The following is a 56,881-nucleotide window of genomic DNA, read 5'->3' as shown; positions in this document are numbered from 1 at the left end:
TGAATACTCCTCGTCGAGGGCACGCGGTGCCCAGCGGTCCACGGCACGCCGAATGTCCTCCGTGTGGACGAAGTATTCGATCAGGTTGGAGCTTTCGTCCAGCGCCTTGATCTTCATCGGCGACAAAGCAGGCGGTCCGGCGCGGAACGAGTTCACCAGTTTGCTGTAATCGTCGGCCGTCTTGAGCTTCGAAGCCAGCTTGGCCGTGGCTTTGTCGGAAGCCCTGGACAGGCCCTTGATGATCAGGCCGAGGCCCACAGCGGCCTTCCGCTCGCGCAGATACAGGTGTGCTGCCAGGTCCCTGGTCTTCCAGCCACGGCAAAGCGTGGGGGACTCAGGGCCGGCCGCCAGCAGGGTTTCGGCCAGGACTTCTCGGGACGGGTCGACGAAATGCATCACTTGTGAAACTAGCACGTCGCCGGGGCAGTTGCGCAGCGAATCGATTCGCCAATTTGTGCTGTTCTTCACACTGATCGGGGCCATGTGGTGAGGCACTAGACTTGACCTGATGTCTGAGCAGCCCGCCCCCAGCCCCACACCCGGTTCAGCCCCTGCCGCCGCCGTCGGCACTGCTGCCGGCGACCGCCCGTCCGCAAGCCCGCTTCCCGCCGAAATCGCCGCTGCCCTGAAGCGGGACGGCGCCGGACTGGTGGCCGCGATCGTGCAGCAGCACGACACCGACGAGGTGCTCATGCTCGGCTGGATGGACGACGAAGCCCTGAGCCGCACGATGACCACCGGCCGGGTGACCTTCTACTCCCGGTCCCGCCAGGAGTACTGGCGCAAGGGAGACACCTCGGGCCACGTGCAGTGGGTCAAATCGGTGGCCCTCGACTGCGACGGCGATGCCCTCCTCGTGCGCGTCGATCAGGTCGGCGCAGCCTGCCACACCGGAACACGCACGTGCTTCGACGGCCGCGGCCTCGACGTCGTGACCGGAACGGCCGAATAGCCCGCGTTGCACTCACCAGGTCCATCGAATCAGGCACAACTCAAGAACAGACGGAGAACCAATAGCCATGCAGGACCTTGGAATCATCAGCCCGGGCCTGGAAGAATTCCGGGAACTTGCCGGCCACAGCCGTGTCATCCCTGTCCGGCTCAAGGTGCTGGCCGACGCCGAAACGCCCATCGGCCTCTACCGGAAACTGGCACAGGGCCAGCCGGGCACCTTCCTGATGGAATCGGCGGCCGTCGGCGGCGCCTGGTCCAGGTACTCCTTCATCGGCGCACGGTCCCGCGCCACACTGACCACCAAGGACGGGCAGGCACACTGGCTTGGCCAACCGCCCACCGGTGTTCCCGTTGACGGCAACCCGGTCGACGCCATCCGGGACACGATCGATGCCCTGCGCACCGACCGGTTCGACGGACTGCCTCCGTTCACCTCGGGGCTTGTGGGCTTCCTCGGCTGGGAGACCGTCCGGCACTGGGAAAGGCTGACCAGCCCTCCCGAAGACGATCTTCAGCTGCCCGAAATGGCGCTGAACCTCGTCACGGACATGGCCGTCCACGACAACATGGACGGCACGGTGCTGCTGATCGCGAACGCGATCAACTTCGACAACAGCCCCGACCGCGTAGACGAAGCCTGGCAGGATGCCGTCACTCGCGTGAAGGAACTGCTGGCCCGCGTCAGTACTCCCGTGACCCAGCCCGTGTCAGTGCTGGAGCCCGCGGCCCTCGACTTCGCGTCCAGTGTCCAGGAACGGTGGGACGAGCCTGCCTACCTCGCTGCCCTGGACCGCGGGAAGGAGGCGATCGTTGACGGGGAAGTCTTCCAGGTGGTCATCTCCCGCCGCTTCGAGATGGAGTGCGGCGCATCCCCGCTTGACGTCTACCGGGTGCTCCGCAACACGAACCCGAGCCCCTACATGTACATCTTCAGCCTCGAGGACGCGGACGGCCGGGAGTACTCGATCGTCGGTTCGTCGCCCGAGGCGTTGGTGACGGTCACCGGCGACGACGTCATAACGCACCCCATTGCCGGGTCCCGCCCGCGCGGCAAGACCGTGGAAACGGACAAGGCCCTCGCCGAAGAACTCCTGGCGGACGAAAAGGAACGGGCGGAACACCTGATGCTGGTGGACCTCTCCAGAAACGACCTCTCCAAGGTTTGCGTGGCGGGGTCCGTGGACGTGACGCAGTTCATGGAGGTGGAACGCTTCAGCCACATCATGCACCTCGTCTCCACGGTCGTGGGACGGCTCGCCCCCACCGCGAAGGCGTACGACGTCCTGAAGGCAACCTTCCCGGCCGGAACACTGTCCGGCGCCCCGAAACCCCGCGCCCTGCGCCTGCTCGATGAGCTTGAGCCGCACCGGCGCGGAATCTACGGCGGCGTGGTGGGATACCTCGACTTCGCCGGGGACATGGACATGGCCATTGCCATCCGCTCGGCGCTGCTGCGCGAAGGGCGGGCCTATGTCCAGGCCGGCGGCGGCATCGTGGCGGACTCAGTCAATCCCACCGAGGCGCTGGAAACTGTCAACAAGGCGGCCGCTCCGCTCCGTGCAGTCCACACGGCGGGCTCGCTGCACAACATCGCGCCGGACTCTGTCTCCGCGGCTGACGCCACCGGCCGGAAGGCCGGGAAGGAAACCGGCCGGAAGGCGGGGAAGGAAACCGGCCGGACGGCCGGGACGGAAACCGGCCCGAAAGCCGGCGCAGAAGCCGGAACAGAGTCCTGATGGCGGTTCCGGCAGAGTCCGCCGCCAAGACCAAAGCCCGCAGCAGCACTCCGGCATGGGCGCGGAAATCCACCGTGGTCCTGCTCATTGCCGTACTGGCGCTGGCGGTCTTCGGCACCACCACCCAGACCTGGCTGACTGTCCATCTTGACCCGCAGCAACTGGGACAGGGCGCCGCGGAACAGAACGGACTCCAGGTCCAGGGGAGCAAGGCAGCCACCACGGTGACCGCGCTTGCCCTCGTCGCGCTGGCCGGCGGCCTCGCCGCGTCCATCGCCGGCAGGATCGCCCGCTGGATCATTACGGCCATCATCGTGCTGGCGGCCGTCGGGATCGTCACCGCTGCGGCGACCGTACTCGCGGACCCGCTGGCGGCCGCACAGGGTTCCATCGCCGCTGCCACCGGCATCAGCGGGAGCAGCGCGGAGGTGGGCGTCACGGCGTTTCCCGTCCTCGCCGTCGTCGCCGGTTCCCTTCTCGCGCTTGGCGGGCTCCTGGTTGTCCCGGCGGGACGGCGCTGGAAGGTGCGGACCAAGTACGACACCGCCGCACCAGGCAGCCGTGGCGCCCAGACCGGCCCTGTCGACGAGATCGACAGCTGGGACCGGCTCTCGCGCGGCGACGATCCCACCTGAGCCGGATGGTCACGGAGCCACGCGGCGTGCCTGCCGATGACTAAGGCCGCGCCAAAAAATGGCAGAATGTAAGCAGTATTGATCCTGAGGAGATTCACATGAGCAAAGCCACTGTTTCCGGTACTAAGCCCGCGGCGCCCGGAAAGACGCACCACGGCATCGACCACAGCATTGACCTGGGCCACGGCAACAGCCCGGCCGCGTGGACCTGCGTGATCGTCATGCTGATCGGCGCCCTCATCGCCGCCATCGCGTTTGTCATCGCCAGCACCCCCATCTTCGTGGCAGGTGCCGCGGTCATGGTGCTCGGCCTGCTGGCCGGTTTCATCATGCGCAAGGCGGGCTACGGCGTGGGCGGCAGCAAGATCAAGGGCACCGGCCACTAACCGTGACGGTTCTCGACGACATCAATGCCGGTGTCAGGGAGGACATGGACGGCCGCAAGCGCCTCGTGTCCCTCGCGGAACTCAAGGACCGCGCCCTGGCAGCGGCTCCGGCGCGCGACGCATGGGCAGCCCTCGACGGGCCGTCGGCCACCCGCGATCAGCTCAAGGTCATTGCCGAGATCAAGCGCCGCAGCCCGTCAAAGGGCGACCTCGCGAACATCGTGGACCCGGCCTCGCTGGCGGCGCTTTATGCCGACGGCGGCGCCGCCGTGATCAGCGTGCTGACCGAACAGCGCCGCTTCAACGGCTCGCTGGCGGACCTGGATGCGGTCCGGGCCCGCGTGGACGTCCCGCTGCTCCGCAAGGATTTCACCCTGGACGAGTACCAGATCTGGGAGGCACGCGCCCACGGTGCGGACCTTGTCCTGCTGATCGTGGCCGCTTTGTCCGATCAGCAGCTGCGTGAATTTAGTGCGCTCAGCCGGGAACTTGGCATGAATGTCCTGGTGGAGACGCACACGCCGGAGGAGATCGAGCGGGCCGTGGATGCCGACGCCCGGATCATCGGTGTCAACGTGCGCAACCTCAAGACGCTCGACGTCGACCGGTCCCTTTTTGCCTCACTGGCCGGAAGCATTCCGGCCGGCGCGGTCGTGGTGGCGGAGTCCGGCGTGCGGGGAGCCGACGACGTCGCCCACTACGCGGCAAACGGCGCCAACGCCATCCTCGTGGGAGAGGCGCTCGTCAGTGACGCCACACCGCGCGAACGCATCGCGGAGTTCGCCGCAGCCGGGGCAGCAGCGATCGCTGCCCGCGTCTGAGCTTCGCCCTAACCGTGGCGCCATCCGGGAAACAGCCCGCAATAGGCTGCACACCGGATGCCGCCTGACATCAATTAGTCAAAAGTGAACAGGATGGTGAGACTGATGGCCGAAGCGCCGACAGCCGGCTCTGACGAAGGCTCGGTGGACGCATTCCTGCAGGGAGGCGCATCGCTGCGCCACGCCCCGGGACCCTACTTCGGTTCCTACGGGGGCCGATGGATGCCTGAATCACTGATTGCGGCCCTGGACGAACTGGAAGACACGTTCGAAAAAGCCAAGGCGGACCCCGAATTCACCGCGCAGATCGCCGATCTAAACAAGAACTATTCCGGGCGGCCCTCGCTTCTGACCGAGGCCAAGCGGTTCGCCGAGCACGCCGGGGGAGTGCGCATCTTCCTCAAGCGCGAAGACCTCAACCACACCGGCTCGCACAAGATCAACAACGTGCTGGGCCAGGCGCTGCTTGCCAAGCGCATGGGCAAGACGCGTGTCATCGCCGAGACCGGTGCCGGCCAGCACGGCGTGGCCAGCGCCACGGCCGCCGCGCTGCTGGGCTTGGAATGCGTCGTCTACATGGGCGCGGAAGACTGCCGCCGGCAGGCCTTGAACGTGGCCCGGATGGAGCTCCTGGGAGCCACCGTCATTCCTGTCACGAACGGGTCGCAGACCCTCAAGGACGCCATCAACGAGGCGCTCCGCGACTGGGTGGCCAACGTCGGAAACACCCACTACCTGCTCGGCACCGCAGCGGGCGCCCACCCGTTCCCCGCGATGGTCCGTTACTTCCACGAGGTCATCGGTGAGGAAGCCCGCGCGCAGATCCTCGACCAGACCGGCCGCCTGCCGGACGCGGTCTGCGCCTGCATCGGCGGCGGCTCCAACGCCATCGGCATCTTCCACGGCTTCCTCGACGACGCCTCCGTTAAGATCTACGGCTTCGAGGCCGGCGGCGACGGCGTGGAAACCGGCCGCCACGCGGCGACCATCACGCTCGGCCGGCCCGGCGTGCTGCACGGTGCGCGGTCGTACCTCATGCAGGACGACGACGGCCAGACTATCGAATCGCACTCCATCTCCGCCGGACTGGACTACCCGGGCGTCGGCCCGGAGCACTCGTACCTCGCCGACATCGGACGGGTCAGCTACGAGCCCATCACGGACAGCGAAGCCATGGAGGCCTTCCGGCTCCTGTGCCGCACCGAAGGCATCATTCCGGCCATCGAGTCCTCGCACGCCCTTGCCGGCGCCATCAAGGTGGGGCAGCGGCTGGCCGCTGAGGAGGCCGCAGCGGGCAACGCATCGGACAAGATCGTGATCGTCAACCTGTCCGGCCGGGGCGACAAGGACGTGGCAACAGCAGCCGAATGGTTCGACCTCCTGGAGAAGGATTCCGCAGAGGCCGCTATCGGCAAGGAAGGGGAACAGCTGTGAGCACCGCGCAGATGACCAGCAAATCGGCAATCGCCATTGACAAGGCCCGCGCGGAAGGACGGGCGGCCCTCATCGGCTACCTGCCCGCCGGCTACCCCAGCGTCGAGGAAACCATCGCCGCCGGCATAGCCCTGGCACGCAACGGCGCTGACCTCATCGAGATCGGCATTCCGTACTCGGATCCGGTAATGGACGGCCCGGTCATCCAGGCCGCCACCACGGAAGCCCTCGCCAACGGGTTCCACGTCCGCCAGGTCTTCGACGTCGTGGCAGGCATCACGGCCGAAACCGACGCTGCCGTCCTGGTTATGACCTACTGGAACCCCGTGATCCGGATGGGCGTGGACGAATTTTCCCGCCGCCTCGCCGAAGCCGGGGGAGCGGGCCTGATCACTCCGGACCTCATCCCGGACGAAGCCGCGGACTGGATGGAAGCCTCCGACAAGTACGGGCTGGACCGGGTGTTCCTTGTGGCCCCCTCGTCCTCGACCGAGCGCATGCGGCGCACCGTCGAGGCCAGCCGGGGTTTCGTCTACGCCGTCTCCATCATGGGTGTCACCGGTGCCCGGTCGTCCGTGAGCACGGCAGCCAAGGGCGTGGTGGCCGCGGCCAAAGAGGCCGGCGCGGAGCGTGTTTGCGTGGGCCTCGGCGTATCGAACGCGGACCAGGTGGCGGAAATTGCCGCCTATGCCGACGGTGTGATCGTGGGAACAGCCCTCGTGTCCGCCATCAGCGACGGCGGCGTGGACGCCGTGGCCAGCCTGACCAAAGACCTTAGCGCCGGACTGACCAGGAAGTAGCCCTCCATCATGCAGATGTTCCACTCCGCGGCCGCGCTGGCGAATATGGTGCCGGCGGGCTTCGTCCCGACGAGCATTCCGAGCCCCGACTGGTCCGGCTTCGACATTCCACTGCCGTGGGGCACGCTGCGCATCCATGCCTACGCCCTGTGCATCCTCGCGGGCATCATCGTCGGCCTGTGGCTGACGTCGGTGCGGTGGGCAAAGCGCGGAGCTCCCGAAGGCAGCGTGTGGGACATCGTCATTTGGGCCATCCCGTTCGGCATCATCGGCGGCCGGCTCTATCACGTGTTCTCCTCCCCGGACGCCTACTTCGGGCCGGGTTTTGACGGCACGGGGGACCTGTCCCTGATCCCGCAAATCCAGCGCGGCGGCCTGGGCATCTGGGGTGCCGTGGTGCTGGGCGCCTTCGGCGCCTGGATCGGCTGCCGCCGGGCGGGCGTCAAGCTCACGGCGTTCCTGGACGCCGCGGCGCCGGGACTGCTGCTCGCGCAGGCCGTTGGCCGCTGGGGCAACTACTTCAACCAGGAGCTCTTCGGCGGCCCCACCACGCTGCCCTGGGGTCTCCAGGTTGACTCCGACAACCCCAACTTCCCGTCCGGATTCCCTGCGGACACGCTGTTCCACCCCACCTTCCTGTACGAGTCGCTCTGGAACCTCGTGGGTGTGCTCATCCTTCTGGCGCTGGACCGGCGGTTCCACTTCCGCCGCGGCCGGCTCTTCTGGGTCTACGCCATGTACTACACACTGGGCCGGGTGTGGATTGAAGCCATGCGCATCGATGATGCCGAACAGATCAGCCTCTTCGGCATCACCACACGGCTCAATGTCTGGACCAGCATCTTCGTGTTCATCGCTGCTCTGGCCGTGTTCATCGTGCTGGGCCTGCGCAGGAAGGGCGACCAGCAGAGCGTCTACCTCCCCGGCCGTGAGCCCGTTGCCGGGCCCGGCACTGAGTCCGCCGTCGAAACGGCCGGCGACAAGGCCGCCGTTAAAACGGCCGGCGACAAGTCCGCCGACGAAACGGGCGGTGACAGACCCGTCGGCGAGACGGCGGACGGCGACGTGGGCCCCGCTAAAGAGACGGTCGGTGCGTCGGTAGCGCCGGCTGTCACCGGGAAAACGGACGACGGCGGGACCTCGCCGGAGAAGGCAAGCGGCCGTCGTGCAGCAGCCGATACCGTCCGTGATGCGGACGCCGTTGTCTCAGATAGTGAATCGCGTGATAATCTCCCAGATAACCAAAACGGTCCAGGCCACGCTTCTGCCCCAACGGAAGCAGTGCCGGCAGCCACTGGCGGCAACACGTCCGCCAAGGACTCGCCGGACACCGGAAAATCCGGTGCTGCTGCCACCGGACCTGCGCCGAAAGCTGACGGCACCCGCTAGTTCAGCGCCGGCACCGAGGGCAGCCAGAGCCACCGCTTGGAGCGCCCAACACCACAGCGTCGTGGCATCAGGGCCCATGCCGGGCAGCATAGAGCTGCTGACCGGTCAAGCCCGGGCGGAGAGCCTGCGTAACTGTTAGTTCAGCAGTCTTCCCTGCCCTACAATTTCCAGTAACTAACACTTTGTTGTGCCCATCACACCGGCGCTCTGAGTGGGGCCAACGTTGTCCCTTCCATACGCACGATCAGGAGGAAGGACGTCTCCCATGACCCAAACTCTTCACAGCCCCAGCTGGTCCGAACCGAACCAGCCGGACGCCGCCATGTCACCGTTTAAACGGTTTGCGGCGCTCCCCGAGGCAGCCGGGCTCTACAACCCGGAGCAGGAGAAGGACGCCTGCGGTCTTGCGATTATCGCCACCCTGCGCGGGGAGCCCGGCTACGACATCGTTGATGCCGCGCTCACGGCCCTGCGCAACCTCGAGCACCGCGGAGCCGTTGGCGCCGACGAGGGAACGGGCGACGGCGCCGGGCTGCTGATGCAGGTACCGGACGAGTTCTTCCGCGCCGTCACCGAATTCGAACTCCCGGCACCCGGGCAGTATGTCGTGGGCACCGCCTTCCTCCCCGCCGAGCAGCGTGAGGCCGATGCCGCCAAGGCAGGCATCGATGGCCTCGCCGCTGACGAGGGCCTCACCGTCCTCGGCTGGCGCGAAGTGCCGATCGTGGCCGACCTGGTCGGCGCCATGGCCCGCGCCTGCATGCCGTACTTCTCGCAGCCGTTCTTCGCCTCCTCCACCGGCGAGCAGCTGGACCGCAACGAACTCGATTCCCGCGCCTGGCGGATCCGCAAGCGCGCCCAAAACAAGTTTGGCGTCTACTTCCCGTCGCTGTCCTCACGGACCATCGTCTACAAGGGCATGCTGACCACGGCCCAGCTGGAGCCGTTCTACCCGGACCTCTCCGACAAGCGCTTCAAGACCAAGCTCGCGATCGTCCACTCCCGCTTCTCCACCAACACCTTCCCGTCCTGGCCACTCGCACAGCCGTTCCGCACCATCGCCCACAATGGTGAAATCAACACCGTCAAGGGCAACCGGAACTGGATGCGCGCCCGCCAGTCCCAGCTGGCCAACCCGCTGCTGGGGGATTCCCCGGAAGAACTGTTCCCGATCTGCACCCCCGGTGCCTCTGACTCGGCGTCCTTCGATGAGGTGGCGGAGCTGCTCTGGCTCTCCGGCCGCCCCATCACGCACTCGATCATGATGATGATCCCGGAGGCGTGGGAAAACCACGCCACCATGGATCCGGCACGCCGTGCGTTCTACGAGTACCACTCCCTGTTGATGGAGCCGTGGGACGGACCGGCCGCTGTGTCGTTCACCGACGGCAACCTCGTCGGGGCCACGCTGGACCGCAACGGACTGCGCCCCGGCCGCTACTGGATCACCGAGGACGGCCTGGTCGTCTTCGCCTCCGAGGTGGGCGTCATCGACGTCGAACCCTCCAAGGTGGTCAAGAAGGGCCGCGTTTCCCCCGGCAAGATGTTCCTGGTGGACACCGAAGCCGGCCGGATCATCGACGACGAAGAGGTCAAGGCCGAGGTCGCCGCGGCGAACCCCTGGGCCGAATGGGTCAAGGACAACCTGATCGACCTCAACGAGCTCCCCGAGCGCGAGCACGTGGTGCACACGGCCGCGTCCGTGAACATCCGCCAGCGGACCTTTGGCTACACCACCGAAGAGCTCAAGATCCTGCTCGGCCCGATGGCACGCACGGGGGCCGAGCCGCTGGGTGCCATGGGCTCCGATACGCCGGTTGCCGTCCTGTCCAAGCGCCCCCGGCTGCTGTTCGATTACTTTGTGCAGTCCTTCGCGCAGGTCACCAACCCGCCGCTGGACGCGATTCGTGAAGAGCTGGTCACGTCGCTGACGTGCGCCATCGGCCCCAACGGCAACCTGCTCGACACCAAGCAGGTCCGCCAGCCGCAGGTTTCGCTGCCGTTCCCGGTCATCAACAACGACCAGCTGGCGAAGATCGCCAACATCGAGAATGCTGACGGCGACAAGGTCGCCATGAAGGTTCGCGGCCTCTACCGGCCCGAGGGCGGCGAGAACGCCCTGCGTGCCCGGCTGACCGAGATCTGCGAGCAGGTTTCGGGCGCCATCAACCGCGGTGTGCAGTACGTGGTGCTGTCCGACCGTGACTCCAACGCCCAGTGGGCGCCCATTCCTTCGCTGCTGCTGGTCAGCGCCGTGCACCACCACCTGCTGCGCAGCGCCAACCGCACCAAGACGGCCCTCGTGGTCGAGGCCGGCGACGTCCGCGAGACGCACCATGTGGCAGTGCTCGTGGGCTACGGCGCCTCGGCCGTCAACCCGTACCTGGCCATGGAGTCCGTGGAGCAGCTCATCACAGCAGGCGACGTCGTTGGCGTCACCGCGCAGGATGGCGTCTACAACCTCATCAAGGGGCTCGGCAAGGGCGTCCTGAAGATCATGTCCAAGATGGGTATCTCCACCGTGGCCTCCTACACCGGTGCGCAGACCTTCGAAGCGCTCGGCCTGGGCCAGGAGCTCGTGGACGAATTCTTCTCAGGCACGCACTCCCAGCTGGGCGGCGTGGGCCTGGACGTCATCGCGGCCGAAGTGTCCGCACGGCACCAGATGGCCTACCCCGAGGGCGGCATTGAGCAGCCGCACCGCCCGCTGCTCGGCGGCGGCGAATACCAGTGGCGCCGCGACGGCGAGCCGCACCTCTTCAACCCGGAGACGGTCTTCCGGCTGCAGCACGCCACGCGTGAGCGCCGCTACGACATCTTCAAGTCCTACACCAAGGGCGTGGACGACCAGTCCGAGAACCTGATGACCCTGCGCGGTCTCCTTAAGTTCAAGGACGGCGCCCGTCCCGCAGTGCCGCTCGAGGAAGTGGAGCCGGTCTCCAGCATCGTCAAGCGGTTCTCCACGGGTGCCATGAGCTACGGCTCCATCTCCAAGGAAGCCCACGAAACGCTCGCGATCGCGATGAACCGCCTGGGCGGCAAGTCCAACACCGGTGAAGGCGGCGAGGACGTGGACCGCCTGCTCGATCCCGAGCGCCGCTCCGCCGTCAAGCAGATCGCATCCGGCCGGTTCGGTGTCACGAGCCTGTATCTGACCAACGCTGACGACATCCAGATCAAGATGGCTCAGGGCGCCAAGCCCGGCGAAGGCGGCCAGCTGATGGCCCAGAAGGTTTACCCCTGGGTTGCCCGGACCCGCCACTCGACCCCCGGCGTCGGACTGATTTCCCCGCCCCCGCACCACGACATTTACTCCATCGAGGACCTTGCGCAGCTCATCTACGATGCCAAGCGCGCCAATCCTTCGGCCCGCGTGCACGTCAAGCTCGTCTCCGAGGTGGGCATCGGCACAGTTGCCGCCGGTGTGACGAAGGCGAAGGCCGACGTCGTGCTCGTTTCCGGACACGACGGCGGAACCGGCGCCTCGCCGCTGAACTCGCTCAAGCACGCCGGTGTCCCGTGGGAGCTGGGGCTCGCAGAGACCCAGCAGACGCTCATGCTCAACGGCCTGCGCGACCGCGTGGTGGTGCAGGTGGACGGCCAGCTCAAGACCGGCCGCGACGTCGTGATTGCTGCCCTGCTCGGCGGCGAGGAATTCGGCTTCGCCACGGCCCCGCTGGTGGTCGAAGGCTGCATCATGATGCGCGTCTGCCACCTGGACACGTGCCCGGTGGGCGTTGCCACGCAGAACCCCGAGCTGCGGGCCCGCTTCAGCGGCAAGCCCGAGTTCGTGGTCAACTTCTTCGAGTTCCTGGCAGAGGAAGTCCGCGAAATCCTCGCGGAACTTGGCTTCCGGAGCATCGAGGAAGCGATTGGCCACGCAGAAATGCTGGACACCCGCGAGGCGATCAACCACTGGAAGGCCGAGGGCCTGGACCTTGATCCGATCCTGCACGGGCTGGAGTTCGACGACGACGCCCCGCTGCGGAACCTGACCGGCCAGAACCACGAGCTGGACAAGCACTTCGACCAGCGGCTCATCGCCATGGCAGCGGAAGCGCTGAGCGACCGCGCCCCGGTGAAGATTGCCGTGGATGTCATCAACACCGACCGTTCGGTGGGCACCATGCTCGGCCACGTGGTCACCAAGACGTTCAGCACGGACGTGCTGGCCACGGACACTATCGACATCACGCTCACGGGAACGGCCGGCCAGTCGCTGGGCGCCTTCCTGCCTGCCGGCATCACGCTGCGCATGTACGGCGATTCCAATGACTACGTCGGCAAGGGCCTCTCCGGCGGTCGGATCATCGTCCGCCCGGACCGCACCAACGTGTTCAATGCGGAGAGCAACGTGATCGCCGGAAACGTGATCGGCTACGGCGCCACGAGCGGCGAAATGTTCCTGCGCGGCCAGGTGGGCGAACGCTTCCTGGTCCGGAACTCCGGCGCCACGGCGGTAGTCGAGGGCATCGGCGACCACGGCTGCGAGTACATGACCGGCGGCCAGACGCTCATCATCGGACGGACCGGGCGCAACTTCGGCGCCGGCATGTCCGGCGGCACGGCCTACGTTCTGGACCTGCGGACCACCCGCGTGAACAAGCAGGCGCTGGAGTCCGGCGAGCTGCAGCTCCGCGACCTGGACGCCGAGGACCGCGACATCGTGCACGGCCTCCTCGTCAAGCACGTCGAGGAAACCGACTCGCAGCTCGCGGCGCGCCTGCTCGAGAACTTCGATGACACCGCTGCCCGCATTACCAAGGTGCTGCCGCGCGACTACGCGGCCGTGCTGCAAACCCGTCTTGACGCCATCGAAGAGGGCCTGGACCCCGACGGCGAAGAAGTTTGGTCTCGAATCCTGGAGGTGACCGGTGGCTGACCCACGCGGATTTCTGAAAGTACGCCAGCGTGAAACCCAGCCACGCCGCCCCGTTCCCGTCCGCATCATGGACTGGAAGGAAGTCTATGAGGCCCAGGAAAAGGGTGTCCTCAAGAGCCAGGCCGGCCGCTGCATGGATTGCGGCGTGCCGTTCTGCCACCAGGGCTGCCCGCTCGGGAACCTGATCCCCGAGTGGAACGACCTCATGTGGCGGGACAAGGGCGAGGAAGCGATTGAGCGGCTGCACGCCACCAACAATTTCCCCGAGTTCACCGGCCGCCTGTGCCCGGCTCCCTGCGAGGCGTCCTGCGTGCTGGGCATCAACCAGCCCGCCGTGACCATCAAGCAGGTGGAGGTTTCCATCATCGATGAGGCCTTCGACAACGGCTGGGTCAACCCGCTGCCTCCCACGCGCCTCACCGGCAAGACGGTCGCCGTCGTCGGCTCCGGCCCGGCAGGTCTGGCGGTCGCCCAGCAGCTGACGCGCGTGGGCCACACCGTGGCAGTCTACGAACGCGACGACAAGATCGGGGGACTGCTGCGCTACGGCATCCCCGATTTCAAGATGGAAAAAGAGCAGGTGGACCGCCGGCTTGAGCAGATGAAGGCTGAAGGCACCCGCTTCCGTACCGGCGTCGCCGTCGGCACGGACGTGACGTGGGAGCAGCTGCGCCGCCGTTACGACTCAGTGGTCATTGCCACCGGCGCCACCGTGCCGCGCGACCTGAACATCCCGGGCCGCGAGCTTGACGGTGTCCACTTCGCGATGGACTACCTCGTGCCGTCCAACCGCGTAGTGGCGGGGGAGTCGGTGGAAAACCAGATCCACGCCAAGGGCAAGCATGTGGTGATCCTTGGCGGCGGTGACACCGGCGCTGACTGCCTCGGCACCGCGCACCGCCACGGCGCCGCGTCGGTGACCACCCTGGCCATCGGCAAGCAGCCCCCGGCGGAACGGGCGGGCCACCAGCCCTGGCCGACTTTTCCCACGCTTTTCGAAGTTGCCAGCGCCCACGAAGAAGGCGGTGAGCGCACGTACCTCGCCTCCACCGTGGAATTTGTCGGTGAAAACGGCAAGCTGACCGGCGTCAAGGTCGCCGAAACCGAGTTCGTTGACGGCAAGCGGCTGCCCAAGGCCGGCACCGAGCGGATCATCCCCGCGGACCTGGTGTTCCTCTCCCTGGGCTTCACCGGTGCCGAGCCTGCCGGCATCACCGAGCAGGTCAGCGCTGAATTCGACGGCCGCGGCAACGTGTCCCGCGACGGCTATTACATGACCAACACCGAGGGCGTGTTCGTGGCCGGCGATGCCGGACGCGGCCAGTCGCTCATTGTGTGGGCCATCGCCGAAGGCCGTGCCTGCGCAGCCGCGGTGGACAAGTTCCTGATGGGGAGCACAATCCTTCCGGCTCCCGTGGCCCCGACGGACCGCGCCATCGCCGTCCTCTAGCGATGCCTCGGAGGTGAAAGTTCACCTCCACGACAACTTAACCAATGCAAGAGACCAATAGGGTAGGTATATGAGACGCGCAAAGATTGTGGCCACATTCGGACCGGCGATTGCCAGCTATGAAAACACCCTCGCGGTGCTGGAAGCCGGCGTTGACGTAGCCCGGATGAACATGAGCCACGGCGATTACTCCGTGCATGACAACACCTACGAGAACGTCCGTAAGGCTGCGGCGGATCTCGGCAAGGCCGTTGCCATCATGGCCGACCTCCAGGGACCGAAGATCCGTCTCGGCCGCTTTGTGGACGGCCCCCATGAGCTGGCTGTCGGTGATATCTTCACGATCACCACCGAGGACGTGCCCGGCACCAAGGACATCTGCTCCACCACGCTGAAGAGCCTCACCGAGGACGTCAACGTGGGCGACGCGCTGCTGATCGATGACGGCAAGGTCGCGCTGCGCGCCATCGAAGTGGACAACGTCAAGGTTGTCGCCCAGGTGACCGTGGGCGGCATGGTGTCCAACAACAAGGGCATCAACCTGCCGGGCGTTGCCGTCAACGTCCCCGCGCTGAGCGTGAAGGACGAGGACGACCTGCGCTGGGCGATGCGCCGCGGCGTGGACATGGTTGCCCTGTCCTTCGTGCGTGACGCCACGGACATCAAGCGCGTCCACGAGATCATGGACGAAGAAGGCCGCCGCGTTCCGGTGATCGCCAAGATCGAGAAGCCGCAGGCCGTGGAGCAGCTCCACGAAATCATCGACGCGTTCGACGCCATCATGGTGGCCCGTGGCGACCTTGGCGTGGAGCTTCCGCTGGAGGAAGTGCCGATCGTTCAGAAGCGCGCCATCGAACTGGCACGGCGCTGGGCCAAGCCGGTCATCGTGGCCACGCAGGTCCTCGAGTCCATGATCGACAACCCGCGCCCCACCCGCGCTGAGGCTTCCGACTGCGCCAACGCGGTGCTCGACGGCGCCGATGCGGTCATGCTCTCCGGTGAGACCAGCGTGGGCAAGTACCCGATCGAGACCGTCAAGGTCATGGCACGGATCATCGAGTCCACCGAGGAGCACGGCCTGGAGCGCGTCCCCCCGCTGGGCACCAAGCCCAAGACCCGCGGTGGCGCCATCACCCGTGCCGCCGTCGAAATCGCCGATCAGCTGGACGCCAAGTACATCTGTACTTTCACCCAGTCTGGTGACTCCGCACGCCGCCTGTCCCGCCTCCGCCCGATCAAGCCGGTCTTCGCGTTCACTCCGGTGGAGCACGTGTGGAACCAGCTGGCGCTGACCTGGGGCATCCAGCCGGTGCTGGTGGCCATGGTGGGCCACACGGATGAAATGACGGCACAGGTTGACCGCAGCCTGCTGGACATGGAGCTCGTGGAAGATGGTGACCTTGTGGTCATCGCTGCCGGTTCCCCTCCCGGAAAGGCCGGTTCCACCAACTCGCTGAAGGTCCACAAGGTGGGCGACCTCGCCGACACCTCACGCCTGGGCGAGGGGACGACCAACCGCGAGAAGCTCGGCCCCTGGCCGGAAAAGAAGAAGAAGAGCTAGTTCCAGGTCCTGCTGGGTAGCTGAGACCAAAAGGGAGGGTCCCCGCCGTTGGGCGCGGACCCTCCCTTTTTCGTTGAGAACGAAAAGGTTCTTCTGGGAACAAAAGGAGGGTCCCTGCCGATTGGCGGGGACCCTCCTTGGTTGCTTGGTCTCGGTGTTAGTTGACCTGGTTGATGATGGTCTCGGCCACTTCTCGCATGCTCAGGCGGCGGTCCATGGAGGTTTTCTGGATCCAGCGGAAGGCTTCCGGCTCCGTCAGGCCCATCTTGGTGGTGAGAAGGCTCTTGGCGCGCTCCACGAGCTTGCGGGTGGCAAACTGCTCCTGGAGGTCCGTGACCTCGTTTTCGAGGGCCTTGATCTCCTCGTGGCGGGAGAGGGCGATCTCCAGGGCGGGGATGAGGTCGGCCGGCGTGAAGGGCTTGACCACGTAAGCCATAGCGCCGGCGTCGCGGGCGCGCTCCACGAGTTCCTTCTGGCTGAAGGCGGTCAGCAGCACCACGGGGGCGATGCGAGCCTTGACGATCTTCTCGGCTGCGGTGATGCCGTCCATGACGGGCATCTTGACGTCCATGAGGACGAGGTCGGGCTTGAGCTCCTCGGCCAGCTGCACGGCCTTCTCGCCGTTGTCGGCCTCGCCAATGACGTCGTAGCCCTCGCCGCGCAGGATCTCGATGATGTCCAGGCGGATGAGGGTTTCGTCTTCGGCGACAATTACGCGGCGCGCCGGCTGGGACGTGGTGTTTGACTCCGTCGGTTCTGACACGGGATCTCCTTGAAAAGGTACGGCGGGAACATGACTATCTTAGTTGCGCCCGGGTTTGTACTTGGATCTGCATGGCTTGTTGCGGCGGCACTGGCGCGATTCTGGAATTCAGCCTATCTGCATGTAGAGTAAATCCGCGCACTGGAAGTGGCTGCGTTGCTCACAACACCCTGTGGGCCTACGATTGTTACTCCGTGTACTCCGCGCCCGAGTGGCGGAATTGGCAGACGCGCCGCACTCAAAATGCGGTATCGAAAGGTGTGTGGGTTCGAGTCCCACCTCGGGCACAGTGTTTCCGCAGGTCAGGGGGGTTTTAGCCTCAGGGTGTGCACAGAAACTCGTTTTCTGTGCACACGAAGCCTAGAATTTTGGGCATGGCCAGCATTTGGGAACGAAAAAAATCGGACGGATCAACGTCCTATACGGTCCGCTGGCGGAACCCCGAGACGCGAAAGCAAGAGGGGATCACCCTCGCTACGTCAGCTGAAGCCCAGACGCTGAAACGGCTCCTCGACGCGAACAATCAGTCCTTCGAAATCGCACAGCATGCGATGGTCAAGAACCAGACCAAATCACCCACTGTGGCGGCAGTGATCCAGGAACACATCGACCTTCTTGTGCGCCCGTCCGTCGGGACAGTGCACACGTATCAAACGATGCTGAAGCTGCACATCGCGGACGTCATCGGTCATATTCCTGTCGACAAGCTCGACTACCGGCACCTGACCTACTGGATCAAGACGATGCAGAAGAAGGGCAGGTCTCCGAAGACCATCAAGAACAACCATGGCCTCATCTACGCAGCCATGGAGACGGCCGTCATGCTGCGCTATCGGAAGGACAATCCTTGCCGAGGCGTTCAGCTTCCGTCAGGCGAGAAGGCAGAGGATGAGGCCCGGTTCCTGACGCACGCCGAATTTGGGATGATCCTTGAGGAGATGGGGGAGCGGTACAGGGCTTTCACCGAGTTCCTTGTTATGACCGGAACCCGCTTTGGCGAGGCTACTGCCGTGACTGTGGCGGATGTGGACCTGATGTCCAAGCCCGCAACAATGCGCATCAACAAGGCGTGGAAACGTGGCGCTGATTCCGAGTACTACATCGGTGCCACAAAGACGGGTGCCGGCAAGGGACGGTTTCCCTGAACCCGCACCTAGTGGAGGTTCTCATTCCCCTGGTGGCCAGCCGCCCTGGTTTGGATCTCTTGTTTACGACGCCCAAGGGTGAGCGGATCATTCACAAGCTGTATTGGCATCATTACTGGGTTCCTGCAGTTAAGGCGGCGCAAGCCCGTGGGCTGAACAAGTCGCCCAGGATTCACGATCTGCGCCATACCCACGCGTCCTGGCTGATCCAGGATGGTGTCTCCCTGTTCACTGTGTCCAGGCGCCTGGGGCATGCGTCCACCCGTACGACGGAGCAGGTGTACGGCCACTTGATGCCACAAGCGCTGCAAGATGCCGCGGACGCTGTTGAGCGGTCCGCCGTCGTCTGGCGTGGTTAGGTGCGCCACTCGCTCAAACTACGAGTATTTCTGTCGCGCCTGGGCCCGGGTCCCGATCAGTCGGACGGAGGTCGGGGACGTACTCGTTGATCGGACTTCGCGCAGCTGGGCAATCTCCTTCAAATGGACAGACGTAAAGACGATCTTTCCCTTGCCCCAGACGGAATGCGGGAACTCTCCCTTGGCGGCCCCTTCACGGAGCCATGCCTCTGAGCACTTGAGGACCGAGGCAGCCTCGGCCGGCTCGAAGAATTCGAGTTTCATGCCTTGTTCGATCCTTTCGTGATTTTGCTGCGGCAGGGGCTCGATGCTGAGTCCTGCCCTAGTTCATCGGAGCATGGCCATCCGGCTGCATGACCGGGCACTGGAAAGTCGCTGCAAAGTCATCGGTCTGGCGCTGCACTTGCTCCGGAGAAGCCGTGAACTGGCTGGAGGCTCGTTGGACTAGGCCGGCGTTTCCAAGGAAGTTGAGCTGCCGGCGGATGGTCGACGGCGACGCCTGCAGCTCGGCTCCGATTTCGCTGCACGTTGATGGGCCGTTCTTGAGTAGGAAGCGGACAATTTGGCTTCGCGTTCGGTTCATCAGGATGTTCGACATGGAGACCGGAACCTAAGGAATGAAGGGGTAACCTGCTGCTGTAGACGGGTCTACAGCAGCAGGTTACCCCTCCTGAGGTCATGATGGAAGGTCTAGTTTCTGCCTATGAATCTTCCGCGAAGCGGGCCCTGATTGCCGAGCCGTAAGACTCGCGGAATACTGGGCGGTAGGGTGGGCCGAAGGTAGCTTGCGGGCCACCCGGTGGTGACGTGGCTGATCAAGGGGCGGGTATGCGGATTGACGAGACAGGGCATGGTGAGGGGCTGTCGCCTCAGGCCCAGCTGGCCCGGCGTCTGAATCTGCTCCTCGACGTGGTAGTTGCCGAGCGCGGGAAACCGGTGACGTTCAGGGAAGTTCAAGCGGACCTTGCCGGCAGGGGCATCAAGTTGTCCCGTGCGCGCTGGTTTTACATGAAAGAGGGGACTGGCCGCCTGGTCAGCGATCCGGACTTGCTGGCTGGCCTCTGCGACATCTTCAAGGTTGACCCGTCCTATCTGGTTGGCGACGACGCTACTTTGCCGGAACGAATCGATTCGCAGCTTGAGTTCGTCAAGTCGCTCCGCGCGGCCCGTGTGAAGACCTTCGCCGCCCGAACCCTCGGGGATGTATCACCGGAGACTTTGCAGGCCATCTCTGAATACCTCAATAAGGATATTGGGCGCCACCCGGGAGGGGAGCAGGCGGCGATTACCCCTCCAGAAGATAGTCCAGATGGGCCGCCAGCAATTCCTTGATCCGTGCCGGGTTGGCTGAATAGCGTGGCGACCGGCCGTGGCGACGGCCTGGTTCGACGTCAACCACGATGGCGCCCGATTCCTCTAATGCCAGCAGGTGCTTTGCCACGCTTGGTTCGCCGGCGCTGACTGATGCCGCGATGTCCCCACGGGAGGCGGGGCCGTGCGCCGATAGGTAGCGGAGGATCTCATTCCGTGAACGGTTGCCAAAGGTCGCGACGGCGGCTTCGACGTCGGCCGACCATGCGTCGTCGTGAGGCCGGGTAATCCTTGGCATGGAACCATTCTTATCTACAGTTCGAAGAAAAGTAAGACTCGTCGTCTTGACGATACTTTATTTATCCTTGAGAATAGTTTGCATAGCCTTATTGCATTTCGTGGTCGGCCCTGGTTTAGCGGCCATTCTTGAGGTGTCGGGCGTGCCGCCACCGGACTTATTGGAAGCGTTTAGTCGAAGCCGTGAAGACCAATGCGAGACGAAGCCAGAGCGAATCAGGCCCGCCATGACGAAGCAAGTGCAGTTACCGTTGATGTTTCCTTGCGCAGGCCGCCAGCGCCGGCAGTGCTGGCAGTCCCCGTGGATCAGATCATGGTCGCCGTTGACGGTGTGCGCCGATATGTCGTCTCGCATCTGTCCCGGATCGGCCGCTCCTGCGACGTGGACGACGTTATGCAGGACATCCGGGTAGCGGTGTGGGATGGATTGAGTCGAGGACACTATCGCCAGCTACCGGGAGTCCCGTTCGGGGCCTGGGTCCAGGGAGTGTGCGCCAACGTGTGCGCCGCGCACATCCGCAGGGAGCTGAGCCATTCGACGCTGCCGCTGCTGATCGAAGCCGGAGATCCGGACGGATCGGCATCGCTCGATGGTCTCGCGATTCTGGTCATCGGCGGCGTGGATCGCAGTGCTGAGAAGATCATCGATCAGGAATGGGCGCGAAGAATTATCGGGCTGACCCGGGCAAGCGTGCCGAGCGGAGTTTGGGAACTTGCCGTTGACAGCTTGACCGGGCCACGCCAGTACCGCCCGCCCTCGCCGCAGGACCGCCGCCGATGGCATGCGGCGACGGTAGTGCGGCAGACGGCGAGGACTGTACAAAACGCACTGGAGGTTGAGCCCAAAGAGATCCGCCATATCGGGGACGTTTGCCAGCGTGCGGCAGAATGCCTGCCCACGCCGGTGCTCCGCCGAACTGCGGCGTCCATCGTTCGTCCCGATCTGCGAGGGCCAGACCGTGCCATGGCTTTGGCAGCGTTGGCCGCTGAGCTTGGAGTCACGCAGCGCTATGTGGCCGTGCAGATTGGATTCGCCCGGCGGCTGTATCAAACGTCATGGCGGATTCTCCAGGGTGCAAGGCGACCTGCACGCTAAGTCATGTCCTCAGCCGCCTATTTTGCAATGAACTGGCGAGGAGGCTGGAATGTCGTTGACCCGGAGAATTGCATTGCCTGGCTGGAGCAGCCGACGGCGATCGTTGTTCCTGGCGTTCGTAGCGTTCGTGGTTTTGAGTGTGGCCGCCGTAGTGTTCGCGCTCACCCGGCCGAACCCGGGGCCCGCACCAGGGCCGGGTCCGACGTCGTCGACGGCGCCTACTCCCCAGAGTTCAGCGGCATCATCCTCCACTGAGCCGCAGCCAGAAGCTCCGACGACCGCTCCCGCCGTCGTGGGCCGCGATGCGGACGGCGCGCTTCGCGCAACTGACTTCCGCAAGCTGGCCTCGGCGGCGGCGACAGCGATTTACACATGGGACACGCGTAGGGCCTCCTACTCCGAGGTGTACTCCGGGCTCCGCAACTGGTGGCATGTGCTCCCGGACGGGTCCAATCCCCTGGCCGTGTTTGTCCAGGAGTTCGAAGCGACTGGAATCAACGCCGGGACCTATCAGTTTCTGGCGAGGCAGCAGGCGTACCGTTCGGCAACGGTGGAATCCATGATGTGCGACGGTGAGTTGGCCAAGGTGCGAGAGCGACCGGCACCCTGGACGGGACTCCACGTGTGCACGGTCAGTCTTCGCGTCTTGGATCAGTCGGTTTCTGCCAGCAACACGTATGCGGCTCCGGTCAGCGTCATGGTCAACTGTCCGCCAGCTGCTAGTGCACCTGCGGATCATTGCGTCATGGTCGGCTTTTATGCCGCGCCGAACAGGGTGCTCTACTGATGCGGGCGCCGGCGATGCTTGCCGCATTGGCAAGGCGCCGCAGGATCGTGCGGGCTTTGGTTGCCGCGGCTACGACGGCGATCCTGGCGGGCTCCTTTGCGCTCTGTGCGGCCGTTGCAGTGCTCGGCGCCAACGCGATGAGCACCGGCTCGATCTGCTCTTCAGCAGGGTTGAGTGGTCAGCGAGGCGCCGAAGCGGGCGGTGCCTTGGACATCGGGAATAGTAGCCAGACGCCGGTCAACCTCACGGCCCGGCAATTGAGCCTCGCGGGGGACTATATTTCAGTCGGCAAGCAGTTGGGCGTTCCGCGAGATGGGCAGATCATCGCAATCATGATGGCTCTGCAGGAATCCACTCTCAGAGTGCTGGCCAACGTGAACGTCCCCGGATCACTCAACTACCCGCATGACGGTGTTGGAAGCGATCACGACTCCCTTGGCACGGCTCAGCAACGTCCGGCTGCCGGCTGGGGGAGTGTCGGAGAGCTAATGGATCCCATCTATAACGTGCGGGCTTTCTATGGGGGAGCGTCTGGTCCCAACCAGGGGAGCCCTCGCGGGCTTCTGGACATCCCTGGATGGCAATCCATGAGCAAAGGCCAGGCTACCCAGGCTGTTCAGGTGTCGGCCTTTCCCGAGCTGTATGCGCGATGGGAGCCGGAAGCATCGGCCATCGTTGATGCCCTCGACGGCGGGACAGCACCTTCTCTTTGCGTCGATACGCCGACCGCCTCAGCGCCGACAACAGCATCGGCGGATCTGAGCCAGATCCGCAAGGAAATCCTTCGCTTTACCCAAACCGGCGTCGGTGGGTCCTATGTGTGGGGCGGAACGGCCTTCAAAGCGTGGGACTGCTCCGGATTTGTGCAATGGATCTACCGGCAGGCCGGAATCAACCTCCCGAGGGTCGAGCAATGGAGGGTTGGTAAGCGGACGGACAATCCGCAGCCAGGGGACTTGGTCGTCCAGAACGCCCAAGGCCCTGACAACTGGGGACATGTTGGCATCTACGCCGGAGACGGGATGATGTACAGCGCGCTCAACCCCTCTGTGGGGACGCTTCTGCACCCAATCGCGTGGAATTCGGATACGGCCTATTTCGATCTCGTGACGTGACAACTGGTCCGAGCATCGCTTGCAGCGCCCGACCGGCCTGAGTGATTACTAGGACTGCTACAGTCCGCTCTCACCCTTCCACTCTTCCCTTGTCACCCGCTTGATGCTCGATGAGTGCGCCCAACCCAGGTGGTACTTACCTGAAGAGTCCAGCCATTCAATCAGGCCGTAGGTGTGCGTCCATCCCACAGCCTTGCCGTAGATCCCGCTCACGTAGACCAGAGGCCGTCCATACTTCGGGAACTCTCGGATTGGAGCTGGGTCATCAATCGGTCGGCTCTCTTCGGCTTGGATCCGGGCAAACATGCGCTCGGACTCGTCGGGAGAACCACGCTTGATCACCGAACAAGTATAGAACATATATTCGAATGACTCCCTCGCCCGGAGCCTGGCCGACAGCGGACAGGCCATGCCCAATTTCACAGCGTTGATGACCTCATCGGCAAGCTCGAGATACCTGCCGACCGTCGGGCTCCCGGTGCCGATCCCTCGGCACCGGGAGYCCGGACTGAGTGTTCTGAAGGAAAAAGGCTTCCGGCCACGACGTGCCTCGGTCGTTCCGCCACGCAGCTGGTCGAACATGTCCTGGGATTCGCAAGTCCTGCCACCGCGGAAAGTCGCGGATCCGCCCTGCCCCCAAGTAACGACACGGCTTCGCGACCGGGCCCAAGGGCTGCTTGAAAACCTGCACCCCGTGCCGGCGCCAGTGGTCGCGCAGGCCGTGGAAGCAGCCTTACGCTGGCGCAAGGGTGTCGACTATTGGGCCGCTGATGCGGGCGCGGCGGCGCTCTCCGCGGTCCCGCCAAGAGTTGCCGATAATGCGGCTCTTGGTGGTTGGTGGGGAATCGATTCCGTGTCGTAGCTAAAAAAGGGGCCCGTGGCCCTGCTGGGATGAGTGTGTCTAGCATTCAACCAGGAACAGGACCACGAGCCTTGAACGAGCCTACCGGGGTGGCGTCTGACGCTGCCACCAGCATCTTCAACCTGCCCGACTACCGCGTCATCTCCGCCGCAGTCATGGCCGATGGCCGGCGCCGGATTATTGTCGAAACCGACCAACCCCGGGCTGCCCGACCTGCGGTGTGGTGGCATCGCGGCGGAAAGAACGGCGTCTCCAGCGGATCCGGGACATTCCCGTCGCCGGGGCCGTGGAGGTCCTCTGGTCCAAGTACCGCTGGTACTGCGAGGAACGTGCCTGCCCGCGGCTCTCGTTCTTCGAATCCACCACCCAGGTCCCGCGCCGTGCGCGGTCCACCGGCCGGCTCCGGGACCATGTCGTTGACGCGGTGGTCCGCTCGGGCCGGGCCGTCTCGGAGACGGCGGCCGCGTTCGGGGTCTCGTGGTGGACGGTCCGGGCCGCGTTGAATGAGGCCTGCCTGCTCACCCTGCCCGACGTGGATGAACTCAGCCCGCGGATGCTGGGCATCGATGAACACCGGTTCCGGTCCGTTCGGTTCTTCCGCGACCCAGGCTCCAGCTCGTGGATCCGGCATGAGCCGTGGATGACAACCATCGTTGACCTGGACACCGGACAGGTCCTGGGCGTCGTCGATGGCCGGGACCACAAGGGCGTCGGAGACTGGCTCTTCGCCCGCCCCCTGGCCTGGCGCCTAAGCGTGCAGGTCGTCGCGATTGACCCCTCGGCCGCGTTCCGGAAGGCGTTGCGGATGTGGCTTCCACGCACCGCCGTTGCGGTTGATCATTTCCACTTGGTCTCCCTTGGCAACCAGGCCATGACCGAAGCCCGGCAGAACCTCTCCCAGCAGGTCAAGGGCCGACGCGGCCGCGGCGTGGACAAGGCCTGGGCCCATCGAATGCTGCTGCTGCGCGCCGGCGACACTCTCACCGGGAACGCGGCCCACCGCCTGGCCGAGGTCTTCGCCGCCGACGACCCGACCGGCAAGCTTGAAGCGGTGTGGAAGGTCAAGGAGCAGCTGCGGATACTGCTGCGCACGAGCTCCCTCGCCGACGCGGCCGCAGCGAAGGAGGACCTGAAAGTCCTTGTTGAGGCCGCCGCGCGGCCGGAAACGAACAAGCTCTACCGGACCGTCTGCCGGTGGTGGAAGGAGATTGAAGTGCTGATCGTTACCGGCGCCACCACGGGCAAGGTCGAGGCCAACAACACCGGGATCAAACACATCAAACGCACCGCGCGCGGCTATCGCAATCCCGGCAAATACAAATCGGTTATTCTCATGAGAAGTGCCGTCCGGACGGCGGCATGACACTCATCCGGGAATCCATTTCCCCACGAACCGTGAAGAGCCGATAATGCGGCCGCCTGGGCGAGCATGATGTCCCTGGTTTCCTCGGCGCGTGTTTGGTCTGGCCTACTGAGGGYTGCGATGACTCCGAGAGCGCCCATGCATTTTTGGTGCGCGCCGAAGACCGGGATGGCRATGGCCGCGGCCTGGGGGTTGCATTCCCCCCTGGAGATGTAGAAGGGCCCGGACGCCGGACATGCACACGCTGGACATCTCGGAGCTATACGTGCAGCTGGTTGAGCAAATAGGAAAATGCGGGCTGTTAAATGCCGACGGCGGTCCGCTCGATACGGATAATATACAGCGAACCCGCTCTGAAAATGGTCTTCTACCCGAGCCCTGGAGCCAGACCAACATGCTTTTCGCATATATCGAGCATGGCAGTGGCAGATATACGGGCGCAAATAAACAAATCAGGGGGGCAGAACTGGACATGAGTTCTGACCCTGATTGAGTACATCCGTTGCTTAGTGAGCGGCCTGGTACTTCTCCACAATGTCGGCCTGAATCCGGCCGCGGGTATTGACCTGCATACCCTGGTCAAGAGCCCACAACCGAATGGCCTTGGCGTCATTGCCGCTGCCGCTTGATTTACGAGCCGGTCGACCGCGGCCTCCGGAAGTCTTACGTGCCACGTTCGTGTACTTACTGAGAGCCTCGCGCAGTTCATTAGCGTGCGCATCAGTGAGATCAATCTCATATTCAGTGCCATCAAGTGCGAAATTTACGGTCTCGCTTGCTTCCGAGCCGTCGAGATCGTCGGAAAGAATCGTTACAATTTTGCGTGCCATACGGAAAGGCTGTCACTTCTTCGGCCTTACATCCTGGACCCGAATTACTTCTGCAGGGTTGACGTGGACCACCGCCTCAAGTACGTGCTGAAAAAGAACTCTTAGGGGATGCTTCCTGTCGAGCTCCATAATCTTCTCGATGGTTATCGCGCCTAACTGTTCGATCAGGAACTCGTACTTTCGCCGCAATTGGATCTTATCGCGCTCTTCCGGGATGCGATCTTGGTACAGAAGGCTCGCCATATGGGCATTCTTCACGAGAATCCACCCCAATAGCATCCCTGTAGTTGCGGTCGAGAGGCCAGCCACGATGAGGACGATGGTAAACGGGCTCGTCAGGGAAACCTGGGCGACGATAACTGCGGAAGACACGCGCATACGCTCACCGTCCAACCCTCGTCTTACGAGGCCGTCTCGCGGGTCGGCCAACTCATCGAAGCGCGACTCTCTATCTCCCAAACTGAAGAATATGAAGTCTTCAAAGTCGCAGATCGTATGAGTGTAATCTGGCAAGCTGTATGTGTCGGAGTAGTCGGCACGACTGGTTCCAAGGGTGGCAGCTATGCCTTGAGCAAAAGACCACACCGACATCCTCATAATTGCCATCGAAGGTGAGAAGCCCGGGATAGAAGACCACATCAGCCACTACCTGATTCCCGACCTCATCGATCTGAACCTCGCCCAGCCGGCCTATCCGGAGTGGCACTTCGAAGACATGACTTCTGACGCCAAGGAACGAAATCCAGGCCGTCTTTACGGAGCCTGTCACCAGCGGAACCATCGACGAGACCATCAAGCGGGGCATCGCGACATCCTCGGCTCAATCGGTGACGCGTTCAATTCGTTCTTCGATTCCAAAATCAGCATCACTGGGGCCCTCGCCCTTTGCCCAAGCCGTAAATAGAGACCGCCAGGACGTGTACGAAGCTTACCGGGACAAGATTGTGCTGCCAGTACAGCGCGATTCTGGGCGGCGCTGCGTGCCCATATGCGAAGACCTGGACGGCATTATCAGGGACTACGCGGGTTACCGGCGTCGAAGTGGGCGCCCCCGCTTCACGCCAACTGCCGCTATCTGTGGGTGGGCCTCGGCTCGGAGCAGACAGAGCAGCCTGCCTCTTACTGGCTTCCCGGACTCACCTGGGGGAGTGAGTGACCCTTCCCTCTAACCGCCAGCTGTCAATGCCACCAACACGAATGTGCCGCCGGGAATCATGATTCCTCCCACTGCCATTGCGATTGTCAGCAAACGATGTCGGGCACTTTCCGGTCGGAACTTATCAGCCGCCGCACTCATAGTTCCCGCTATCAAATAGACCAGTTGAATGCTAATGGCCAAGCCAACCCAGTATGCGTACCCGATATAGGGGACATCGAAAGCCAATACTGCTAGAGCGACCATCTCGGTGGTGGCGAACCAAATTAGTGCCGCGTATGCGAAGCCCACATCTTTGAGCCTCCTCGGCGTGAACAAATTGCCGGGTCCGTCTTCGGGGTGGAATATTTTCGCTGACACTGCCATGGCGATAAATAACGTCGGAATTGCGGTCGCGGCAGCCTGAAAGAAGCGAATATCCGCTTCCATTTTTCCCCCAAAAAGATTGACGTTTTACTCGTAGCTATTCATAGTGAAGCATGAGTGGATTCATCACCAATTCCAATTCGGCTGGCATCTCCGTTACACATACTACCGGCGACGTGAAAGAAGCGGTCGAACGGACACGCGAGGCTGCTTACCGGCTGGAGGCGTACACGCGCCGATTTAACGGTGAACAGGAATATGCGAAGCGCTACATGGCTTCGAAGATGAGACGAGCCGATGGCCGATATAGTCGTCTACCAACTACCCTCCCAGGATGAATTCAGCGTCGTGGAGCTGGACGATGGCCGTCGCTACCGCAAGCAGCTGGTGAAGTTCGCCACCTGGGTAAGTGCCTCCGATCCCCGCAAGAAGACGGTGCTGGTTAAGTCCTCGGTTGCGCAGGTGGTACAGAACTAGACAAGGTGCTCAACAATGTGCCGGTCCTAGTACCCGAAGTGCGTCGACCTGTCCGTTCCTGAGCGCTTCGATGCATTTGGCTTGTCCGGCGGGTTTGTAGCTAGTTCGCGAAACGAACCCGCGTACACGTTCCGCGAGGTCTTTATCAAGCCATGCAATAGGTCATGTAGCCCCGCCCCACCGCCTCCATGAAGTCGTGAGCCCAAACCACTCATTCCCTTGGAAGACGACAGATGGAGCGCGCGATGTTTCTGGCAGCGGTGGACCCTGGCATCACCCCAAACACGAACTTTCCCTTTCTCGAATCGCTCAAGCAGATCGGCGGAGGCATCCTGGTCGGGGCCTTCATTGTGATCGCGATTGTGGCGATCGTTGGAGCCGCGATGCTCCTGGCAGGCAAACTCAGCCAGTCATCGCGGCTCGCTTCGGGCGGTGGCATGATCCTGCTTTGGACTGGACCGGTGGCCGCGATTCTGGGCGGGATCAATGGCTACATCCTCTGGTCCCAGTCGGCGTTCAATCTCGGATTTTAGGTCCAGTCCGTCATGCCGGTTCAGTGTGACCTGGATGGATGGTGGCCGCCTGGTTGCGGTCTCGTCTCACAAGCGAACGATGGCGTCCAAGGCTCCATCACGTCATTCTTTGCGAACATTCTCCAGAGCACGGCGTCCTGGATATGGTCCTTCATCACAGGCGCGTTCACTGTCTCTGACGTCGATGATGCTCAATGGACGGCGGTGGAAGGACTGACGAGTTGGTGGGTTGTCATCATGATGACGCCACTTATCGTTGCCATGATCCTCCAGCTGCTGTCCGGTCTGATCAGCCAACAGCCCCGCCGCTTAGTGCGCGCTCTGGTTGGCGGCGGGGCGGCCATTCCCCTGGTGGCCGGTGCCGTTTACCTTGTCCGCCAGCTCACCAAGGTGGGCGATTCTGCAGCTACGGCATTGCTCGACTCCATGGGGACGGATCCCTATCTGGTGTTCATGCGGCTCTTTGGCTTCGAACGGGCCCCGGCGGACTCCGGCAGGGAATGGAACGTCGTGTCGTTGGCCCCGGGAACCAGCGGCGGTGCGGTCGGGGCCGTAGTCGTTACCGGAATGGCAGTTGTTGTCGTCTGGATCCTGGCCTTCATCCTGATGTGTTCAATGATCTTTCGGTCCTTTGCGCTCATCGTGCTCGCCGCCGTTGCGCCAGTCGCTCTCATGCTGATGCCGTGGGAGAAGACGAAAACTTGGGCCCGTCGGTGGTGCGAGATCGTCGTTGCCTTGCTGCTCGCCAAACCGCTTGCCGCGACGGTGCTGGCCGTGGCTATCAAGCTCTTTGCCGAGTCGAAGTCATTTGCCGGGCTGGCCGCTGGTGTGGTGGGCATGGCTCTCGCCTGCGGTGCGCCTCTGATGTCCCTGCGGCTCGTGAGCTTCGCCGGAGGTGAGCTGGCCGCTGCCGCGCAAACTGCCGGTGGCGGCCACGTCCTTTCTCGAACCTCGAGCTTTACCGCCCGGCAGATCAGCCGGCAGACCGGTGGCCGTTTCACCCTGGCCGGGATGGCTGACCGCTCGTCCATGACCCGCCCAATCCAGTCGAGCCGTCACCAATTTCCCACCCGCGCGCTGCCGGCCTGCGCCCCTCTTCCGGGACGGCCAACGGGTACGACGCCGTCGTCGGCGCCAGGTGGGAATGCCAGTGCGTTGATGCTCGACGCCGGCGCCTCGGCTGCCAGCCCAGCCTCACCTCAGGGAAGTGGCGCACAGCTGCGCCCGGCCCCGGGCGCACCGGCATCGGGAAGGAGAAGTTGGGGCAAGGCCGCCAGCGACCCACCAAGGCCGTCGTCGTCGAAGCTACCGACCGACGCGCCACCGATCACCCCAACTGCCAAGCCTCCCATCCACCAGCCACGAGTCGTCAAGCCCCCAACCGACGGTGATTTCCATGTCTGAAACTTCACGCACCCTTGAGGCAGTCAAATTCCCCCGCTACGAGCGACGCGGCTTGTTCATGGGACTGAAGTGGTATCAATTGCTGTTGCTCGCGGCCGGCGTCGTGGTGGCAAGCCTGGCATCGGCATCTCAAGGACCGATCGGCTTGTTTGCTTCGGGACCGTTGTGGCTGGTGCTGTTGCTCCTCGGCTTGCTGCAGTATTCAAGGATTCCGTATCCGGTCTGGGCCAGCCATGCCGTCCTGTTCTTCTACCGATCGATGGCCGGACAAACAAGGTTCCTAACCAAACCTGAGCGAGCAGTCCTGGCTGGACAGCTGGCGCTTCCGGGAGGGCTGGGGAACCTGGAATTGCGACGGACCTCGCGAGGGGAGTGTTTCATCGTGGACGCCCGCGGCAGGGAGGCGATAGCAGTACTTCGTTGCAGCACCCGGTCCTTCGCACTGTTAGACAGCGACGACAAAGCATGGGCCGTGCAGGCTTGGTCCCGCGTACAGGCAGGTATGGCCCAGCGAACAAGTCTCGCGAGAATTGCCGTCCAGGACTTTACGGTTCCGTATCCGTCCACCGCCCTGCGGGACTTCTACGAAATGGCGTCCCCGCGACCGGCGGGCGTCTCCAGCGAACTCACTTGGGGCCAGCGCGCGTACGAGGATCTGATTTCTGCAGCAGGCTCCACGATGAGCCACGATCTCCTCATCGCACTTGTGGTGGATATGGCCAAGGCCCGACGCCGGATCAGAGAGACAGGCGGGGGACTGGTCGGTGTCGAACGGGTGCTTCGTCTGGAGGTCGAGGCCATGACCACGGCGCTAGGGACACACAGCGTCAAGGTGGAGGAGTGGCTGCCGGAAGGCGGAATCCTCGACGTCGTTCGGGGCGCATTCGATCCTGCCGCCGTCGCAAGCGGGGCAAGGAATCCGGCCAAGAAGGAATTACAGTCCCGAGATTCCATGCCGCCTAAAATGACTGCGGGGCCCATGGCCGTGGAAGAGCACTGGACATACGTACGGACTGATTCCGGCTTTCATCAAACGTTCTGGATCGCTGAGTGGCCACGGCAGAAGGTATTTCCGGGCTTCCTCCATCCGCTGATTTATGTGGGCGACTTCCGGCACACGGTGACGGAGGTTATTCGCGCCGTGCCCACAACCGAGGCGCTGCGGGACATCCGTTCCGCCCAGGAAGCCCATGAGACCAGGCGCCGCATCAATACCCGCTTCGACAGGCCGCTGACCCGCGAGCAACGGGCTGAGGAAGAAGAGGTCGCCCAGCGCGAGGAGGAGATCGTCGCAGGACACGGAGACGTAAGGCCCGCTGCCTACGTGACCGCTACTGCAGGGACCTTGGAGGACCTGGCCCGCCACCGGCAGGAATTGGAGTCGGCGGCCGCGGGAGCCTTCGTCGAATTGCGCCTACTGGCCGGGCAGCAATGGGCTGCATTCGTCGCCGGTGCGCTCCCGTTCGGGCGGGGGCTGCGATGACGCGGACAAACCAGTCGGTTGAATACGTGCCGTCGGGAGTGAACCGCAAGGAGCGGAAGGAACGACGGCGGCGGGCGGCTGCCGCTGACAGCCGACCGTGGGCGGCCGCCCTGGACCGGGCTGGCGAGATGGTCGGCACTCGGTTGGTCACCGCCGAGCACGGCGGAGACTGGGGGGGCCGCGAACCTGTCTCGCTGCGTGGCCCCCACCGCCTGCGCCCGGCACCGCACCGCGCGTCCACCCTGACCTTCGCCGCGGCGTATCCATTCATCACAGAATCGGGGCTCGGCCATGAAGGCACCTATATCGGCACAGACGTCTTCGGGTCGGGAGCGTTCTCCTACGATCCGTGGATTCTCTATGACAAGGGCGTCATCAGCGGACCCTCGATCGTTGTCATCGGCACCGTGGGGACCGGGAAATCCATGTGCGGAAAGTCCCTGGTGGCCAGGTCGATAACGCTGGGGCGGAAGGCCGCCGTCGCCTCCGATCCTAAAGGCGAATGGGTTGCCGTCGCCAATGCGGTTGGCGGCAAGGTCATTTCCGTGGGTCCCGGTCGCGTTGCCCGCGTCAATCCACTCGACGCGGGGCCGCGGTCCAGGGCCCTGAGTGAGGCGCAGTGGCAGGCGGTGGTGCGCCAGCGCCGTCGCTACCTGTTGGTGGCACTGGTTTCCCTCATGCGGCAGGGCATGCCCCTCCGTCCGGTGGAGCACACTGCCCTGGACATGGCTCTCATGGAGACGGTAGCCGAGAACTCGAATCCAACGCTGCCGATGGTTCTGGACCATCTGTTGAACCCATCGAAGGAAACGATCGGGCTGGTGGGCAAGGACGGGGGACTGGCGGTCAGCCACTCCCTGAGGCGGACGGTCTCCGGTGACCTGGAAGGCATGTTTGACGCCCCGTCCACGGTCGCCTTCGACGCCGATGCGCCGATGATGGTGATGGACACCTCTGCGCTGATCGGCGCCTCGGAGCAAGCGTTGTCCCTGGCCGCCGCGTGTGGTGCCACTTGGCTGGAGGCAGCAGTTACCAATCCCGACGGCGGCAAGCGGCTGGTGGTTTACGACGAAGGCTGGCGCATGCTGGCCGACCCGTACATGCTCGCCAAAATGAGCGAACAGTGGCGGCTTGCCCGCACTTACGGCATTGCGAATCTGCTCATCATGCATAAAGTGGCCGACCTCAACGAGATCGGAGACAGCTCCAGTGGGCATCGGCAGAAGGCACTCGGCCTGCTGACCGAGGCGGACACCAGAATTATCTACCGGCAAAAGCACGATGCCATGCGACTAACGAAGGAAGCCTTGGGCCTGTCGGAAGCCGAATGCGAGCACGTAGAGAACCTCCCCAAGGGTGTTGGCCTCTGGAAGGTCGGGAACCGTTCCTTTATCGTGGCGAACCGGGTCACGACGGATGAGCTTGAAGTCTTCGGCACAGACGACCGGATGATCTGAATGCCACAGATGAGTTCGCGGCGAGGCACCGACAGCCCGTTGGTCACGGCCGGACTTATCGCCGTGGCCGGTTATGTCTGTCTGTGTTTCCTGGTCCAGGGGGCAGCTAACGTCGTGATGGTCTGGCGCTGCGGCGGCAATCTGCCGTCGCCGTTCAACCCGGCAGCCGCCGTCGGACTTTTCATCGGCCGGATCGAGTGGATCGTCCGCGTACCGCAGGGATGCGACCTCGGAACAGGCAGTATCTGGTGGATCGTTGGCCCGGTCATCCTTCTGGTGGCCGCGCTCGCCGTGGGCTCTGTCTTGGTCTGGCGGAGGTGGAAGCAATCCGGCTCATGGCTGCGCCAGGACATCCTGAACCGCGAGGGCATCGCGCGCCGTACCGAGATCCGCCAGGATTTCGGGGCCAGGGCCGTCCTGAAGCGCGGCAAGTTCACGCGGCCAGGCCTCGCCAAACCGCGCATCCAGGACGTTGCATGGACATTGGGCCGTTCCCACGGTGTCTTGATTCATGTCTCTACGGAGGAATCGATGGTCATCCAAGGTGCTCCGCGATCCGGTAAAGGCCTCTACGTGGTCATCAATGCCATCCTCGATGCGCCCGGCGCTGTGGTCACGACGTCCACCCGCGCCGACAACCTGGTGGTCACTATGAAGGCCCGTGCAGCACGCGGCAGGCCAGTCACAGTGTTCGATCCGCAAGGGATGTCCGGACTGCCTTCGACACTTCGCTGGTCTCCCGTTCGTGGCTGCGAGGACCCGGATATCGCCACGCGCCGTGCGCTCGTTATCACTGCGGACACGGAGATGAAGGGAGAGAACGCTGCATGGCAAAAGCGCTCACTGATCATCCTGCAATGCCTTCTTCATGCTGCGGCCCTGTCCGGCGAGGGCGTCCGCGCGTTTCGGCGCTGGTCTTCGAGCCCGGTTTTGGCACGTGAGGCGTTGGAGGTCCTGAGCCAACCGGCGGCGGCGCTGGGGTGGCAGGCCGACTTGATGGGCATCCTCGAGGACGACCCGCGGAACACGTCCAACTCCTGGATTGGCGTGTCGGCTGCCGTCGCACCGCTGTCCTCGCCGAAAGTGCTCGCCGCGCTGGATCCCCGGGAGGAGTCTGAGGAATTTGATCCAAAGAGGTTCATCCGGGACTGCGGGACCCTGTACCTGATCGGCACCCGAGCGGGCGCCGCTGCGGCAGGGCCGTATCTGTCTGCTTTGATCGACGACATCGACAACGCTGCGCGCGAAATGGCATTTGTCGCCACGGGAGGAAGGCTGGATCCGCCGATGTCCCTCGTCCTGGACGAGATTGCCAACCTGGCACCGTGGCCGGGCCTGCCCATCGCCCTCTCTGACGGCGGCGGCATCGGAATATCAACACTGGTGGTTCTCCAATCCCTGTCCCAGGCCCGTACTGGCTGGTCCATCGACGAGGCAGCCACCATTTGGGACTCGGCCATCATCAAAGTGATCTTCGGCGGCGGCTCCGACGAACGTGACCTGCGCTCGCTGGCGGGGCTGCTGGGGGAGCGGAGCCTGACCTTGAACACTCGTTCCTGGTCTGCACAGGGCCGGCAGGACGGCGAACAGATCAGGGAGAGCCCGGTTCTGCCGCTTCATGAGATCAGGCGCTTGCCTGCAGGCACAGCCCTGATGCTGGGACGTCGAACCCGGCCCATACTTTTGGACCTGCGCGAATGGCACAAACGCAAAGACGCTGCAGAGCTCGGTCGGTCAAAGCTGGAGCTTGAACGGACCTTGGCTGAAGGGCACCGTCTGCGGCAGCAAGCAACTGAGGAGCCTGACGATGGCCAGCCGTGACGACGTCGAACGCTTCGAAATCCCATCAGCGGGTGCGGATGACGATGAGCTGACGGCGGAGCTCTTCCGCTCTGCATTCCGGCCACCGGGGCGGGCATCCGGCGTGACATATCGTTGGCGGGAAATGACAGCTGAGCAGGCCGGAAGTGTGTGGCGTTCTTTGGCAGTTTGGGTCCGATGGCTTGTGGCCACGTACCAGCTGACGACGTCGGTGGTTCCGGACTGCTGGTGGCGTCATTCCGAGATTGTGGCCGAGCTCTATGCTCTGCAGCGGGCGGAGCTGGCCTCGTATGTGAGCGACGATCCGGGTTTCGGGCCGCTTGCATTTCACGAACGGCTGCCGCACTCCGTCGAGCGGTTGAGGATCCATACCCGGACTGCCGGTTGTGTCGGCCTGCAGGCGCACAAGGAGTCCGCAGTGAGAACCATGCGGCTCGACGCGCCTGAGTTCGTTGAGTGGCAGCCGGGTTCACACCAGGTCGGGGACGAATTCTGAAGTCATGCTGTTATCCCGACTCAGGACATGAACAAGTATCCCCGGGGTGGTCTCGGCCGGATCCCAAGAAGCATGAAGGGCGGCTGTCGTGGCCCCTGAATCTGAAGACGCATCGAGCGCGGTGGCGGCAGATGCTGCGCCGGGCCGGAGTGAATCGGGCAATTCTCGCATGACGTCCGAGGAGCGCATCTCTGCCTTGACGGATGGCCTCCACAGGATCCTGGAAAAGGCAGTTGAATCTCCGTCGCACTGGCAGGTGTTGCTGGACGCTTCTGCAACGTTGTGGCGATACTCGGGTGGCAATGTTGCGCTGCTCATGATGCAGATGGCCCAGCGCGGTACCGACGAACCGACTCTGGTGGCCGGGTACAAGGAGTGGGTCAGCCACGGTCGTACGGTGCTGAGGGGTGAGCATGCACTCTGGGTGATCGCACCTCGTACGGCGCCACTCCAACAGGTCACGCTTCCTGACGGTACCCGGCAGCGCATCCCTGCGGGTGAGAACGTGCCCCATGGCGCCGTCGACGATGGAAAGAAGACGGTCATCACAGGCTGGCGAGGCCAGGCAGTCTTCGACGTCTCACAAACACAGGGCACACCGCTGCTCGTTCCCCGCGGCTGGGCCGAGTCTGGGGTGGACGTAGCTGAGCTGTGCGGATCTCTTGCCGCGGTGGCGGGCAGCCATGGCTTCAACGTCGATGTGACAGACGCCCAGTATGGGCTGACGAGCGGCTTTACTGATTTCACCCATCGCCGGGTCCAGGTCGGCGCCTGGCTCAGCCCGAGAGCGCGTGCAGCTGTCCTTGCACACGAACTTGGACATGTGCTGCTTCATGGTCCCGATGATGCGATCGGCCGGCTGTATGGCAGCAGCGCAGATCATCGGGGACTGGCTGAGGTGGAGGCCGAATCCGTGGCTTACACGGTGCTTAAGGCCCACGGGATCGACCGCGGGCCCCAGTCCGCGACCTATCTCGCCGGATGGGCTGATGCCGTAATCCATGCGGAGCAGGACGCGATGGCCCACGACGCCGGACGTAGGCTCCCGGCGTCCCGTGCGGATATTGCGAAGTCAGTACTCGGACGGGTCACTGCTGCCAGCAAGGGGATTCTTGAGATCACACACCCGCCGGGATTTGGCGGCAAGATCACGAGCGCCGACGCACAGCTGAGCCCATCAGCGTCCTATGCGGGCCTGGATGCGCCTTTGCGGTCAGCGGACGGACCTGTATTGGCCGGGCCGTGAGCCCGACTGGCAACAAGTTGTCCGGTGGGAGAGTCCCGCCGGCTTTGGAAAGGACAAGAACCATGGGCACTAAGATCCCGATCAGCATTGCCGGCAACCTAGTTGCCGATCCCGAACTCAGCGTAGGCGAAAGCGGAGTGGCTCACGCCAAGCTCCGGGTCGCCGTCAACCAGCGAATTCAGGGCGCGGACGGTACCTGGCAGGACGGCGAACCCGTCTTCCACAATGTCTCTGCATTCCGTGCGCTGGCGGAGAACTCGGCGAGTTCACTGCGAAAGGGCGACCCGGTCACCGTGGCGGGCGAGCTGGAATTTCGTTCGTATGAGAAGGACGGCGAACGCCGCGAAGCCCGGCGCATCGTCGCCGACACCATCGGACCGGACCTCCGCTTCGGCACTACGGTGTACCAGCGCATGTCGCACCCGCCGGTTGCGGCGCCGGATGCTGGAGTGCGTRCGAACCTTGAATCGCCCGTTGCGGCCGAGGCTGTTGCGCCGGCCTACAACCTCACCTCCAAGAGCCCGGTGGTGGTGCCCCCTTTCGGGGCCGCGGCGGGGAATGAAATGAGTTTCTAAAAGCTATAGGGGCCGTCCGCATGGCGGGCGTGAGGCATTTGCCAAAGCGGGTTGGTGAGCGGCATAACCAACTCGCTTCTCCGTTTAATGAGCGCCGGAGTGCCTTGGCCGCTCCTTTCAGAAAGTACACGCTAGAAGCACGACTGTCGTCGTCGCCGAGGGTGCGTGCACGCTAACTCCACCGAGGAGGAGGTGCTTCAATCATGACGTGTACCTGAACGACACCCGTGGCCGCGTGGACGGCATAGGTAAGCACCATGGAACTAGCCAAAGATGGTGCGAATGCTCGTGCCGCCATTTACACCCGAGTATCCAAGGACCTCACCCTTGAGCGGCTTGCCGTCACCCGTCAGCTCAAGGATTGCCTCGCGTTGGCAAAGCGCAAAGGCTGGCGCGTCCTGGATGAGAAGTTCGAGGACAATGACATTACGGCTGCTGGTGGAAAGGATCGTGAGGCCTATCTCCGACTGAAGGCTCGCATGGAAGCCGGAGGCGTGGATGTCGTGGTTGTCTACTCGGCTGACCGCCTCCATCGCAATCCACGTGAACTCGAGGACTGGATTGATCTTGCCTCAGCGACCGGCATAAATATCCACTCAGCCACTAACGGCCACATCGACCTGAGTAACCCAGACGGGAGGACCCTCGCCCGGGTGGTTACGGCATTCGCCGCTGGAGAGGTCGAGAAATCCCGGATGAGGCTCCTCAGAAAGCATCAGGAGCTTGCCGAGGCCGGCGCCTGGCCGGGGCAGCGGTGCTACGGGTACACGGCAGAGGCGCAAATCGTGCCTGAGGAAGCGGCCATCATTCGTGAGATGGCAGCCCGTGTATTGCACGGTGAGGGCCTAAACGCGATTGCAAAGGATCTCACAGCCCGGGGCATCCCAACGTTCGGTGGTGCGTCTTGGAGGGCCGCGAGTATTCAGAACATACTCAAGGCACCTCGCATAGCCGGATTGCGCGTACACCGGGGCAAAGTGTCGGCCAAGGGGCAGTGGGATGGCATCGTTTCGGAGGAGACCTCGGCCATGCTCCGGGCCAGGTTCGCGCCAGGCCGCTCCAACGGAACCAGAGGCGGTGCCCGCAAACACCTTCTGACGGGCCTGCTCGTTTGCAGCAAGTGCGGCACCGGCATGGTCAAGTGCGTTAATGGGCGGTCGAAGAAGGAGAGCTATCGCTGCCCAAGAAACGAGGGAGCAGCGGCCTGCGGAGGAACGACGATCGTGGCCGCCGAAACAGAGGCTTGGCTGGCTGAGGCTGCGTTTCAGTTTCAGGACGCAAAGGTTGTCGGCCAGACCGAAGCTACCTCAGAGTGGCTGGAGCAGACCGGGGCGCTCGATGCCAGACTGGAAGAAGTAGCGTCAGATTATGCTATTGGCACGATCAGTCGTTCTGAATGGCAGGCGGCACGCGCCGCTGTCGCGCGGGCGAAAGCGGCCCTGCCTGTGCCGATCGTTAGGCCGCGGGAACTCACGACTGGGGCAATGCTTCGAAGCGCGTGGGACAGCATGGCTACTAGCGTCCGACGAGCCGTTCTGGACGACATCTTCGTGAAGGTTGTGGTTATGCCCCGACGGCAAGTCACGGGTCCCAAGTCCTTCGATTCTGAGCGTCTCGTTCCGGAGTGGCGGCTGTAACGCAGAAAAGTGACCGCCGCCAGCGTTCGGGCCGCATAGGGCTTTTATGAAGCTCGAAGCAGAAGAAGTCATTGAATGGATTGCCCGCACCAGGAAGGCGCAGGGTCTCAGCGGCACCGTCACGCTCGACCCCGCTCTTCACGCTCGGACGGTGGCGGCTGTAGAACGCGCGCAACAACAAGAGAGGGACCAATTGGCGGAGGGTGCCTGACGCCGCCCCCTAGACGCTGCTAAGGATGCTCGACCCAGACTGGCAAGTCGGCGAGTTGCGGTATCTGTGGATCACCACCGGGGGAAGGTGGCACCGGGGAGAGGTTGCAGCCAAACCCGGTGGCGCAGCGGAGACCCAGCGCAAGTAGTAGTCGAAGCGTGCACCTCTTGTGCCGAGAAGCCGCGGGCAGAATAATCGGGCGCGGACGGCATCGAGCCGTTCACGCACACATGCCGGCCGTCGGCCGCCTGAGCCCTCTGGGCGTGGTCGACCAGATCCAGACATCGCTGTGAGAGGTGACTTGGATGTCTACGTTGTCCGCAAGAAAGAAGACCGACGGCGGGGTGCTTCCTCAGCCCCGTCCTATCGAAACCGTGTCAGCAGTCACTCCACAGGCAGGAACGAAACGGGGTGCGGCGAAGGGACTTCCATCCCTAAAATCTGGCGTGCAACATGATCGAGGGGAGACTTTCGGCCGTTCACCTGGGGCCGCAAGCGTCACGGTCGAATCGGGGCATTCCCGTCGACCAGTAAAGAGCCTTACGGCTCACTCAATCACGGCTCTTGTCCCTGTGCTGGGACGGGACGGTGTGCCGCTCATGCCGGCCCACCCAGCGCGCGTGCGGGCGCTTCTCCGCTCCAAGCGGGCGGTAGTCGCTTCGCGTGTTCCATTTGTGATCAGGTTGAAGGACAAAACTACAGCGGACGGAACTGCCCTCGTGCAGGAATTGGGGCTTGGTATCGACCCAGGCTCGAAACGCACAGGGCTGGCTGTCTTCGCCACTGGAGCGGCCAGCAAGACCCGTCGTGGTCTGTTCGCAGCCGAAATCGTGCATCGATCCAGCGACATCACTCGACATATCCGCGCGCGTTCTCGACACCGACATGGTCGCCGCCAGCAGGTGCGATACCGCCGACCTCGTCACGCGCATCGATCAAAGCCCCGCGGATGGCTGGCCCCATCACTTCAGCACAGGGTTGATGGCATTGTGTCGATGGTCGACAAGATGCGGGGGTGGTTTCCACTAACATCTATCGTCCTAGAGTTGGCGCGTTTCGACATGCAAAAAATCGAGGACGCCGAAATCAAAGGCATTGAATACCAGCAGGGCGCCTTGTGGGGATTTGAGCTCAGGGAATATCTTCTGACCAAATTCCAACACCAATGCGTTTATTGCGATGCCAGGAATGTTCCCCTAAATATGGACCATCTGGAGGCGAAATCACGGGGCGGGTCGAATCGCCTTTCAAACCGAGTTTTGGCGTGTGTCAGATGCAACGATGCTAAAGGCAGCCTTCCGGTGGAAGACTTCGTTAAGGATCCCGTACGTCTGGCTAGGATTCGGGAATGGGCTCGTCTGCCGTTGCGTGATGCTGCCGCAGTAAACTCGACCCGCCGGGCACTTTGGCTGGCGATGTGTAAAACGGGCCTCAGCGTTCATACAGGATCGGGCGGCCGAACAAAGTTCAATCGTGCCCGGAACGGGCTCGAGAAAACGCATTGCACCGACGCGCTGGCGGTCGGCGAGGCGGATTGCATCGCTACTTACCCCAAGGCGGTTCTGGTCGCCCGTCAAACGGGTAGAGGGTCATACGCGCGAACCCGATCCGACCGCTTCGGGTTCCCCCGGCTAATACTTCCAAGGCGCAAAGCCGCCTACGGATTTGTCACCGGCGACACCGTTCGGGCTGTCATTGCGACCGGCAAATATGCAGGAAGCTACATTGGAAGAGTGTCCATCCGGAGCAGCGGGCGATTTGCCGTTAGGACAGCTAGTAGCATGGCTCCTTCCGTGAGGCATGAGTACTGCTCCCTACTTCAGCGTGGGGCAGGATGGTATTTCGAAGGCACCTAAAACACCCCCCGGCCCCCTGCCGGGACTCCCAAAACTTAGCCATGCCTTGGAAAAATACCCGGATATGTCAGAAAGGGGAGCGAAGGCAGCCGCGGGTACTCTCACTTCAGGGCTGATACTAATTTTTTTCCGTGGTTACCGAGATTTCCGGTTATTTTTCAGGCGCTGGTGTCCATGCTGGGGCCGCTTGCCGCCCACAGCTTGGGGTGGTCAGCATTACTATGCCGGAGCGCCACTTATGTGCAGCGGCTCTAGACGCAGGGGTGGCGAGCCAGGCCATACAAGCACACCGTTGCCGTTCTTAGAGTGCTCCATGTTCAGCACGTCCACGCGCGTCACCCCTCCGATCTTACCGACCAGTTCGTGAATGCGCCGCTAATGCCAATGCCCACAAAAAAGCATGCGGGACAACCAGGGTGTCGACAACCTGACGTAACAGCTCGCGTGTTTGGTTTGCTCTTTCGGCGATTTCGGGTCGAAGTTCGAAGTCCCCCTTGATCGGTACCCCCGCGGGCGCGTCGTAGGTTATCAGGAGGTCCAGGGGTCCACCGTCCATGAGATTCTTGGCATCCTTCAGTGTGGGGTCCTCGTTGGCCCACCAATCTTTACCTTCAACCCTGTGCTCATAGTCCACGCTGAAGGCGCCCCCTAGGGCACCGACCACGAGCCCCTCGATTATGGTCCGCCCACCGCGGGGAAGAACACGGATGTTGGATCTGACGCCAGCGGCCCATGCTCTTCAATCGGCAGAGTAGAAGCATACGCAGTATTGTTGTGGTGCCAACTGAAACCACGATTGTCAGGGCGAGATCTGCCAGATAAGTGTTGAGTTTAGCCTCGTAGCGACCACGTTTGGCCCAGGCCAGTCCAAGCCGAAGTCGCCCACATGAAGATCAGTCCGGGGCCCCTTCCCGGCCTGCCGAGCGGACCGCCGCTATGGCCCAGCCAAGGTCCCCTTGCGAGTCACCAAATATGGCGATGGGCCGCGAGCTCTGCATTTCACCAGCATACGGACATCTTCAGCGAAGGTTGCGCTGTGCTGATCGTTGCGAGAGCGAACAGAGACGAAGCTGCCCTGCTCATCTAGGCTTCGACGCATCTTCACCACTACCCATACGCGTGCCCTCCATTGCGTGAAGAAAGTTGGGACCTTCATGCCCAGTCCCTGGATCGCTTCTCGGCATGGCCTGGAAACCTGCTCCCGCCATCGCGCTGTCGTCGTGACCTCGCCGCATAGGGAGGTCTGAGGGGCGGGTTGGAGCGCATGGTTCCTGGTTCGGTGGCCGTGGTTGGGTCGCTGAAGTGACCGCTGTCGTKRATCTCGCCGCATAGGGAGGTTCGAGGGGCAGGTGGCAGCGCGTGGTTCCTGGTTCGGTGGCCGTGGTTGGGTCGCTGAACTGACCGCCGTCGTGAATCTCGCCGCATAGGGAGGTTCGAGGGGCAGGTGGCAGCGCGTGGTTCCTGGTTCGGTGGCCGTGGTTGGGTCGATGAACTGACCGCCGTCGTCGATCGAACTGCATAGAGCCGACCAGGACAGGTCGAGCTTCTGCCGGCCTGCCCCTCTGCCCATCGTCACTGCTGGTGTTGCAGTGACCTGCCAGAATCCGTTCTTCCACAAGGGCGGATTTGATTCACGAAAGGTCGACGCGAGTTGAACCGCAACGTTATTACTAGCCTTGAGACCGCCATAGAGGCGTTGGATGCCCTTGGTCTCAAATACAGACGCCGTAACAATGAGATTCAGTGCCAGTGCCCCGCTCCTGCTCACACAGACCAGGAACCAAGCTGCCAGATAACCCTGGCTTCAAGCACCGATCAGGGCGTCGTGGTGAACTGCTTCGCGGGTTGCCATTGGCAAGACATCAAACACGCACTCGAAGCAGCCCTCGGACATCGGGAAGCCTCCTGGAACGCCCGTGGCCGCGCCCAACCCACAATAGCTACCCCGGCCAAACCGGCAGCCATGCAGAAAGCCAAGGTTGACCACGGCCGGCCCGTCGAGCAGGCCAGGTACAACTTTCGTTTCGAAGACGGATCCGTGGCCTTCACCAAAGTCAGGTTGGCCTATCCGAATTCGCCCAAACCCGCACACAAGGAATTTCGTTACTCGGCAAGGGACTCAGCGGTGCTGAAAAACCTGAAAGCAGACGGCGCCGTGCCCGTCTACAACCTGCCCGACCTCAAAAGGTGCATCGCGGCCGGCGAAGGCGTTCTGGCTGGCGAGGGCGAGAAGGATTGCGATACGGCAAAGAACAACGGCCGTACGATGATCTGCGGACATGCGGGCGCCGGCCAGCGTCTCCCAAGCGAGTACGCCTCCCAGCTCCGTGGTCTGCGGCACCTGACCATCGTTCCGGATGCAGATGAACCGGGATACCAGCATGCCCTGAACTGGATGGCCCTCGCGAAGGAAGCCGGCGTTCCCTTCACTGTGGTTCGCACGCCGCTGGAGACCAAAGGAGCGGATCTCACCGACCACTTTGAAAAGGGCCTCGGATGGGGCGACCTGCTCGATGTAACGGAGGAGTTCCAGAAACGGGCGGACCCGGGCTGGACGCCTCCGGCGGAGGTAGTCACGCTCGCCGAGTGTGAGGGCGCATACCGGAAATGGATGAGCTCCGCTTACGACATGTCTGTCGTGCACGCGAATCTTGCCGTCCGGGCAGCGCACGAGCTGAAGGGTGAACCGGTCTGGCTCTTGACTGTTGCCGGATCGGCCAGCGGAAAGACCGAGGGAATCGCTCCCTTGGCCGCTACCCCGAACACGGTCATGGTGTCAGAAATTGCGTCGCCGGGGGCCCTGCTGTCTGGAACCAGCAACTCTGAACGCTCAAAGGACGCGACAGGAGGGCTGCTGAAGCAGATCGGAGCCCAGGGAACCCTGATCCTGAAGGACTTCACCTCCATTCTCTCGATGGGCAGCGACGCGCGGACGGCCGTTTTGGCGGCCCTGCGGGAAATCTACGACGGCTCCTGGAACCGGCTTGTGGGAACGGACGGGGGAAAGTCGCTGAGCTGGGCAGGCCGCATCACTCTGATCGGCGCGACGACCACCACCTACGACCGGCACCACAGTGTGATCGCCGCCATGGGAGATCGTTTCGCGCTTATCCGGATGGACTCCCGCGCCGACCGTCGGGTCAAAGGAATGCAGGCGCTCATGAACACGGGCCATGAAAAGCAGATGCGGGAGGAGCTCAGCAAGGCGGCCGCGGGTGTCATCGCAGGCATGGATAAGAACCCTGCGCCTCTCGATCAGGATGAACTCATTGTCCTGTTTGAAGCAGCTGACTACGTCACCATGGCTCGTACACCGGCTGAACGGGATTTCAAGGGCGAACCGATGGAGGCAAACGATCCAGAGTTGTCGGCGCGGTTCGTTAAGATGCTTCAGCAGATCGTCCTCGGCGGAAGCCCAATCGGAATGCACCGGCGGGACGCCATGCTTCTGGCTCTTCGCATAGCCCACGACAGCATTCCGCCTGTGCGCCGCATGGTGCTTGAAGCCGTTCACAGGAAGCCGTTCAGCCGAACCGCGGACGTCATCGAGGCGACGCAAATCCCCCGCACTACCATCGACAGAATGCTCCAGGAACTCGCCCTGCAGCGCATGCTGAAGAAAAGCCAGGGGGTTCGCCACGACGGGACCGAGGGAGGCCGGTGGCAGTACTGCCTTGCCGACGGCATCGACCCGAATGCCGTAACGCCAGCAGCGTTTGCTGGGAAAAAGTACCCGGGAACGTCAGAAGGGGGACTGGCGGAGGTCCCGGAGGTTGTCGTTCCGAACGACGGTGTTAATTTCTCTTCCGTGGCTACAGAGATTTCCGGTGATTTTTTCGGTCCAGCGTTCGACCTCACCTCGCAGGAAGCGCCCAACGACATCCGTGTGCCAAGGCCTGCGAATGTTCAGACGTTGTTCCCGATCGATGACATCGAAGCCGAAACCTGCGACGAGCACCTCGTCGCGCCGCCTATGGTCATCCGGCACTGCACCGCGTGCCAGGATCTCCGGCAGGGGAACGCAGCATGAGAGGGCTCACCTATACGGAGCGAGAGACCGGTTACCCCTGCTTCGCAACGTACGAGGAGAGCTTCTGGGGAGCCTTCAGGACAAAGGTCTCCGACCCGACAGGCTACTACCCGGGCCCGGAAGGACTGTTTCCGGACTTCGAGACGTACGAAGAGCTCTTTGCTGCTGCCGAGCAGGCAGCCCAGTCAGACCCGCGGGAGTTCCGGACGCTGGTCTTCCACCCACACACCGACGCCCGTGTGCTCAATTTGCTGTGGGACCACACCAAGACCCAGCCGCCGGCGGATGCCCGGCGGAACAGGCACAACATCGTGGAATCCTCGGCCACTACGGAACGTCTTCTGGGCAGGTTCTGGCGGGAGACGGACGACCCGTGGATCAGGGAAAAAGTGCTGAAGTCACCGAACTGCACTGGACGTTTCCTGCTGCTTGCCATGCAGGCGACGGACGACGTATCGCTCAAGACAACGCGTGGTTGGACTATGCCCGAGTTGGCGCGGATGATCCTGGCCGAGCGACGCGCCGCCATTCAGCCGGTCAGTCCGGCCGCGGCCGCGTAGGGCCGGTATCTGGCACAAATGGTTACCGGGCCTCGAAAGACGGTCCGCGCCCGGCTTGGATCCGGGGCGTACACTCTGGGCCGGCGGATGAGTCCTCGTAGGGCGATCAGCCGTTGCTGACGCTTCCCGGAGCGCCAAGTGGTAAAGCTACGAGTCGGCGGCAGGCCAGCAAATCGATTCCCCTCGCGGCCCTGCGCCCAGCACGTGCCCGAACCGGCTGATAGCCTGTGACCGTTTAGGACGCAGACAAGGGAGAAATGGAATGCCCAGCAGGGGGAAATGCCAAGATTGGTGCGAGCTGCAGGACGATTATGCCGCGGGCTACTGCCGTGCAACACCAGAGCTTTTCGAAGATGAGTCTGCTGTGACGCCTGCGTTCTTCTCGAACAGCGGCCCAAAAACTGTCGCACGACTCGTGTTCGAAGCAACTCAGGATGACGAGGACGAACGCCCGGTCATGAATATCAACTGCTGGGAGGCGGACGGTGATGAGCCGGTAGCCGTGCTCTATACCGACATTGACGATTTGAAGAAGATCCATTCGAGGCTGGGCGCCGTTTTGGAGACATTCGCATGAACTCCAAGATCGAGAAAATCGGTAGGACTGGTTGGGCCTTGCGTTGTCCGATACATGGGCTCGTTGCCAATGAAAACGACCGGAGCCTAATTGAAGACATGCAGCGCCGGCACGATGAACATTGCCCCGGACAGGAAGATTGACCTCAACTCCGGGTTCTACACGTCGCAACCTGGCCGGTGATGGCAGCGGTGGGCGTCAGGGAGCGCGTGAAGGCCGCCTAATTCGCGGCCACGTACTGCTGCACGATCGTCTCCGGCACGCGGCCGTGAGGGTTGATGTCGCGGCACTGTGCAACTGCCTAGGCGCGGATGTCTTTGGTGGCCGGCCCGCCGGTGCGTGTCTCGTTGGTAGTCTGCTTGCGGCCGCCAATATGGCGCGCCTTCTCGGCGAAACGGCCAAGAATGGAGCGCAGCTCTTCCGCATTCTCATCGCTCAGATCCAGCTAGAGGCTACCAGCCTTGATCCGCGGAGACGCACCTGGAAGGCGTGTCATCAGTGTTGGTTCATGTTGGACACGTTGCCCGCCAGACCGCTGTGAAGGCGAAGTACAAGCTGTGGGTCACTCAGACCGGAAATGACGCGATTGCGGGAATCCTGAAGGGCTGCAAGTAACAGTTCCCGCCGCGGTGTATCTTCATCGAGTGGGTACGCGGACCTGTCGGACCCGTAGTCCGAGAGGAAGCAGTGCAATGCTCTTTGCCCGCAATTTGTCCGTTGTATCAGTCGTGGGAATTACCCTGCTTGTGTCAGGGTGCGGTGGTGGCTCCTCCTCGATGTCGCAAGCGTCTTCCGCCCCTGCTGCGGCCGAAACCGCGGTCCCTGCCGAACCAGCCGGAATCACCTACGAGCTGACGTGTTACTCGGAAGACGGCGACCCCACGTTATACGCCGACCTCGAAGAGGCGTGGTCCGAGCCCAACAACAGTTGCGGTGCTGACTACGTGAGCGGGGAGCCGAGCGAAGGTGAGCTAGCTGCCATCGAGGTCTACGGATACGCTGACGATCCCAGGTACCTGGATTTCCTCTACGGGCCTTGCGCTGAGACAGCCGGGAAGTACATCACCGAGCCCCTCAGGCCGGATGAAGTCAAAATGATTAAGGGTGCCCTCATGGTGTGCCCCGACCACCCGAAGCGGGCGCAGCTTGAAGCCAACATCAAAGCCGGCCTCGCCAAGGAGGCGGCTGACGACGCAGCCATCGCCGCAGAAATAAAGGCCAACGACAAAAATGAAGCCGAACGGGCCAGCGGCAAGTACGTTGATGACGGCAAGTTCCTTGTCGGCAAGGACGTCGTCCCGGGTACGTGGCAGTCGCAAGGGGCGAAGGTCGAGGAGTGCTACTGGGAGGTCTCCGACGCGCAGGGCAACATCATCGAGAACAACTACATCAACGTTGCTCCTCAGTTCACGATCCAAGTCCCGGCAACGGCCGCCGGCTTCACGGTGAGTGGTTGCACCTTCCGCTGGATCGGCGCGTAGGCCACGCCTTTCTTGCCAACCACGCGGGATGGATCAGACACGCACGCCCCTTGGACAGCAGCTCGTCGAGCGCCTCCTGCGGCTGATGGCGGGGCGGGGCGGCTGTTCACGATCCGTTTGGGCGGGGCGGTCCGCTGGTGGCCCGTTGCTGGTCCACGGGTGGTCCTTTAGTGGTCCATTCAAAATGGTCCGGGTGTCCGTCGCGGGCGAAGGTTGCCTCGGGTCAGGGGTGGACCACCTGATGGACCGCTGTACGGACCGGGGTGGACCACTTGATGGACCGCTGTGCGGACCGGGGTGGACCACTTGATGGACCGCTGTGCGGACCGGGGTGGACCACTTGATGGACCGCTGTGCGGACCGGGGTGGACCACTTGATGGACCGCTATAAGGACCACGTGATGGACCAGTTGCCGCTGAGGGGTGACAGTACGGGGCATCCGCCGACGGTGGTGACCATCACCTAGGTTTCGATACCTCAACTTGCAGCGGAAGGAATGGAGGCCGCTCGGGGCGCCGTATGTTGATTTCCTCGAATCCCTCGGGGTGGATAACCCGCCTGGCCATCTCATCGCGGAGCCGGGGGATGACCTCGTAAATCTGCAGCTCTGGCCGCGCACTGATGAGACGGAGTGGGTGGCAGAAGTTCTAGCACGTTGATGACGCGCAACAGTAGGCTGGGCACGTGGCCAACTCGCTGCCGTCCGGACCTATACACGTAATCGTGCATGCTCCTGCAGCGTGGTGGCAGATCGTTGCCGCCCTGGGCCCCTATGCGGTTCTGCTCGTTGCTGAAATCTGGTGGTGTATCGAACTGAATAAGGACCGGAGGCGAACAGCGGCCGAGCTCCGGGAGCTCTCCGACAATCCGCGAGTGACCGGAGGCAGACAACGCTCATGAACGAGGGCGCCAAAGCTGGATGAGTCCTCGCCGTTGGGCGGGCTAGGCTCGAGACGGCTGAAGGAGAAAACCCCCTTTGGTCTTCGCGAAGATATGGAAAATCTGTTCGGCGGTTAGACCAGTCGAAAAGCCTTCGGGCCAGCGAGACCTGGCCGGCCCAATGCGCTTCGCCTCTCGCTAGCAGCCATCCGAAATCGTCGTTTGCCTACGCCACTGAGAACCGAGGACAACGTGGATACCGCTGAATGGGCCCTTGAGCTAACCGACACATTGACACACTCGGGTCATGGACTAGCGCAGGTGACGGTGGCAACCTTCCGGGATGTGGCGTACAGGGACGAAATAATTGAATCAGCCATGACCGTCACGGCGGCTGCGAGCTGGCCACTCTACGAACTCTCAGCAAGGAGCGTGGAGCCCGACCCGGCAGTATTGCCTGAATCGGGTTTCGTTATTCTGCGCGACGTAGACGCGCCCCTTCCAATGGCCGTTCCCGTGCTTATTGGCGCCTTCCAGCATCTTGTGCAAAGAGACCTCCCTGTCGGGCTGCTCGTTGTTGCGACGACGCGAGGGATCAGGGCGCTTCGACTCCATCAGGGCTTGGGTTTCCTCAGCCGCGCGGAAACCCTGACTCAAACCTAAGCATGTCGTAGGCAGGCGACTGCTTCCAGTGGGCTGGGATTCCTCGCAGGCCAGTCCAGACGCCGCTTGACGCGTTTCCGGCTATGAACGCCATAAAACGCTTCAGCCCGACCAAGGCCTGACTTCTCACCGTCGGCGGCTTCTATACCTGCAACCCCGGCACCAATAGCTGCTCAACAGCGGGCACGCCCGCGTCCGTGACGCAGAGGCAGCAGGAACGCCGGAAGCACCAACTGGGTCCCCGTCGACGTCGATCTGGGGGACCACTTCGCTCCCGGTCAACAGGGTGCTGCAGTTGCGAGTTACCGTGGGCTGCCTGAGCGTGCGTTGGATGTCATCGGTCTTCAGGGATCTGTGGAGCGTAGCTTCCGAGATGCCGCCCCTGCAAGGACGTTCTTGGGGCATCCTCAAAACGGTGAAGGTTCGATCGCGGTGCCTACCCGGGGGTTTAGTCGCCGTGGATGAGGAGCGGTTCGATGCGCAGCGGCGTGGTGCCGGGCCAGGCGAGCACACCGTTTCCCGCGTGGCTGCCCTCCATGTTCAGCACATCAACCCTGGTCGAGCGGCCGTCGGGATGCGCAATTTGGTGGACGACCCGTTGGTGCCAGTGCCCCGCAAAGACGTTGGGCACACCGGTCCGGTCCACAACTTTCCGCAGTAGGACCCTGGTCCTGTCCGCATATTCGACAAGGTCCGCCGGCAGGTCAAACGAGCCCCGCACCGGCACCCCCATAGGCACGTCATGGCATACCAAGATGTCCAAGTCGCCGCCGGCCATCAGCTTTTCGGCCTGTTCGACGGTGGGTTCTTCATCGGCCCACCATGTCTTGCCTTCCACCCTCCACTTCTTGTCGACTGACAGGGCACCGCCGAGCCCGCCGACTCGAAGGCCCTCAATGATCGTGCGCCCTCCCTTGGGCAGGATCTTGATGTGGCTGCGCCAGATGATGAGGCCATCGTCTTGAACATCTAGCTTGTCGATGTTTGAGAGGCAATCGTGGTTGCCGGGTGAAGCCACGAGTTCCACCCCGCGTTCGGCCAGAGCGCTGTTCAGTCTCTGCTCGTACCGGCCGCGCTTGGCACCAGGCCAGTCGAGCCCCACGTCCCCGACATGGATGAGCGTGGAGACGCCGTCGCGTGCGGCTGACTTCACGGCCTTAATCGACCATCCGAGATCACCGTGCCAGTCGCCCACCACACCCAGCACCGGCAGACCGTTTGGCTTATTCACTTCCGGCCACTTCCAACTCTTCAATGCTGACCACGGGAGAAGTCATCCTTAAAGTGGCAATGTGGTCCTCACGCACTTGGATGTAATAACGGGCGGATTCTCCGACGACGCAGTGCTCGATCATGTGCAGGTCGACGGCCTCGCCGTCGCGACGAAGCTTGGAGAAGCCTGCCTTCAAGAAGTCAGTGAGCGGTGCAGTGGCTGCCATCGACCGGTGCAGTGTCCTGGCATTCATATCCAGCAGGTACTGGCTGCCCGTGGCCGTGGTGACGAGGTACCGGCCCTTGTCATCATTGCTTAGCTTCTGCTTCATGGGGGCCAGTGTAGCCATGGGGTCTGACTGTTTTTGGAGGCAAGAAGGCAGCCCTGCACCTACCGATCTCCATCTTTCGGCCGGAAGTAGCGCTTCCTGCTTGGGCCGCCGGCACCGCCCTGGATGTGCTCCTCCTTTTCTGCAGCGCGATGAAGTCGAGCCGGTTGGCCGGTCCAGATGACAGCTTCGCCGTCGACCACGCAGCACAGTGGGACGTGCTTCCGAGATGCTTCGATGACGTCAGGGAAGTAGCCGGTTAGATCTGTGCCTTGGTCGGGAGCTGGACGGATTCGGGGCCATTTACAGCCGCAAATAGTCTGTAGAAATCCCCGAATCGCTCGAGGCAGTGCCGCGAACCCTGCCGAGGCTTCTCCTCTATAAATTTGATGTAGCGCCGAGAGCATGTCGGATTGCCAGGCACAAGCGTTCCGGTTTCTCCGAGGCGGACCGGTGCTCGCTATCGGTGCTTCTTTTGTATGCGGCTGCTCGTCGGAAGCGACGGCGGTTTTTCAGAACTTTCTCCCAAAAACTTTGGGGTGGTCCGATGCTTGCGGCATCCAGGCGCGACGGCATTCCAAAGCGAAAAACGAATTGCTTCAAACCGCGACAAGGAAGAGAACCGGGAACGGCCGGCCGCAGGCGACACCAGCGGTGGAGCAAAAATCCAGACGGAATATCAACAGCCCGGGGCGCAGCCCCCAATCATCACGATGGTGAACGTGACAATGAGCAACCGACGGCGAAACCGGGGGAAATGCAGCAGCCAAGGAACAAATCGAAGAACGAGCCGGAGGTGAGACGGACACCACTGGCCGCGCGCAGCGCGGATGCGGAGCGCAGCACGAACCACAAAACGGACGACAAGACGCAGCCGCGGCGCAAAGCGTGCCGCGGAGCGCGCGGCAGCCGACCGCGGGCCAGGAAACAAAAAGAAGGACCACGACGCGGTAACCGGACGATGAACGATGAGGTCAGCGATTCGGAAAACACGAAGGGACGAGGGGCGCAGCCCCGAGTCCTCTTAATATGCCCAACCGCCAGCTGCCACCGCTCGTTTCGCTCGACGGCCCTTCGGATTTTTTCACACCGGGTCAACGGCTACCGCCGGCCCAACACAGCGCACCGCCTGACGGCGGCGCGGGAAAGGTGGCAGCTCCGGTCCGGGGCGTGCGGGTCAGAGCACTTTCACTGGGATGAGGTCATACGTGGTATCGCAGCCTAGGCGCGGCGGCGTGTGCTCAATCCCGTACAGCTGATCAGAGATGCCCTGGTCCGGCTTGGCGGCGACGATACGAATCCGGGGGAGAGGGGTCGGGGCGTTGTCGGGCTGGACGAACGGTGGCTTCTGCGGAATCGTCCAACGGCCGGAGCTGTCGCGGGTGACGGGCACCGGGTGGCAGCGGTCGTTGACTCCGAAGCAGGCGGACACGGACGTGCCGGCGGGCAGCGCCGCGAGGTCGAGCTCTACCGGGCCCAGGTTGACGAAACCGATGGCGGGGCAGGCCGTCTGCGTGCAGCCGGACGTGGCGAGCACCAGCGACGGAAGCATCGCCAGCAACAGTCTTGGAAGCCACCTGCCCTTCACGGCGTCAGCGTAACGCTGTCCCGACTAAAAAGCAGTGCTTGACCGGATGGACGAACATCGGCGAGCTCAGGGGCGGCGAGTCCGACTCCTGGCTGGGCACAGCGGGCGGCCCGGTTCAGCGCTGCCTTGGCTTGGGCGATCGCCTGGCGCGCCACGCGGAGGGCTTCCGCCTGGCTATTGGTCGGTCCGGCTCCGTCGCGTCAGTCGGAGCGGAGTTCGTCCCAGACATCGCCGAGCATCGCGTACGCGTTGGAGCGCATCTCATCGAAGGTCGGCAGTGGTTCAGCCATGGATCCTCGTCTCGTGTCGGTATGATTCCGCTGGGGCAAGACCAGCCTCGGGGCGTCGGCCGCCATCACCTCCGGACCAGAGCCGGCACCGAACGCACGGTCGATGCCTTGACGCTCGTTCTTCCAGGTGCCGTCTTGGTAATACGTCTCGATGTCGCCTTGTGCCACGATGTGCCTTTCGGTCGGAAACGCTTACGCTCGTCACGATACGGAAGGCTCGGTCCGGCGTTCAGGATCGACGGCGCGAGGAGCCCCGCCTCGTTGTCTTGCGTCAGGGATTACCGCCGGACGCACCGGATTGTGGCAGGGGACCGCTACGGCACCCTCAAGGTCCGCGTGATCGGGTCCAAGTCCGGCTACACCACGGTTACCAAGTACTCGGGGCTCACCATTCGAATCTCCTGACGCAGGAAGTCCGGCACGGCTATTTCAGCAATAACCGTCTGAACCAAGGGGAGCTCATGGCCAGGGAGGAAACGGGCAGCCCCTTTCAGTGCGCTGCGGCGGGGCTGAAGAACGCCTTCGGGTTATCGGCTCCAAGGAGATCCCGATGGAACAAGATGGCATCGACGGGGTGAGTGTCTACGAACAGGACGGCCACGGAGGGGGAGTGCACCACCGTGAACCGGGTAGCTCCCTCAAGCCAGGACATCATGCCCGTGTAGTCCTCAACGACGAGTCCGTCGCCCAGGAGACCACGATTCGCGAGCAGCTCCTCGACTGCTTGCCACTCCCAGTCCATGAGCTCATTGATCGCTGCTTCCACCGCTGGAACGCTCATATCTTGATGGTGGCACCGGGCACCGACAAACAGCGGGAGAGCAGCGGGCGTGTCGTGAGGCGGCGGCCTTGGGGGATCAGTAGGCGCTGGAGAAGACCGGAGCCTGCGCGGCACGGCGGGAAGCGTCCGGGTCCCGCACCACTGGAGCCTTCACGACATCGGGGTTCGAGAAGGCCACGCGGTGGGTCTCAGTAGTGGTTTCGCCCGTCGCCGGGTTCACCGGTGTTTCGGTTGTGGTTGTCATAGCCATCATTTCTACGCCATGACCGGGCAACGGTACCAACCGACGCGCGGCCTACCGATCGGCTTTCTTTGAGATGAGCGCTTCGCCCTTGGAGCCCACGGCAGGCCATTGAGGCGGCTGCTGGAAATCTTTACGCCATGCCTCGACCCGCAGCATCGCCAGGAGCCGCCATGTGTTGTCCTCGTCTTCGGTGTCGTCGTCGGGGTTGTAGGGGCCAGCGGACAGGACCAGCAGAGGCCAGGTCCGGTCCATGCTGATGCCGTCCAGAGACACGAGCGTCTCCAGGCTCGTCGCCCTGGCACTGTAGCGGACCACGGTCAGGCGGGGGGCCAACCGATCTTCGTTCGCGCGGACGGCGCCAGGAAATCACTGGCGTCGGTGGCGGGCTGGTCCTCGTCAGTGAATTCGAGGGTGAACGTGATCTTCTCCAGAAACTGCGGGAAGTTGGCGCATATGGTGACGGTCAGGCCGGACTCGAAGGCGAAATGGTGCAAGCTTGGTGATGATGTCGGAGACGCCACCGGGGGTGATTTCGGGTGCCTTCGCCGCGGTGAAATCTAATTGAACGGTCATATCCGCTTTCAAGGGGACGTGCTGGGTGTGCTTCTCACCCGCTATGTGTGCGGCACCCCGGTGCGGGTCTTCATCTTTCGGCGGAGATCGTAGGCCCGGCCGGTGTTGCCCTTGCCGCGGTGCTAATCTTGCGTCGACGCGCAGTCGCGTCCCTGACTTTTCCGTGGGGGAAACAATGACCAACGAGCCGAACGTCCCGCCGTATCCGCAGTACCCGGGACAACCCCAGCCGCAGCAGCCGCCGTATCCGCAGCAGCAGGGCCCGGCCGGGTATCAGCCCTACCCGCCGCAATACCAGCACGGACCGTTCCCCCAGCAGGGCTTCGGCACTCCGCCGCCGCCGCAGCAGCGCGGGCCGCAGGTCGATCCGAATAAGCCGAAGGGGCCTTTTGGTGTGTCCTTCTGGATTGTTGGCGGCCTGCTGGGCCTCATTGTTCTGTCGAATGCGGCGAACGGCCACGGTGAATCGATCCTGATTTTTCTGGGCATCGCCGCGTTGCTCACGGGCCTTTACGCGCTCATCTTCAAGAAGCGGTCCTGGGCCTCCCTGCCGGGCCGGAAAGCTGCGGTGGCCGTAGCGGTCGCCGGGGCCGCGGCACTGATTTTGGGCGGTATGGCCGCAGGTGTTGACGGGCGGCGGGCTGAGGCTGCTGCACAGCCAGTCACCAGCGCGGAGCTGGAGGCTGATGCAGCAGCGAAGCTGAAGGCACGCGAAGACGCGGTGGTGAAGTCTGAAGCGGAGTCCGCCGCGAAGCTGGCCACACGCGAGGAAGCCGTCAAAGCGCGGGAGGCTGCGGTGACCGGTGCTGAAAAGGCGGTGGCCGCCAACACCATCGGCGAAGGCATTTGGACTGTCGGCAAAGACATTGTTCCGGGAACCTACCGGACCGCGAAAGCGCTGACGTCGAGCTGCTACTGGTCTATTACCAGGACAGGCTCCAACGGTGGGGACATCATCGAAAACGACGGTCCGAAGGGTGGCTTCCCGATGGTGGTTCTCTCGGAGGGGCAGACGTTCGAGAATAACGGCTGCGGCGACTGGAAGAAGCAGTAACCCTTTCCTGAGCCGGCTGGCCGCACACAACTTAGGCATGACCACAACCCATGCCCGACAGCCTAAAGGCATCCCCGCCGGCGGCCAGTTCGCACCGGACACCAGATCGGAGGGTGCCGTGACACTGCCCCCTGCCGCGGAGCGCATCCCGGACCTGATCGACCTCACACCCGAGACCCGCCAGGTCCTCGATGCGCTGCGGGCGGCCGGCTGCCTGCCGCTGATCGACGGCAGCGCCGTCCGCGACGGGCTTCTCTCCCGCACCCAGGGCGGGACGGTGGACCCCATGGACATCGACATCGAGGTGTACGGACTCTCCAAGGAGGAGGTTCGGAAGGCGCTGCCCGGTGACGTGAACGAATTCGGCCAGTCCTTCGGTGTGTTCAACACGACCGTCAACGGCCAGGACTTCGACGTCGCCCTGCCCCGCCGCGACAACAAGACCGGCGAAGGCCACCCCGGGTTCGTCGTTGAGACCGACCCGGGGTGGACTTCGAGGCAGCCTTCGCGCGCCGTGACTTCACGATGAACGCCATGGGCTGGGACGAAGCCACCGGAGAACTCGTGGACCCGCACGGCGGCCGCGCTGACCTGGAGGCCGGCATCCTCCGGCACACGAGCGACAGGTTCGATGAGGACCCTTTGCGGGTTCTCCGCGGAGTTCAATTTGCCGGCCGCTTCAACCTCGAACTGGCTCCTGAGACGGCAGAGCTGTGCCAGGAGATGGCGCCGACCTTCACCGAGCTGAACAAGTCCGGGGTCTGGGATCAGTTCCACAAACTCACCACTAAGGGAGCCCGCATCTCCAAGGCACTCAAGGCGCTCCACGCCTCCGGCTGGGAGAAGCACTTCCCGGGTTTGGCGGCCACCCGCGGCGTCCCGCAGGATCCGCGCTGGCACCCGGAAGGAGAAGTGATCGTTCACCTCGGAATGGCCGGCGACCAGGCCGCACGGATCGCCCGCCGTGACGGACCCGATGAGGAAGAAACGTCCATCCTGGTCCTGGCCGCGATGACGCACGACTTCGGCAAGGCCCACTCCACCAAGATCAACGCTGACGGCACGATCACTTCAGGCGGCCACCACGAAACGGGGGTCGAGCCGGCCAGAGACTTCGTGGAGCGCATCGGCGCCCCCGGCCGCTACCACGACACGATCCTGCCCCTGATCCGGGAGCACATGTGCCACACCTCCGGTGGCGGCGTCGAGATCAGCGACTCCGCGGTGCGCCGCCTGCTGCGGCGGCTGGACAACGCTGGCGGCGTGCCCACCCTGAAGCAATGGGCACAGCTGGTCGAGGCAGACAAAGCAGGCCGCGGTGAGGGAGCCCGTCACGGTAGGAACCACCTGCCCGACTGGCTCAGTATCGCAGAGGGGATCGGCAGCGAGAAGGCCGTCGGCAAGGCAATGCTCAAGGGCCAGCACCTTGCCGAGGCAGGGGTTCCGCGCGGACCCATGTGGGCGATCATCGTCGCCCAGTCCGAGGAAGCCCAGGACGACGGGGCGTTCGCAGATGAAGACGGCGCCAGGGCGTGGCTGGCAGCCAACCACGACGTCATCATGAAAGAGACGACGCGGCGCCTGCAGAAGGCTCAGGCGGCGTCCGAGAAGAAGAGGCTGCGATGGCGATCGTCCTGAAAGCCAGGCAGGAGGAGCAGAAAGCGGAGGCGCGGGCTGCTACGGCGGCCAAACAGGAGCCCGGATCCTAGGGTGCGGACAAACGAAGAGACTGGCCTGCCGGTGGGCGGGCCAGTCTCTCGTAAAAGCCGCTAGAGCGGCTGGATGTTCTCCGCCTGCGGACCCTTAGGGCCCTGGGTGACGTCGAACTGAACCTTCTGGTTCTCGTCGAGGGAGCGGTAACCACTGGAGGTGATTGCCGAATAGTGTGCGAACACGTCAGCGCTTCCGTCGTCGGGGGCGATGAA

Annotated in this window: 55 protein-coding genes and 1 tRNA gene (1 of these 56 cut by a window edge); 39 read left to right on the top strand and 17 right to left on the bottom strand. The window is 63.2% G+C overall.

All coding sequences use genetic code 11. The features are described from left to right. Positions 1–396 carry the 5' portion of a TIGR03085 family metal-binding protein gene (locus AC1D14_RS04740; RefSeq protein ID WP_230116654.1) on the bottom strand. 249 nt of this gene lie to the left of the window's left edge, so only the first 396 of its 645 coding nucleotides appear in the window; its start codon is at positions 394–396; the stop codon falls past the left edge of the window. A gap of 112 nt (positions 397–508) precedes the next feature. Here AC1D14_RS04740 and hisI point away from each other — a divergent pair, with 112 nt between their 5' ends. The 11 genes from hisI (at position 509) to pyk (ending at position 16,048) form a co-directional block, all read left to right on the top strand. Continuing rightward, positions 509–952: a phosphoribosyl-AMP cyclohydrolase gene (hisI, locus tag AC1D14_RS04735; protein WP_230116653.1), complete on the top strand. Its 444-nt coding sequence runs from the start codon at positions 509–511 to the stop codon at positions 950–952. A 67-nt stretch (positions 953–1,019) separates the two neighbouring features. Continuing rightward, complete coding sequence (locus AC1D14_RS04730; protein WP_476881097.1) at positions 1,020–2,690, top strand: anthranilate synthase component I; 1,671 nt, start codon at positions 1,020–1,022, stop codon at positions 2,688–2,690. Next, entirely contained in the window at positions 2,690–3,325 is a 636-nt protein-coding gene (locus AC1D14_RS04725) for a Trp biosynthesis-associated membrane protein (protein ID WP_476968136.1), read from the top strand. The genes AC1D14_RS04730 and AC1D14_RS04725 overlap by 1 nt, the downstream gene beginning before the upstream one ends. Positions 3,326–3,423: 98 nt before the next feature. Then, entirely contained in the window at positions 3,424–3,711 is a 288-nt protein-coding gene (locus AC1D14_RS04720; protein ID WP_230116650.1) for an HGxxPAAW family protein, read from the top strand. Positions 3,712–3,713: 2 nt separating this feature from the next. Beyond that, on the top strand, positions 3,714–4,532 hold the full coding sequence (gene trpC / locus AC1D14_RS04715) for an indole-3-glycerol phosphate synthase TrpC (RefSeq protein ID WP_230116649.1): 819 nt from the start codon (positions 3,714–3,716) through the stop codon (positions 4,530–4,532). Between the two features lie 105 nt (positions 4,533–4,637). Continuing rightward, positions 4,638–5,966: a tryptophan synthase subunit beta gene (gene trpB / locus AC1D14_RS04710; protein WP_230116782.1), complete on the top strand. Its 1,329-nt coding sequence runs from the start codon at positions 4,638–4,640 to the stop codon at positions 5,964–5,966. A gap of 11 nt (positions 5,967–5,977) precedes the next feature. Continuing rightward, a complete protein-coding gene (gene trpA / locus AC1D14_RS04705) occupies positions 5,978–6,766 on the top strand; it encodes a tryptophan synthase subunit alpha (RefSeq protein ID WP_476968181.1) in 789 nt (262 codons plus the stop codon). A gap of 9 nt (positions 6,767–6,775) precedes the next feature. Next, positions 6,776–8,155: a prolipoprotein diacylglyceryl transferase gene (gene lgt / locus AC1D14_RS04700; protein ID WP_476968135.1), complete on the top strand. Its 1,380-nt coding sequence runs from the start codon at positions 6,776–6,778 to the stop codon at positions 8,153–8,155. A gap of 265 nt (positions 8,156–8,420) precedes the next feature. Continuing rightward, positions 8,421–13,037: a glutamate synthase large subunit gene (gene gltB / locus AC1D14_RS04695; protein ID WP_230116647.1), complete on the top strand. Its 4,617-nt coding sequence runs from the start codon at positions 8,421–8,423 to the stop codon at positions 13,035–13,037. Beyond that, a complete protein-coding gene (locus AC1D14_RS04690) occupies positions 13,030–14,487 on the top strand; it encodes a glutamate synthase subunit beta (RefSeq protein ID WP_476968134.1) in 1,458 nt (485 codons plus the stop codon). The genes gltB and AC1D14_RS04690 overlap by 8 nt, the downstream gene beginning before the upstream one ends. Positions 14,488–14,557: 70 nt before the next feature. Continuing rightward, positions 14,558–16,048, top strand: a complete 1,491-nt coding sequence (gene pyk, locus AC1D14_RS04685) for a pyruvate kinase (protein ID WP_230116645.1) — start codon at positions 14,558–14,560, stop codon at positions 16,046–16,048. Positions 16,049–16,205: 157 nt separating this feature from the next. Here the strand turns inward: pyk and AC1D14_RS04680 are convergent, their stop codons facing one another. Then, positions 16,206–16,811, bottom strand: a complete 606-nt coding sequence (locus AC1D14_RS04680) for an ANTAR domain-containing response regulator (protein WP_056625858.1) — start codon at positions 16,809–16,811, stop codon at positions 16,206–16,208. 205 nt (positions 16,812–17,016) lie between these two features. On the opposite strand from AC1D14_RS04680, the gene AC1D14_RS04675 reads away from it, so the two are divergent. The 3 genes from AC1D14_RS04675 to AC1D14_RS04665 all read left to right on the top strand — a co-directional run bounded on the left by AC1D14_RS04675 (position 17,017) and on the right by AC1D14_RS04665 (position 18,315). Continuing rightward, positions 17,017–17,098, top strand: a tRNA-Leu gene (locus AC1D14_RS04675). 87 nt (positions 17,099–17,185) lie between these two features. Then, positions 17,186–17,956 carry a tyrosine-type recombinase/integrase gene (locus AC1D14_RS04670; protein ID WP_476968133.1) on the top strand — a complete coding sequence of 257 codons (771 nt, stop codon included), beginning with the start codon at positions 17,186–17,188 and terminating at the stop codon, positions 17,954–17,956. 11 nt (positions 17,957–17,967) lie between these two features. Then, positions 17,968–18,315, top strand: coding sequence for a tyrosine-type recombinase/integrase (locus tag AC1D14_RS04665; RefSeq protein WP_476968132.1), 348 nt, complete (start codon positions 17,968–17,970; stop codon positions 18,313–18,315). 18 nt (positions 18,316–18,333) lie between these two features. Here the strand turns inward: AC1D14_RS04665 and AC1D14_RS04660 are convergent, their stop codons facing one another. After that, the gene (locus AC1D14_RS04660) at positions 18,334–18,579 is read right to left on the bottom strand and encodes a hypothetical protein (RefSeq protein ID WP_476968131.1); all 246 of its coding nucleotides are present in this window, start codon (positions 18,577–18,579) and stop codon (positions 18,334–18,336) included. A gap of 58 nt (positions 18,580–18,637) precedes the next feature. Beyond that, positions 18,638–18,898, bottom strand: a complete 261-nt coding sequence (locus tag AC1D14_RS04655; RefSeq protein ID WP_476968180.1) for a winged helix-turn-helix domain-containing protein — start codon at positions 18,896–18,898, stop codon at positions 18,638–18,640. 245 nt (positions 18,899–19,143) lie between these two features. On the opposite strand from AC1D14_RS04655, the gene AC1D14_RS04650 reads away from it, so the two are divergent. Further along, positions 19,144–19,647, top strand: coding sequence for a hypothetical protein (locus AC1D14_RS04650; RefSeq protein ID WP_476968130.1), 504 nt, complete (start codon positions 19,144–19,146; stop codon positions 19,645–19,647). On the opposite strand, the gene AC1D14_RS04645 is transcribed toward AC1D14_RS04650, so the two are convergent. Next, positions 19,601–19,924, bottom strand: coding sequence for an ArsR/SmtB family transcription factor (locus AC1D14_RS04645; protein WP_476968129.1), 324 nt, complete (start codon positions 19,922–19,924; stop codon positions 19,601–19,603). The two genes, AC1D14_RS04650 and AC1D14_RS04645, sit on opposite strands and share 47 nt — an antisense overlap. Before the next feature lie 312 nt (positions 19,925–20,236). On the opposite strand from AC1D14_RS04645, the gene AC1D14_RS04640 reads away from it, so the two are divergent. The 3 genes from AC1D14_RS04640 to AC1D14_RS04630 are packed head-to-tail and all read left to right on the top strand — an operon-like array spanning position 20,237 to position 22,921. Then, on the top strand, positions 20,237–21,019 hold the full coding sequence (locus AC1D14_RS04640; protein WP_476968128.1) for an RNA polymerase sigma factor: 783 nt from the start codon (positions 20,237–20,239) through the stop codon (positions 21,017–21,019). A gap of 49 nt (positions 21,020–21,068) precedes the next feature. After that, on the top strand, positions 21,069–21,806 hold the full coding sequence (locus AC1D14_RS04635) for a hypothetical protein (protein ID WP_476968127.1): 738 nt from the start codon (positions 21,069–21,071) through the stop codon (positions 21,804–21,806). A 14-nt stretch (positions 21,807–21,820) separates the two neighbouring features. After that, entirely contained in the window at positions 21,821–22,921 is a 1,101-nt protein-coding gene (locus tag AC1D14_RS04630; RefSeq protein ID WP_476968126.1) for a C40 family peptidase, read from the top strand. Between the two features lie 57 nt (positions 22,922–22,978). On the opposite strand, the gene AC1D14_RS04625 is transcribed toward AC1D14_RS04630, so the two are convergent. After that, positions 22,979–23,503, bottom strand: coding sequence for a hypothetical protein (locus AC1D14_RS04625; protein ID WP_476968125.1), 525 nt, complete (start codon positions 23,501–23,503; stop codon positions 22,979–22,981). A 503-nt stretch (positions 23,504–24,006) separates the two neighbouring features. Here AC1D14_RS04625 and AC1D14_RS04620 point away from each other — a divergent pair. Continuing rightward, entirely contained in the window at positions 24,007–25,146 is a 1,140-nt protein-coding gene (locus AC1D14_RS04620) for an ISL3 family transposase (protein ID WP_476968124.1), read from the top strand. A 506-nt stretch (positions 25,147–25,652) separates the two neighbouring features. On the opposite strand, the gene AC1D14_RS04615 is transcribed toward AC1D14_RS04620, so the two are convergent. The 3 genes from AC1D14_RS04615 to AC1D14_RS04605 form a co-directional block, all read right to left on the bottom strand. After that, positions 25,653–25,976, bottom strand: coding sequence for a histone-like nucleoid-structuring protein Lsr2 (locus AC1D14_RS04615; protein WP_476968123.1), 324 nt, complete (start codon positions 25,974–25,976; stop codon positions 25,653–25,655). 12 nt (positions 25,977–25,988) lie between these two features. Continuing rightward, positions 25,989–26,615, bottom strand: coding sequence for a hypothetical protein (locus tag AC1D14_RS04610; RefSeq protein WP_476968122.1), 627 nt, complete (start codon positions 26,613–26,615; stop codon positions 25,989–25,991). Between the two features lie 526 nt (positions 26,616–27,141). Further along, positions 27,142–27,561, bottom strand: a complete 420-nt coding sequence (locus tag AC1D14_RS04605; protein ID WP_476968121.1) for a hypothetical protein — start codon at positions 27,559–27,561, stop codon at positions 27,142–27,144. Between the two features lie 234 nt (positions 27,562–27,795). On the opposite strand from AC1D14_RS04605, the gene AC1D14_RS04600 reads away from it, so the two are divergent. The 16 genes from AC1D14_RS04600 (at position 27,796) to AC1D14_RS04525 (ending at position 47,342) form a co-directional block, all read left to right on the top strand. Next, positions 27,796–27,975, top strand: coding sequence for a hypothetical protein (locus AC1D14_RS04600; protein ID WP_476968120.1), 180 nt, complete (start codon positions 27,796–27,798; stop codon positions 27,973–27,975). Positions 27,976–28,220: 245 nt separating this feature from the next. Further along, positions 28,221–28,508, top strand: coding sequence for a hypothetical protein (locus tag AC1D14_RS04595; RefSeq protein ID WP_043480665.1), 288 nt, complete (start codon positions 28,221–28,223; stop codon positions 28,506–28,508). A 12-nt stretch (positions 28,509–28,520) separates the two neighbouring features. After that, positions 28,521–29,912, top strand: a complete 1,392-nt coding sequence (locus tag AC1D14_RS04590; RefSeq protein ID WP_476968119.1) for a type IV secretion system protein — start codon at positions 28,521–28,523, stop codon at positions 29,910–29,912. Further along, entirely contained in the window at positions 29,905–31,395 is a 1,491-nt protein-coding gene (locus AC1D14_RS04585) for an SCO6880 family protein (RefSeq protein ID WP_476968118.1), read from the top strand. The genes AC1D14_RS04590 and AC1D14_RS04585 overlap by 8 nt, the downstream gene beginning before the upstream one ends. Then, entirely contained in the window at positions 31,392–32,852 is a 1,461-nt protein-coding gene (locus AC1D14_RS04580) for an ATP-binding protein (RefSeq protein WP_476968117.1), read from the top strand. Before AC1D14_RS04585 ends, AC1D14_RS04580 begins: the two co-directional genes overlap by 4 nt. A 9-nt stretch (positions 32,853–32,861) precedes the next feature. After that, positions 32,862–34,673 (top strand): type IV secretory system conjugative DNA transfer family protein, encoded by a 1,812-nt coding sequence (locus AC1D14_RS04575; RefSeq protein WP_476968116.1) that lies wholly within the window; start codon positions 32,862–32,864, stop codon positions 34,671–34,673. After that, positions 34,660–35,169, top strand: coding sequence for a hypothetical protein (locus tag AC1D14_RS04570; protein ID WP_476968115.1), 510 nt, complete (start codon positions 34,660–34,662; stop codon positions 35,167–35,169). Before AC1D14_RS04575 ends, AC1D14_RS04570 begins: the two co-directional genes overlap by 14 nt. 169 nt (positions 35,170–35,338) lie before the next feature. Then, the gene (locus AC1D14_RS04565; protein ID WP_476968114.1) at positions 35,339–36,415 is read left to right on the top strand and encodes an ArdC-like ssDNA-binding domain-containing protein; all 1,077 of its coding nucleotides are present in this window, start codon (positions 35,339–35,341) and stop codon (positions 36,413–36,415) included. Between the two features lie 62 nt (positions 36,416–36,477). Continuing rightward, positions 36,478–36,990, top strand: a complete 513-nt coding sequence (locus tag AC1D14_RS04560) for a single-stranded DNA-binding protein (RefSeq protein ID WP_476968113.1) — start codon at positions 36,478–36,480, stop codon at positions 36,988–36,990. A gap of 257 nt (positions 36,991–37,247) precedes the next feature. After that, positions 37,248–38,627 carry a recombinase family protein gene (locus AC1D14_RS04555; RefSeq protein WP_476968112.1) on the top strand — a complete coding sequence of 460 codons (1,380 nt, stop codon included), beginning with the start codon at positions 37,248–37,250 and terminating at the stop codon, positions 38,625–38,627. 46 nt (positions 38,628–38,673) lie between these two features. Then, a complete protein-coding gene (locus tag AC1D14_RS04550) occupies positions 38,674–38,838 on the top strand; it encodes a hypothetical protein (protein ID WP_476968111.1) in 165 nt (54 codons plus the stop codon). A gap of 305 nt (positions 38,839–39,143) precedes the next feature. After that, positions 39,144–40,694, top strand: a complete 1,551-nt coding sequence (gene iscB, locus AC1D14_RS04545) for an RNA-guided endonuclease IscB (protein WP_476968110.1) — start codon at positions 39,144–39,146, stop codon at positions 40,692–40,694. Positions 40,695–42,657: 1,963 nt separating this feature from the next. Next, on the top strand, positions 42,658–44,724 hold the full coding sequence (locus tag AC1D14_RS04540) for a hypothetical protein (protein WP_476968109.1): 2,067 nt from the start codon (positions 42,658–42,660) through the stop codon (positions 44,722–44,724). Beyond that, positions 44,721–45,284, top strand: coding sequence for a hypothetical protein (locus AC1D14_RS04535; protein WP_476968108.1), 564 nt, complete (start codon positions 44,721–44,723; stop codon positions 45,282–45,284). Before AC1D14_RS04540 ends, AC1D14_RS04535 begins: the two co-directional genes overlap by 4 nt. Before the next feature lie 262 nt (positions 45,285–45,546). Further along, complete coding sequence (locus tag AC1D14_RS04530; protein WP_476968107.1) at positions 45,547–45,861, top strand: hypothetical protein; 315 nt, start codon at positions 45,547–45,549, stop codon at positions 45,859–45,861. 776 nt (positions 45,862–46,637) lie between these two features. Further along, complete coding sequence (locus AC1D14_RS04525) at positions 46,638–47,342, top strand: hypothetical protein (RefSeq protein ID WP_476968106.1); 705 nt, start codon at positions 46,638–46,640, stop codon at positions 47,340–47,342. A 1,991-nt stretch (positions 47,343–49,333) separates the two neighbouring features. Here AC1D14_RS04525 and AC1D14_RS04520 read toward each other — a convergent pair. From AC1D14_RS04520 to AC1D14_RS04510, 3 genes are all read right to left on the bottom strand, one after another. Further along, positions 49,334–50,116, bottom strand: coding sequence for a metallophosphoesterase family protein (locus AC1D14_RS04520; RefSeq protein ID WP_476968105.1), 783 nt, complete (start codon positions 50,114–50,116; stop codon positions 49,334–49,336). Next, on the bottom strand, positions 50,109–50,447 hold the full coding sequence (locus tag AC1D14_RS04515; protein WP_476968104.1) for a hypothetical protein: 339 nt from the start codon (positions 50,445–50,447) through the stop codon (positions 50,109–50,111). The genes AC1D14_RS04520 and AC1D14_RS04515 overlap by 8 nt, the downstream gene beginning before the upstream one ends. A gap of 1,156 nt (positions 50,448–51,603) precedes the next feature. Continuing rightward, positions 51,604–51,978: a hypothetical protein gene (locus tag AC1D14_RS04510; protein WP_476968103.1), complete on the bottom strand. Its 375-nt coding sequence runs from the start codon at positions 51,976–51,978 to the stop codon at positions 51,604–51,606. 587 nt (positions 51,979–52,565) lie between these two features. Between AC1D14_RS04510 and AC1D14_RS04505 the strand changes: the two genes are divergently transcribed. After that, entirely contained in the window at positions 52,566–52,709 is a 144-nt protein-coding gene (locus AC1D14_RS04505) for a hypothetical protein (protein WP_476968102.1), read from the top strand. A gap of 85 nt (positions 52,710–52,794) precedes the next feature. Here the strand turns inward: AC1D14_RS04505 and AC1D14_RS04500 are convergent, their stop codons facing one another. The 4 genes from AC1D14_RS04500 to AC1D14_RS04485 all read right to left on the bottom strand — a co-directional run bounded on the left by AC1D14_RS04500 (position 52,795) and on the right by AC1D14_RS04485 (position 53,823). Next, entirely contained in the window at positions 52,795–53,085 is a 291-nt protein-coding gene (locus tag AC1D14_RS04500; protein WP_476968101.1) for a hypothetical protein, read from the bottom strand. Between the two features lie 76 nt (positions 53,086–53,161). Then, the gene (locus AC1D14_RS04495; RefSeq protein WP_476968100.1) at positions 53,162–53,329 is read right to left on the bottom strand and encodes a hypothetical protein; all 168 of its coding nucleotides are present in this window, start codon (positions 53,327–53,329) and stop codon (positions 53,162–53,164) included. 51 nt (positions 53,330–53,380) lie between these two features. Continuing rightward, entirely contained in the window at positions 53,381–53,662 is a 282-nt protein-coding gene (locus tag AC1D14_RS04490) for a hypothetical protein (RefSeq protein WP_476968099.1), read from the bottom strand. Beyond that, positions 53,647–53,823, bottom strand: coding sequence for a hypothetical protein (locus AC1D14_RS04485; RefSeq protein WP_476968098.1), 177 nt, complete (start codon positions 53,821–53,823; stop codon positions 53,647–53,649). Before AC1D14_RS04485 ends, AC1D14_RS04490 begins: the two co-directional genes overlap by 16 nt. Positions 53,824–54,077: 254 nt before the next feature. Between AC1D14_RS04485 and AC1D14_RS04480 the strand changes: the two genes are divergently transcribed. Genes AC1D14_RS04480 through AC1D14_RS04470 form a run of 3 tightly spaced genes read left to right on the top strand, consistent with a single transcriptional unit; the run spans position 54,078 to position 56,594 of the window. Then, entirely contained in the window at positions 54,078–54,956 is an 879-nt protein-coding gene (locus tag AC1D14_RS04480; protein ID WP_476968097.1) for a hypothetical protein, read from the top strand. Between the two features lie 37 nt (positions 54,957–54,993). Next, the gene (locus tag AC1D14_RS04475) at positions 54,994–55,485 is read left to right on the top strand and encodes a hypothetical protein (protein ID WP_476968096.1); all 492 of its coding nucleotides are present in this window, start codon (positions 54,994–54,996) and stop codon (positions 55,483–55,485) included. Continuing rightward, the gene (locus AC1D14_RS04470) at positions 55,443–56,594 is read left to right on the top strand and encodes an HD domain-containing protein (RefSeq protein ID WP_476968095.1); all 1,152 of its coding nucleotides are present in this window, start codon (positions 55,443–55,445) and stop codon (positions 56,592–56,594) included. Before AC1D14_RS04475 ends, AC1D14_RS04470 begins: the two co-directional genes overlap by 43 nt. 131 nt (positions 56,595–56,725) lie before the next feature. Here AC1D14_RS04470 and AC1D14_RS04465 read toward each other — a convergent pair. Then, the coding region (locus AC1D14_RS04465; RefSeq protein WP_476968179.1) for a cold-shock protein at positions 56,726–56,881 on the bottom strand (156 nt) is incomplete at its 5' end.

The organism is Arthrobacter sp. P1_B11, assembly GCF_056406715.1.
This window is presented reverse-complemented; position numbering and strand designations above follow the sequence as displayed.

Coding starts and splice junctions, on each gene's coding strand:
- hisI (WP_230116653.1), top strand. CDS start 509: ATGTCTGAGCAGCCCGCCCCCAGCCCCACACCCGGTTCAGCCCCTGCC.
- AC1D14_RS04730 (WP_476881097.1), top strand. CDS start 1,020: ATGCAGGACCTTGGAATCATCAGCCCGGGCCTGGAAGAATTCCGGGAA.
- AC1D14_RS04725 (WP_476968136.1), top strand. CDS start 2,690: ATGGCGGTTCCGGCAGAGTCCGCCGCCAAGACCAAAGCCCGCAGCAGC.
- AC1D14_RS04720 (WP_230116650.1), top strand. CDS start 3,424: ATGAGCAAAGCCACTGTTTCCGGTACTAAGCCCGCGGCGCCCGGAAAG.
- trpB (WP_230116782.1), top strand. CDS start 4,638: ATGGCCGAAGCGCCGACAGCCGGCTCTGACGAAGGCTCGGTGGACGCA.
- trpA (WP_476968181.1), top strand. CDS start 5,978: ATGACCAGCAAATCGGCAATCGCCATTGACAAGGCCCGCGCGGAAGGA.
- lgt (WP_476968135.1), top strand. CDS start 6,776: ATGCAGATGTTCCACTCCGCGGCCGCGCTGGCGAATATGGTGCCGGCG.
- gltB (WP_230116647.1), top strand. CDS start 8,421: ATGACCCAAACTCTTCACAGCCCCAGCTGGTCCGAACCGAACCAGCCG.
- pyk (WP_230116645.1), top strand. CDS start 14,558: ATGAGACGCGCAAAGATTGTGGCCACATTCGGACCGGCGATTGCCAGC.
- AC1D14_RS04670 (WP_476968133.1), top strand. CDS start 17,186: ATGGCCAGCATTTGGGAACGAAAAAAATCGGACGGATCAACGTCCTAT.
- AC1D14_RS04660 (WP_476968131.1), bottom strand. CDS start 18,579: ATGAAACTCGAATTCTTCGAGCCGGCCGAGGCTGCCTCGGTCCTCAAG.
- AC1D14_RS04655 (WP_476968180.1), bottom strand. CDS start 18,898: ATGAACCGAACGCGAAGCCAAATTGTCCGCTTCCTACTCAAGAACGGC.
- AC1D14_RS04650 (WP_476968130.1), top strand. CDS start 19,144: ATGCGGATTGACGAGACAGGGCATGGTGAGGGGCTGTCGCCTCAGGCC.
- AC1D14_RS04645 (WP_476968129.1), bottom strand. CDS start 19,924: ATGCCAAGGATTACCCGGCCTCACGACGACGCATGGTCGGCCGACGTC.
- AC1D14_RS04640 (WP_476968128.1), top strand. CDS start 20,237: ATGGTCGCCGTTGACGGTGTGCGCCGATATGTCGTCTCGCATCTGTCC.
- AC1D14_RS04635 (WP_476968127.1), top strand. CDS start 21,069: ATGTCGTTGACCCGGAGAATTGCATTGCCTGGCTGGAGCAGCCGACGG.
- AC1D14_RS04630 (WP_476968126.1), top strand. CDS start 21,821: ATGCTTGCCGCATTGGCAAGGCGCCGCAGGATCGTGCGGGCTTTGGTT.
- AC1D14_RS04615 (WP_476968123.1), bottom strand. CDS start 25,976: ATGGCACGCAAAATTGTAACGATTCTTTCCGACGATCTCGACGGCTCG.
- AC1D14_RS04610 (WP_476968122.1), bottom strand. CDS start 26,615: ATGTGGTCTTCTATCCCGGGCTTCTCACCTTCGATGGCAATTATGAGG.
- AC1D14_RS04605 (WP_476968121.1), bottom strand. CDS start 27,561: ATGGAAGCGGATATTCGCTTCTTTCAGGCTGCCGCGACCGCAATTCCG.
- AC1D14_RS04600 (WP_476968120.1), top strand. CDS start 27,796: ATGGCCGATATAGTCGTCTACCAACTACCCTCCCAGGATGAATTCAGC.
- AC1D14_RS04595 (WP_043480665.1), top strand. CDS start 28,221: ATGTTTCTGGCAGCGGTGGACCCTGGCATCACCCCAAACACGAACTTT.
- AC1D14_RS04590 (WP_476968119.1), top strand. CDS start 28,521: ATGCCGGTTCAGTGTGACCTGGATGGATGGTGGCCGCCTGGTTGCGGT.
- AC1D14_RS04585 (WP_476968118.1), top strand. CDS start 29,905: ATGTCTGAAACTTCACGCACCCTTGAGGCAGTCAAATTCCCCCGCTAC.
- AC1D14_RS04580 (WP_476968117.1), top strand. CDS start 31,392: ATGACGCGGACAAACCAGTCGGTTGAATACGTGCCGTCGGGAGTGAAC.
- AC1D14_RS04575 (WP_476968116.1), top strand. CDS start 32,862: ATGAGTTCGCGGCGAGGCACCGACAGCCCGTTGGTCACGGCCGGACTT.
- AC1D14_RS04570 (WP_476968115.1), top strand. CDS start 34,660: ATGGCCAGCCGTGACGACGTCGAACGCTTCGAAATCCCATCAGCGGGT.
- AC1D14_RS04565 (WP_476968114.1), top strand. CDS start 35,339: ATGACGTCCGAGGAGCGCATCTCTGCCTTGACGGATGGCCTCCACAGG.
- AC1D14_RS04555 (WP_476968112.1), top strand. CDS start 37,248: ATGGAACTAGCCAAAGATGGTGCGAATGCTCGTGCCGCCATTTACACC.
- AC1D14_RS04550 (WP_476968111.1), top strand. CDS start 38,674: ATGAAGCTCGAAGCAGAAGAAGTCATTGAATGGATTGCCCGCACCAGG.
- iscB (WP_476968110.1), top strand. CDS start 39,144: ATGTCTACGTTGTCCGCAAGAAAGAAGACCGACGGCGGGGTGCTTCCT.
- AC1D14_RS04540 (WP_476968109.1), top strand. CDS start 42,658: ATGCAGAAAGCCAAGGTTGACCACGGCCGGCCCGTCGAGCAGGCCAGG.
- AC1D14_RS04535 (WP_476968108.1), top strand. CDS start 44,721: ATGAGAGGGCTCACCTATACGGAGCGAGAGACCGGTTACCCCTGCTTC.
- AC1D14_RS04530 (WP_476968107.1), top strand. CDS start 45,547: ATGCCCAGCAGGGGGAAATGCCAAGATTGGTGCGAGCTGCAGGACGAT.
- AC1D14_RS04525 (WP_476968106.1), top strand. CDS start 46,638: ATGTCGCAAGCGTCTTCCGCCCCTGCTGCGGCCGAAACCGCGGTCCCT.
- AC1D14_RS04515 (WP_476968104.1), bottom strand. CDS start 50,447: ATGGCTACACTGGCCCCCATGAAGCAGAAGCTAAGCAATGATGACAAG.
- AC1D14_RS04510 (WP_476968103.1), bottom strand. CDS start 51,978: ATGCTTCCGTCGCTGGTGCTCGCCACGTCCGGCTGCACGCAGACGGCC.
- AC1D14_RS04500 (WP_476968101.1), bottom strand. CDS start 53,085: ATGAGCGTTCCAGCGGTGGAAGCAGCGATCAATGAGCTCATGGACTGG.
- AC1D14_RS04495 (WP_476968100.1), bottom strand. CDS start 53,329: ATGACAACCACAACCGAAACACCGGTGAACCCGGCGACGGGCGAAACC.
- AC1D14_RS04480 (WP_476968097.1), top strand. CDS start 54,078: ATGACCAACGAGCCGAACGTCCCGCCGTATCCGCAGTACCCGGGACAA.
- AC1D14_RS04475 (WP_476968096.1), top strand. CDS start 54,994: ATGACCACAACCCATGCCCGACAGCCTAAAGGCATCCCCGCCGGCGGC.